Source organism: Alkalihalobacillus sp. BA299 (assembly GCF_017745675.1).
In the GTDB taxonomy this organism is placed as follows: domain Bacteria; phylum Bacillota; class Bacilli; order Bacillales; family Bacillaceae_F; genus Alkalihalobacterium.
The window spans coordinates 115,343-172,236 of sequence record NZ_JAFLJM010000011.1 but is presented as its reverse complement, the minus strand read 5'-3'; the positions used below and the strand labels follow the sequence as shown (position 1 = coordinate 172,236).

General features: G+C 37.5%; 62 protein-coding genes, 1 tRNA gene and 3 pseudogenes (2 of these 66 running past the window's edge). 49 read left to right on the top strand and 17 right to left on the bottom strand.

Annotation, left to right across the window (positions count from 1 at the left end):
- The 7 genes from J0N78_RS15635 to J0N78_RS15605 form a co-directional block, all read left to right on the top strand.
- On the top strand, positions 1 to 561 hold the 3' portion of the coding sequence (locus J0N78_RS15635; RefSeq protein WP_209124039.1) for an ABC transporter ATP-binding protein. Its footprint begins 426 nt before the window's first position; the window shows 561 of its 987 coding nt (coding positions 427–987); its start codon lies off the left edge, out of view; it ends in the stop codon at positions 559 to 561.
- Positions 561 to 1,574: an ABC transporter ATP-binding protein gene (locus tag J0N78_RS15630; protein WP_209124038.1), complete on the top strand. Its 1,014-nt coding sequence runs from the start codon at positions 561 to 563 to the stop codon at positions 1,572 to 1,574. The genes J0N78_RS15635 and J0N78_RS15630 overlap by 1 nt, the downstream gene beginning before the upstream one ends.
- 48 nt (positions 1,575 to 1,622) lie before the next feature.
- Entirely contained in the window at positions 1,623 to 2,723 is a 1,101-nt protein-coding gene (locus J0N78_RS15625) for a M20 family metallopeptidase (RefSeq protein WP_209124055.1), read from the top strand.
- Positions 2,724 to 3,248: 525 nt separating this feature from the next.
- On the top strand, positions 3,249 to 3,437 hold the full coding sequence (locus J0N78_RS15620; protein ID WP_209124037.1) for a hypothetical protein: 189 nt from the start codon (positions 3,249 to 3,251) through the stop codon (positions 3,435 to 3,437).
- Positions 3,430 to 3,969 (top strand): endolytic transglycosylase MltG, encoded by a 540-nt coding sequence (locus J0N78_RS15615; RefSeq protein WP_209124036.1) that lies wholly within the window; start codon positions 3,430 to 3,432, stop codon positions 3,967 to 3,969. The genes J0N78_RS15620 and J0N78_RS15615 overlap by 8 nt, the downstream gene beginning before the upstream one ends.
- 430 nt (positions 3,970 to 4,399) lie before the next feature.
- Positions 4,400 to 5,155: a 5-oxoprolinase subunit PxpB gene (gene pxpB, locus J0N78_RS15610; RefSeq protein ID WP_307794952.1), complete on the top strand. Its 756-nt coding sequence runs from the start codon at positions 4,400 to 4,402 to the stop codon at positions 5,153 to 5,155.
- Entirely contained in the window at positions 5,152 to 6,162 is a 1,011-nt protein-coding gene (locus J0N78_RS15605; protein ID WP_209124035.1) for a 5-oxoprolinase subunit C family protein, read from the top strand. The genes pxpB and J0N78_RS15605 overlap by 4 nt, the downstream gene beginning before the upstream one ends.
- Positions 6,163 to 6,230: 68 nt before the next feature.
- Here the strand turns inward: J0N78_RS15605 and J0N78_RS15600 are convergent, their stop codons facing one another.
- Positions 6,231 to 6,986: an IclR family transcriptional regulator gene (locus J0N78_RS15600; RefSeq protein ID WP_209124034.1), complete on the bottom strand. Its 756-nt coding sequence runs from the start codon at positions 6,984 to 6,986 to the stop codon at positions 6,231 to 6,233.
- A 251-nt stretch (positions 6,987 to 7,237) separates the two neighbouring features.
- On the opposite strand from J0N78_RS15600, the gene J0N78_RS15595 reads away from it, so the two are divergent.
- Genes J0N78_RS15595 through J0N78_RS15585 form a run of 3 tightly spaced genes read left to right on the top strand, consistent with a single transcriptional unit; the run spans position 7,238 to position 9,445 of the window.
- On the top strand, positions 7,238 to 8,425 hold the full coding sequence (locus tag J0N78_RS15595; protein ID WP_247747362.1) for an NRAMP family divalent metal transporter: 1,188 nt from the start codon (positions 7,238 to 7,240) through the stop codon (positions 8,423 to 8,425).
- Positions 8,426 to 8,462: 37 nt separating this feature from the next.
- Positions 8,463 to 9,230 (top strand): 5-oxoprolinase subunit PxpA, encoded by a 768-nt coding sequence (locus tag J0N78_RS15590; protein ID WP_209124032.1) that lies wholly within the window; start codon positions 8,463 to 8,465, stop codon positions 9,228 to 9,230.
- A gap of 50 nt (positions 9,231 to 9,280) precedes the next feature.
- Positions 9,281 to 9,445, top strand: coding sequence for a hypothetical protein (locus J0N78_RS15585; RefSeq protein ID WP_209124031.1), 165 nt, complete (start codon positions 9,281 to 9,283; stop codon positions 9,443 to 9,445).
- Between the two features lie 32 nt (positions 9,446 to 9,477).
- Here J0N78_RS15585 and J0N78_RS15580 read toward each other — a convergent pair whose 3' ends face one another.
- The 8 genes and pseudogenes from J0N78_RS15580 to J0N78_RS15545 form a co-directional block, all read right to left on the bottom strand.
- Positions 9,478 to 9,651, bottom strand: coding sequence for an imidazoleglycerol-phosphate dehydratase (locus J0N78_RS15580; RefSeq protein ID WP_209124030.1), 174 nt, complete (start codon positions 9,649 to 9,651; stop codon positions 9,478 to 9,480).
- A gap of 218 nt (positions 9,652 to 9,869) precedes the next feature.
- The gene (locus J0N78_RS15575; RefSeq protein ID WP_209124029.1) at positions 9,870 to 10,802 is read right to left on the bottom strand and encodes a FixH family protein; all 933 of its coding nucleotides are present in this window, start codon (positions 10,800 to 10,802) and stop codon (positions 9,870 to 9,872) included.
- A 1-nt stretch (position 10,803) separates the two neighbouring features.
- The gene (locus J0N78_RS15570; protein WP_209124028.1) at positions 10,804 to 11,472 is read right to left on the bottom strand and encodes an ABC transporter ATP-binding protein; all 669 of its coding nucleotides are present in this window, start codon (positions 11,470 to 11,472) and stop codon (positions 10,804 to 10,806) included.
- On the bottom strand, positions 11,469 to 12,266 hold the full coding sequence (locus tag J0N78_RS15565) for an ABC transporter permease (RefSeq protein ID WP_209124027.1): 798 nt from the start codon (positions 12,264 to 12,266) through the stop codon (positions 11,469 to 11,471). The genes J0N78_RS15570 and J0N78_RS15565 overlap by 4 nt, the downstream gene beginning before the upstream one ends.
- Positions 12,266 to 13,570: a nitrous oxide reductase family maturation protein NosD gene (gene nosD, locus J0N78_RS15560; protein WP_247747353.1), complete on the bottom strand. Its 1,305-nt coding sequence runs from the start codon at positions 13,568 to 13,570 to the stop codon at positions 12,266 to 12,268. The genes J0N78_RS15565 and nosD overlap by 1 nt, the downstream gene beginning before the upstream one ends.
- A complete protein-coding gene (locus tag J0N78_RS15555) occupies positions 13,570 to 14,130 on the bottom strand; it encodes a hypothetical protein (protein WP_209124025.1) in 561 nt (186 codons plus the stop codon). Before J0N78_RS15555 ends, nosD begins: the two co-directional genes overlap by 1 nt.
- 55 nt (positions 14,131 to 14,185) lie before the next feature.
- Positions 14,186 to 16,072: pseudogene (gene nosZ / locus J0N78_RS26535) on the bottom strand (Sec-dependent nitrous-oxide reductase).
- Positions 16,072 to 16,509 carry a c-type cytochrome gene (locus J0N78_RS15545; protein ID WP_209124024.1) on the bottom strand — a complete coding sequence of 146 codons (438 nt, stop codon included), beginning with the start codon at positions 16,507 to 16,509 and terminating at the stop codon, positions 16,072 to 16,074. The pseudogene nosZ and the gene J0N78_RS15545 overlap by 1 nt, the downstream one beginning before the upstream one ends.
- 340 nt (positions 16,510 to 16,849) lie before the next feature.
- On the opposite strand from J0N78_RS15545, the gene J0N78_RS15540 reads away from it, so the two are divergent.
- From J0N78_RS15540 to J0N78_RS15465, 16 genes and pseudogenes are all read left to right on the top strand, one after another.
- On the top strand, positions 16,850 to 17,548 hold the full coding sequence (locus tag J0N78_RS15540) for a Crp/Fnr family transcriptional regulator (RefSeq protein WP_209124023.1): 699 nt from the start codon (positions 16,850 to 16,852) through the stop codon (positions 17,546 to 17,548).
- Between the two features lie 165 nt (positions 17,549 to 17,713).
- Entirely contained in the window at positions 17,714 to 18,427 is a 714-nt protein-coding gene (ric, locus tag J0N78_RS15535; protein ID WP_209124022.1) for an iron-sulfur cluster repair di-iron protein, read from the top strand.
- 1 nt (position 18,428) lies between these two features.
- Positions 18,429 to 18,974 (top strand): hemerythrin domain-containing protein, encoded by a 546-nt coding sequence (locus tag J0N78_RS15530; RefSeq protein WP_247747350.1) that lies wholly within the window; start codon positions 18,429 to 18,431, stop codon positions 18,972 to 18,974.
- Positions 18,975 to 19,346: 372 nt separating this feature from the next.
- On the top strand, positions 19,347 to 20,348 hold the full coding sequence (locus J0N78_RS15525; RefSeq protein ID WP_209124021.1) for a LacI family DNA-binding transcriptional regulator: 1,002 nt from the start codon (positions 19,347 to 19,349) through the stop codon (positions 20,346 to 20,348).
- A gap of 30 nt (positions 20,349 to 20,378) precedes the next feature.
- A complete protein-coding gene (locus J0N78_RS15520; protein ID WP_209124020.1) occupies positions 20,379 to 21,065 on the top strand; it encodes an RraA family protein in 687 nt (228 codons plus the stop codon).
- Positions 21,052 to 22,140: an Ldh family oxidoreductase gene (locus tag J0N78_RS15515; protein WP_209124019.1), complete on the top strand. Its 1,089-nt coding sequence runs from the start codon at positions 21,052 to 21,054 to the stop codon at positions 22,138 to 22,140. The genes J0N78_RS15520 and J0N78_RS15515 overlap by 14 nt, the downstream gene beginning before the upstream one ends.
- Positions 22,140 to 23,300 (top strand): iron-containing alcohol dehydrogenase, encoded by a 1,161-nt coding sequence (locus J0N78_RS15510; RefSeq protein ID WP_209124018.1) that lies wholly within the window; start codon positions 22,140 to 22,142, stop codon positions 23,298 to 23,300. The genes J0N78_RS15515 and J0N78_RS15510 overlap by 1 nt, the downstream gene beginning before the upstream one ends.
- Positions 23,301 to 23,321: 21 nt before the next feature.
- Positions 23,322 to 24,284 (top strand): 2-hydroxyacid dehydrogenase, encoded by a 963-nt coding sequence (locus J0N78_RS15505; RefSeq protein ID WP_209124017.1) that lies wholly within the window; start codon positions 23,322 to 23,324, stop codon positions 24,282 to 24,284.
- Positions 24,285 to 24,316: 32 nt separating this feature from the next.
- Entirely contained in the window at positions 24,317 to 25,810 is a 1,494-nt protein-coding gene (locus J0N78_RS15500) for an aldehyde dehydrogenase family protein (RefSeq protein ID WP_209124016.1), read from the top strand.
- 60 nt (positions 25,811 to 25,870) lie between these two features.
- Positions 25,871 to 26,908, top strand: coding sequence for a TRAP transporter substrate-binding protein (locus J0N78_RS15495; protein ID WP_209124015.1), 1,038 nt, complete (start codon positions 25,871 to 25,873; stop codon positions 26,906 to 26,908).
- A 113-nt stretch (positions 26,909 to 27,021) separates the two neighbouring features.
- Positions 27,022 to 27,537, top strand: coding sequence for a TRAP transporter small permease (locus J0N78_RS15490; RefSeq protein ID WP_209124014.1), 516 nt, complete (start codon positions 27,022 to 27,024; stop codon positions 27,535 to 27,537).
- On the top strand, positions 27,515 to 28,816 hold the full coding sequence (locus tag J0N78_RS15485) for a TRAP transporter large permease (RefSeq protein WP_209124013.1): 1,302 nt from the start codon (positions 27,515 to 27,517) through the stop codon (positions 28,814 to 28,816). The genes J0N78_RS15490 and J0N78_RS15485 overlap by 23 nt, the downstream gene beginning before the upstream one ends.
- Positions 28,817 to 28,833: 17 nt before the next feature.
- Positions 28,834 to 29,973, top strand: coding sequence for a glycerate kinase (locus J0N78_RS15480; protein ID WP_209124012.1), 1,140 nt, complete (start codon positions 28,834 to 28,836; stop codon positions 29,971 to 29,973).
- A gap of 192 nt (positions 29,974 to 30,165) precedes the next feature.
- Positions 30,166 to 30,387, top strand: a pseudogene (locus tag J0N78_RS15475) (DUF2975 domain-containing protein); the annotation flags it as partial.
- 10 nt (positions 30,388 to 30,397) lie between these two features.
- Complete coding sequence (locus J0N78_RS15470) at positions 30,398 to 30,619, top strand: helix-turn-helix domain-containing protein (protein WP_057775318.1); 222 nt, start codon at positions 30,398 to 30,400, stop codon at positions 30,617 to 30,619.
- Between the two features lie 71 nt (positions 30,620 to 30,690).
- Positions 30,691 to 31,251, top strand: a complete 561-nt coding sequence (locus J0N78_RS15465) for a DUF817 family protein (protein WP_209124011.1) — start codon at positions 30,691 to 30,693, stop codon at positions 31,249 to 31,251.
- 194 nt (positions 31,252 to 31,445) lie between these two features.
- Here J0N78_RS15465 and J0N78_RS15460 read toward each other — a convergent pair whose 3' ends face one another.
- Positions 31,446 to 32,726 (bottom strand): sensor histidine kinase, encoded by a 1,281-nt coding sequence (locus J0N78_RS15460; protein WP_247747349.1) that lies wholly within the window; start codon positions 32,724 to 32,726, stop codon positions 31,446 to 31,448.
- Positions 32,727 to 33,083: 357 nt separating this feature from the next.
- On the opposite strand from J0N78_RS15460, the gene J0N78_RS15455 reads away from it, so the two are divergent.
- From J0N78_RS15455 to J0N78_RS15430, 6 genes are all read left to right on the top strand, one after another.
- Positions 33,084 to 34,751 (top strand): thiamine pyrophosphate-binding protein, encoded by a 1,668-nt coding sequence (locus J0N78_RS15455; RefSeq protein WP_209124010.1) that lies wholly within the window; start codon positions 33,084 to 33,086, stop codon positions 34,749 to 34,751.
- A 383-nt stretch (positions 34,752 to 35,134) separates the two neighbouring features.
- On the top strand, positions 35,135 to 35,404 hold the full coding sequence (locus tag J0N78_RS15450) for an AbrB/MazE/SpoVT family DNA-binding domain-containing protein (RefSeq protein ID WP_209124009.1): 270 nt from the start codon (positions 35,135 to 35,137) through the stop codon (positions 35,402 to 35,404).
- The gene (locus J0N78_RS15445; RefSeq protein ID WP_209124008.1) at positions 35,397 to 35,846 is read left to right on the top strand and encodes a type II toxin-antitoxin system VapC family toxin; all 450 of its coding nucleotides are present in this window, start codon (positions 35,397 to 35,399) and stop codon (positions 35,844 to 35,846) included. The genes J0N78_RS15450 and J0N78_RS15445 overlap by 8 nt, the downstream gene beginning before the upstream one ends.
- A gap of 538 nt (positions 35,847 to 36,384) precedes the next feature.
- Entirely contained in the window at positions 36,385 to 36,594 is a 210-nt protein-coding gene (locus J0N78_RS15440; protein ID WP_209124007.1) for a hypothetical protein, read from the top strand.
- Positions 36,595 to 36,690: 96 nt separating this feature from the next.
- Positions 36,691 to 37,143, top strand: coding sequence for a PaaI family thioesterase (locus J0N78_RS15435; protein WP_209124006.1), 453 nt, complete (start codon positions 36,691 to 36,693; stop codon positions 37,141 to 37,143).
- A gap of 163 nt (positions 37,144 to 37,306) precedes the next feature.
- Positions 37,307 to 38,551 carry an MFS transporter gene (locus tag J0N78_RS15430; RefSeq protein ID WP_209124005.1) on the top strand — a complete coding sequence of 415 codons (1,245 nt, stop codon included), beginning with the start codon at positions 37,307 to 37,309 and terminating at the stop codon, positions 38,549 to 38,551.
- 48 nt (positions 38,552 to 38,599) lie between these two features.
- On the opposite strand, the gene J0N78_RS15425 is transcribed toward J0N78_RS15430, so the two are convergent.
- Together J0N78_RS15425 and J0N78_RS15420 are read right to left on the bottom strand one after the other, a co-directional pair.
- Positions 38,600 to 39,202, bottom strand: coding sequence for a TetR/AcrR family transcriptional regulator (locus J0N78_RS15425; RefSeq protein WP_209124004.1), 603 nt, complete (start codon positions 39,200 to 39,202; stop codon positions 38,600 to 38,602).
- Between the two features lie 522 nt (positions 39,203 to 39,724).
- A complete protein-coding gene (locus J0N78_RS15420) occupies positions 39,725 to 39,913 on the bottom strand; it encodes a CDGSH iron-sulfur domain-containing protein (RefSeq protein WP_209124003.1) in 189 nt (62 codons plus the stop codon).
- A 338-nt stretch (positions 39,914 to 40,251) separates the two neighbouring features.
- On the opposite strand from J0N78_RS15420, the gene J0N78_RS15415 reads away from it, so the two are divergent.
- From J0N78_RS15415 to J0N78_RS15410, 3 genes are all read left to right on the top strand, one after another.
- On the top strand, positions 40,252 to 40,404 hold the full coding sequence (locus tag J0N78_RS15415; protein ID WP_209124002.1) for a hypothetical protein: 153 nt from the start codon (positions 40,252 to 40,254) through the stop codon (positions 40,402 to 40,404).
- A 186-nt stretch (positions 40,405 to 40,590) separates the two neighbouring features.
- Entirely contained in the window at positions 40,591 to 40,773 is a 183-nt protein-coding gene (locus J0N78_RS25845; RefSeq protein WP_247747348.1) for an IS110 family transposase, read from the top strand.
- Positions 40,694 to 40,969, top strand: a complete 276-nt coding sequence (locus J0N78_RS15410; RefSeq protein ID WP_247747365.1) for a hypothetical protein — start codon at positions 40,694 to 40,696, stop codon at positions 40,967 to 40,969. The genes J0N78_RS25845 and J0N78_RS15410 overlap by 80 nt, the downstream gene beginning before the upstream one ends.
- A gap of 281 nt (positions 40,970 to 41,250) precedes the next feature.
- Here J0N78_RS15410 and J0N78_RS15405 read toward each other — a convergent pair whose 3' ends face one another.
- The 5 genes and pseudogenes from J0N78_RS15405 to J0N78_RS15385 all read right to left on the bottom strand — a co-directional run bounded on the left by J0N78_RS15405 (position 41,251) and on the right by J0N78_RS15385 (position 44,520).
- Positions 41,251 to 41,742 (bottom strand): hypothetical protein, encoded by a 492-nt coding sequence (locus J0N78_RS15405; protein ID WP_247747347.1) that lies wholly within the window; start codon positions 41,740 to 41,742, stop codon positions 41,251 to 41,253.
- A gap of 66 nt (positions 41,743 to 41,808) precedes the next feature.
- A pseudogene (locus tag J0N78_RS15400) lies at positions 41,809 to 41,994 on the bottom strand (site-specific integrase); the annotation flags it as partial.
- Positions 41,995 to 42,286: 292 nt separating this feature from the next.
- Positions 42,287 to 42,359: transfer RNA gene (locus J0N78_RS15395), tRNA-Ala, on the bottom strand.
- A gap of 46 nt (positions 42,360 to 42,405) precedes the next feature.
- On the bottom strand, positions 42,406 to 42,564 hold the full coding sequence (locus J0N78_RS15390; RefSeq protein WP_209124001.1) for a hypothetical protein: 159 nt from the start codon (positions 42,562 to 42,564) through the stop codon (positions 42,406 to 42,408).
- Positions 42,565 to 42,756: 192 nt separating this feature from the next.
- On the bottom strand, positions 42,757 to 44,520 hold the full coding sequence (locus J0N78_RS15385) for a Rieske (2Fe-2S) protein (protein ID WP_209124000.1): 1,764 nt from the start codon (positions 44,518 to 44,520) through the stop codon (positions 42,757 to 42,759).
- A gap of 216 nt (positions 44,521 to 44,736) precedes the next feature.
- Between J0N78_RS15385 and J0N78_RS15380 the strand changes: the two genes are divergently transcribed.
- The 14 genes from J0N78_RS15380 to J0N78_RS15315 all read left to right on the top strand — a co-directional run.
- Complete coding sequence (locus J0N78_RS15380) at positions 44,737 to 45,237, top strand: hypothetical protein (protein ID WP_209123999.1); 501 nt, start codon at positions 44,737 to 44,739, stop codon at positions 45,235 to 45,237.
- Between the two features lie 31 nt (positions 45,238 to 45,268).
- Positions 45,269 to 46,303: a F0F1 ATP synthase subunit B family protein gene (locus tag J0N78_RS15375; protein WP_209123998.1), complete on the top strand. Its 1,035-nt coding sequence runs from the start codon at positions 45,269 to 45,271 to the stop codon at positions 46,301 to 46,303.
- A 167-nt stretch (positions 46,304 to 46,470) separates the two neighbouring features.
- Positions 46,471 to 47,196, top strand: a complete 726-nt coding sequence (locus tag J0N78_RS15370; RefSeq protein WP_209123997.1) for a sigma factor — start codon at positions 46,471 to 46,473, stop codon at positions 47,194 to 47,196.
- Positions 47,197 to 47,198: 2 nt separating this feature from the next.
- Positions 47,199 to 48,323 (top strand): anti-sigma-I factor RsgI family protein, encoded by a 1,125-nt coding sequence (locus tag J0N78_RS15365; protein ID WP_209123996.1) that lies wholly within the window; start codon positions 47,199 to 47,201, stop codon positions 48,321 to 48,323.
- Between the two features lie 836 nt (positions 48,324 to 49,159).
- A complete protein-coding gene (locus J0N78_RS15360) occupies positions 49,160 to 49,873 on the top strand; it encodes an MBL fold metallo-hydrolase (protein ID WP_209123995.1) in 714 nt (237 codons plus the stop codon).
- Positions 49,874 to 49,876: 3 nt separating this feature from the next.
- The gene (locus tag J0N78_RS15355; protein WP_209123994.1) at positions 49,877 to 50,539 is read left to right on the top strand and encodes a TetR/AcrR family transcriptional regulator; all 663 of its coding nucleotides are present in this window, start codon (positions 49,877 to 49,879) and stop codon (positions 50,537 to 50,539) included.
- A 242-nt stretch (positions 50,540 to 50,781) separates the two neighbouring features.
- The gene (locus tag J0N78_RS15350; protein WP_209123993.1) at positions 50,782 to 50,940 is read left to right on the top strand and encodes a hypothetical protein; all 159 of its coding nucleotides are present in this window, start codon (positions 50,782 to 50,784) and stop codon (positions 50,938 to 50,940) included.
- Between the two features lie 80 nt (positions 50,941 to 51,020).
- Positions 51,021 to 51,119 carry a YjcZ family sporulation protein gene (locus J0N78_RS15345; RefSeq protein ID WP_209123992.1) on the top strand — a complete coding sequence of 33 codons (99 nt, stop codon included), beginning with the start codon at positions 51,021 to 51,023 and terminating at the stop codon, positions 51,117 to 51,119.
- A gap of 174 nt (positions 51,120 to 51,293) precedes the next feature.
- The gene (locus J0N78_RS15340) at positions 51,294 to 51,539 is read left to right on the top strand and encodes a YozQ family protein (RefSeq protein WP_247747345.1); all 246 of its coding nucleotides are present in this window, start codon (positions 51,294 to 51,296) and stop codon (positions 51,537 to 51,539) included.
- Between the two features lie 161 nt (positions 51,540 to 51,700).
- Positions 51,701 to 52,099 (top strand): hypothetical protein, encoded by a 399-nt coding sequence (locus tag J0N78_RS15335; protein WP_209123991.1) that lies wholly within the window; start codon positions 51,701 to 51,703, stop codon positions 52,097 to 52,099.
- A gap of 321 nt (positions 52,100 to 52,420) precedes the next feature.
- Entirely contained in the window at positions 52,421 to 52,759 is a 339-nt protein-coding gene (locus J0N78_RS15330) for a bh protein (RefSeq protein WP_209123990.1), read from the top strand.
- Positions 52,760 to 53,595: 836 nt separating this feature from the next.
- Complete coding sequence (gene pdhA, locus J0N78_RS15325) at positions 53,596 to 54,579, top strand: pyruvate dehydrogenase (acetyl-transferring) E1 component subunit alpha (protein WP_209123989.1); 984 nt, start codon at positions 53,596 to 53,598, stop codon at positions 54,577 to 54,579.
- A gap of 28 nt (positions 54,580 to 54,607) precedes the next feature.
- The gene (locus J0N78_RS15320) at positions 54,608 to 55,591 is read left to right on the top strand and encodes an alpha-ketoacid dehydrogenase subunit beta (protein ID WP_209124049.1); all 984 of its coding nucleotides are present in this window, start codon (positions 54,608 to 54,610) and stop codon (positions 55,589 to 55,591) included.
- A 14-nt stretch (positions 55,592 to 55,605) separates the two neighbouring features.
- Positions 55,606 to 56,894, top strand: partial view of a dihydrolipoamide acetyltransferase family protein gene (locus tag J0N78_RS15315; RefSeq protein ID WP_209123988.1) — the 5' portion only. The gene runs 55 nt beyond the window's last position; only the first 1,289 of its 1,344 coding nucleotides appear in the window; it begins with the start codon at positions 55,606 to 55,608; the stop codon falls past the right edge of the window.

The following is a 56,894-nucleotide window of genomic DNA, read 5'->3' as shown; positions in this document are numbered from 1 at the left end:
ATTCCCCGTGCAGAAAAGGTTTTTGATGCTTTTCCGCACTCTTTAAGTGGTGGAATGAGGCAACGCGTCATGATTGCGATGGCTCTATCATGTAATCCAAAATTACTTATTGCCGATGAACCGACGACAGCACTAGACGTTACAATTCAAGCACAAATCTTAGAACTGATGAGACAACTTACTCGTGACTACGGAACGTCCATCATGTTGATTACTCATGATTTAGGTGTGGTAGCGGAAATGGTCGATAAAGTCATAGTCATGTACGCTGGCCAAGTCGTTGAACATACCGATGTCTTTACACTTTTCCGTGAGCCGAAACATCCATATACAAAAGGGTTATTAGATAGTACACCGAAAATTCACGAACTAAAAGAAGAGTTAGACTCGATTGAAGGGACTGTACCAAGCCCGCAAGATTTCCCAGTCGGCTGCCGCTTTCAACCGCGCTGTAAGTATGCGACAGAAAAATGTGTTGAAGAAGCTCCTCCTTTAGAGGAAATCGCTCCAGGACACAAAGTACGATGCTGGTTACATGAGGAAAAAGAGGTGACACTCTAATGGGTAATAAAGAAAAGTACTTACTAGAAGTAAAAGGATTGAAAAAAAGCTTCGATGTTTCCGAAGGCTGGTTAAAAAGGAAAAAGCAATATTTACGAGCCGTTGATGGTGTCGACCTTTATGTAAAAGAAGGAGAAACCTTAGGGATTGTTGGAGAGTCGGGGTGTGGAAAATCAACAACTGGAAATTTAATTATGCACCTTCTTGAACCGACAGAAGGGGAGATTATATTTGATGGTATTAACCTAAGTACACTTTCACCTGAAGAGCTACGTAAAAAGAGAGCGGATATTCAAATGATCTTTCAGGATCCGTTTTCGTCTTTAAATCCGAGAATGAGAGTCTTTGATATTATTGCAGAACCTTTATTAACACATAATGTGGCTAAAGGAAAAAAACTTGAAGAAAAAGTGTATGAGTTAATGGATGTGGTAGGTTTAGACCGATCGTATTCGCGTCGGTACCCTCATGAGTTTAGTGGTGGTCAACGTCAGAGAATTGGGATTGCTAGAGCGATTGCACTAAAACCGAAATTAGTTGTTTGTGATGAACCTGTATCCGCTTTAGACGTTTCCATTCAGTCTCAAATCTTAAACCTATTAGCCAAACTTCAAAAAGAGTTTAACCTAACTTTTATTTTTATTGCTCATGGCCTACCCGCAGTAAAGCATATTAGTGATCGCATTGCTGTTATGTACTTAGGACAAGTGGTGGAATTAGCTACAAAAGAACAGTTATTCCGTATGCCGATGCATCCTTATACGGAAGGGCTTCTATCAGCGGTTCCTATTCCGGACCCTACGTTAAGAGATAAAAAGCAACTTGTTGTGTTAGAAGGCGATATGCCAAGTCCGGCTAATCCACCTTCTGGGTGTAGATTCCATACTCGTTGTCCGTATGCTGATGTAAAATGTAAAGAAGAAGTGCCGCAGCTTATCGAAAAAGATGATGGCCATCAAGTAGCGTGTCATTATCCTCTTGTTGAAGGACAAGGTATTGTGGTGAATAGCTAAAAATTGGGAGTGATTGTTTTGGAATATACACTAAATCGTGAACAAGAAATGTTAGATTTAATTGAACAGTTAGTCAACATAGATAGCGGCTCGTATGTTAAAGAGGGAGTCGATAAAGTCGGTCGCATTTTAAAGGGGAAGTATGAGGAACTCGGGTTTCATGTGGGAGTGATTGAACAAGAAGAACTAGGAAATCATCTAGTCATCAAACATAAAGAGGCTATTGATCCTGAAATTTTAATTGTTGCCCATATGGATACGGTATTTCAAGAAGGAACAGCAAGTGAACGCCCATTTACCATCAAAGGTGACAGAGCGTATGGGCCAGGAGTCATTGACATGAAATCGAGTCAAGTTTCTGCGCTCTATGCACTTAAAGCATTAGTTGAAACGAAGGATGAAGCATATAAAAATGTGGAGATTATCCTAAATAGTGATGAAGAAATAGGCTCTCCGACTTCAAGAGCATTGATTGAGGAAAAATCAGTAGGTAAAAAATATGCATTAATCATGGAACCAGCTCGAAAAGACGGCTCTTTAGTGTCTGCACGACGAGGAGGAGGCTCCTATACTGTAAGTGTTAAAGGAAGAGCCGCTCATTCTGGTATTGAGCCAGAAAAAGGGAGAAGTGCAATTGAAGAATTAGCGTATAAAATTGTGAAATTGCATGAACTCAATGACCATGATAATGGGATTTCGGTCAATGTGGGGCTAATTGAAGGCGGAGCTTCGGTCAATACGGTATCTCCTAATGCTGTCGGACATGTCGATGTACGTATCACTTTGCCAGAACAAGCAGAAGAAATGGAAAAGCGAATTCAAGAAGTTTGCGCGACAACAGACGTAAGTGGGACTGAAATTGAGTTATTAGGCAATATTAATCGTCCTCCGATGGTAAAAAACGAACAAACAAAAGAGCTTTTACACATCATTCAAGAGGTTGGTCATGAAATTGGGCTAGAAGTAACTGACACACAAACAGGTGGGGGCTCAGACGCTTCATTTACATCTGCTCAAGGAATTGCAACAATTGATGGTCTAGGACCAGTAGGTGGTAATCCACATAGTGAAAATGAATATTTGGAAATCCCTACTTTAACAGAAAGAACAGAACTACTGATGAAAACGATCCAAAGAATATCACGGTGATCTTGAACCACTATAGGAGAAAATATAATTTTAAGTATGAAGAAAATAGTAATTGACAGGAACTGAGAAGATATTAAAGTCTTCTCAGTTTTTTCACATTACCCCTATACTTTACTTCTATATTACTTAATTTTAATAAATTTATGTCTATATTACTGATTTTTGGGTAGAATTGGATTCTTTTAAAGGGAAAGGCCTATACACTAGGAGGGTCTTACGGTTCAATTTTGTGAAAGAAAAATGACAGTGATTGTTTGTCGCAAAAAATAATGCTATGATTTTATAGGTGTTTGTAAATTGTCGAAAATTAGCATGTGAATCGTTTGCCGATGAACTTTTAATGGTTACTATAGGCTTTTCGTAAAATAGCAACAATCTTTTAGAACGGCTATTTTATTTTCAAAACCTTCACGCTATGCGTGAAGAGCCAAGCATCCGCTTGGCTTACGGTCCAAAAGCTAAAAGCAACAATCTTTGAGAAAAGAGTCTTTAGAAAAGAACTTTACTAAAAAAGGAGGAACCATAATGACGTTGTTGATCATCTTGTTGTTTTTAGCAAGTGCAGGATTGTTTGTCTATTCTTTCTTTGCTAAAGACTATCAATCTGAGGTTACAAATCAAGTAAGTAATGTACAAATTAATTTGATGAGAGAAATTAATGAATTAAAGGATAAAATGAAAGACGAAGAGGAAGGAAGAGTGAAGCGTGGATAAACATACTGCAAGAGGATTGTCGATCGGATTTTTTATCACTGGTATCGTTTTGTTACTTTTTAAATCAGTGCTTGCACCAGCCCATATAACAGCTGAAGAGCCAGTGTTGACTCAAGAAACCATTGAAGTATTTTTAAAAGAAAACAATCTATTGGTCATCTCTGAAGAAGACTATGAAACGTTGAAAAATGGACAAGTAGAAGCTGTGGCAACAGAAGAAAAACCTGCTGAAGAAAAGAAGGATGAAAGTAAGGCTGACGACCAAGTTGTTGAAGAGAAGGAAGAAGTAAAAGAAGAAAAGACAGAAGAAGACAAACCGGTAACACATAAAATTAAGATTTCTTCTGGTATGGTAAGTCCTGATGTTGCGAAAATTCTTAAGGAAAAAGGACTAATTCAAGACGAGTCTGAGTTTGTACGATTAGTAGAATCTAAGAATGCAGCAAAATATATTCAAATTGGCGAACATGAATTAACGACTGATATGAGTATGGATGAAATCATCAGTGTAATTACAAAAGGTCGAGCTTAATAATAACAAAATTAGGCTCTTTTCTAAAAGATTGTTGCTTTTAGCTATTAGACCGTTAACCAAGCGAAAGCTTGGTTCTTCACGCTATGGCGTGAAGCCTTTGAACATAAATCAGCCAGATGGACAAATGAATTTGTCCATTAGGGCTGATTTATGTTCAAAAAACGGTCCAATAGCAACAAAGTTTACGAAAATAGCTAAAAATTAAGAGAGAGGGACTGCTAATAGCAGTTCCTCTTCTGCTGTTTTTAGATGGTAAATTAATCATGATCTATAGTGAAAAAGGATAACATAATACTGTTCTTTCATTTAACTAATAGCTTTTAATGTTGAGGAAGTATTGTTTTTTTATATTCAAACAATTATAATTATTTTAATACCTTAATTCGGAATTTATATTCCGAATTTTGGAACAAAGGGAGGCCGAGGGGTGAAATTAGACAATAATTTAGCTGGAAGTACCTTTGAGCATTTTGACATTTATCCATTAAGTGAAACGGCTATTATTATAAGTTTTGGCACAGGAATCGATGTAACTATCCATAATAAGGTGAAGGCGTTCACCAATCACCTTGACAGTAAGCCTATTATCGGGATGGTTGAATATATTCCATCCTTTACGAGTGTAACGGTATTTTATGATCCGATAAGAGTTGTACAAGAAGGGTACAAAGGACGTAAGCTTTCTGCATTTGAAACCGTTTCTTTAAAAATAAAAGACCTTTTAAAACAGCTAAAAGAAATAGATCATACGAAACAAAGAGAAGTTGAAATACCTGTCTGTTATGGTGGGGAGTTAGGCCCTGATTTAGAATATGTTACACAATATAATAACTTGACAACTGATGAGGTAATCCATATTCATTCAGGTGGAGAGTATCTTGTTTATATGATTGGTTTTGCCCCTGGCTTTCCTTATTTAGGAGGAATGTCAGAGAAAATTGCTACCCCAAGAAAAGCAAAGCCTCGTATGGCTATTCCAAAAGGGTCAGTAGGTATAGCTGGTAAGCAAACAGGAGTGTATTCTATTGAAACTCCTGGTGGCTGGCAACTCATTGGTCAAACCCCATTCGATTTGTTTTTACCGTCTAAAACCCCACCATCCCTTCTGCAATCGGGAGATATTATTCGCTTTAAATCTATTTCTCTTAAAGAGTATAGAGATTATAAGGGGGATTTACGATGAGTATAACAGTACTTCGTCCAGGTTTGCTAACTACGGTTCAGGACTTAGGTAGAGCGGGCCTTCAAAAGTATGGGGTGATTTTTAGTGGAGCGATGGACACATATGCCCTTCGAGTTGCGAATTTATTAGTCGGTAATGAAGAAGGAGAGGCAGCTCTAGAAATCACATTAACAGGTCCCGAATTGCAAATAGAGAAAGATGTACTTATTGCGCTCACGGGTGGAGATTTATCGCCTACGATTGAAAACGAATCTATTCCATTGTGGAAACCGGTCTATGTAAGAAAGGGTAGTGTTCTACGGTTTGGTCCGTGTAAGTCTGGTTGCAGAGCTTATTTGGCCATAGTAGGAGGCATTAATGTTGAAGAAGTAATGGGGAGTCGGAGTACGTATTTACGAGCAAGCATTGGTGGATTTAATGGAAGAGCATTAAAAGCCGGGGATTGTATTGAGTTAAGAACGCCATCAGAACAGTCATCACAATTATTAAAGGAGCTTTCTTTTGAAGGTGAGCTACCATTTTCTGCACCGACATGGAGTGTAAATAAAGAACTGTATATACGTGAAAAAAATAATAATGTAATACGAATCCTCCGCGGTTCTCATTATGAATTATTTACACCAATCTGTAGAAAGGAGTTATTTGAGGAAACGTTTAAAGTGACACCGCAATCTGATCGAATGGGCTATAGACTGTCAGGACCTACACTAACATTGAGTCAATCTTTTGAAATGGTTTCAGAAGCAGTTGCTCTTGGAACGATTCAAGTACCTCCTGACGGAAATCCAATTATCCTGCTTGCCGATCGTCAGACAACGGGTGGATATCCAAGAATAGGACAAGTCGTGTCAATTGATATTCCAATTATCGCGCAGTTAAAGCCAGGAGAAACGATCCGATTCAAAGAAGTGTCATTGAAAGAAGCTGAAGAGCTCTACTTGAACAGAGAAAAGGAACTAAATGAGCTTCGTACAGGACTATCATTAAAAGGTGTCAGGAACTTTTAGTACAGTAAAAGTTCCTGACACCAAAAATGCAGCATCTATGAACATTACATCATCAATGCGAACGCACTTTAATGGAAATGGCCGAGCTTTTGTGATATTTCATCCGCGGCTCGCTTTACTTTTTCAATCAATGTAGGTAAGTGCTCATCTTGAAAGCGGCTATCAGGACCGGCAATACTTAAACCTCCAACTACATGACCTGTGTGATCAAAAATGGGTGCTGCTATTGAAACTGTCTGGTTTTCAAGTTCAGAATAACTGATTGCATAACCGTTTGCACGAGATTGCTGCAAAATGGCTCGCAGCTTATCTTTTTCTGTAATCGTCCCTGTCTCAAACGGCTTTAACTCTGTTTCGTCAAGATATGCTTCTAGTTCTTTTTCCGGTAAATGGGCCAATATGATTCGTGAACAAGCTCCTGCGTAGAGGGGGGACCGTCTTCCGACTTTAGTGAAAAGTCGGACGGGATGTAGTGTGTCAAGCTTTTCAATATAGATTGCTTCATTTTGATCTCTTATTATAAGATGTACAGCTTCCCCAAGATCATCACGAAGATCTCTCATAATAGGGTAAGCGATTTTTCGAATATCCAATCGGTCTGCAACAAGTTGTCCGAATTCAAGAAATAACATCCCAAGAGTATACTTCCCTTCGGAGTCTTTACTAAGAAAGCCCATGTCTTCAAGTGAACCAATCATACGATGAACAGACGTCTTAGGAATCCCAGACAATTGCACCATTTCATTTAACGATAATTTTCGATAGGTTCGGAAAAGATCTAAAAGCTTCATAGATTTAACTACGGTTTTATTTTTGTTTTGCACGAGTCTTTCCCCCTTTACCTGAAATCGTACTTTTGATCATAGTAAATAGACTTTTCAAAGGTTTAAATAATTAAAAAAAAATGTGATTTTCTTACAAATAATCTTTTTTATTTTACAAAAGCTTATAGTAAATGTCTAGTTCTCCAATTTGTCATAAACAACTTAAAAGCATCATGTAACTAATAAAAAAATAACCAGAAAAAGAAAGGGTGACTCATATGAAACAAAATCCTATTGAAGAACAACAAAAGATGACACCAAAAGAAAGATTAAGTGCAATGACAGGTGCTGCTTTTTTAATGGCAACCTCTGCGATCGGTCCTGGATTTTTAACACAAACGGCTGTTTTTACGGAACAACTTCTTGCTAGTTTTGCTTTTGTTATCCTTGCATCGATCATTTTAGACATTGGGGCCCAGATGAATATATGGCGTATTATTGCCGTTTCAAAGATGAAGGGGCAGGAAATTGCCAATGCTGTAATACCAGGTTTAGGTTATGTAGTTGCGTTTTTTATCGTACTAGGTGGTCTCGCCTTTAATATTGGTAACGTGGGTGGCGGCGGATTAGGTGTCAATGCTTTACTAGGGTTTGATCCGAGAGTAGGTGCAGTTATAACGGGTGTAATTTGTATTATTATCTTTTCTCTAAAAGAGGCAAGTGTAGCGATGGACAAGATAGTTCGTTATTTAGGGGCATTAATGATTTTGTTAACGGCTTATGTCATGTTTGTCAGTAAACCTCCATATGGCGAAGCAGCATTTCGGATGTTTGTTCCTCTTGAGATTGATTTTTTAGCCATTGTCACGATTGTCGGTGGAACTGTTGGTGGATATATTACATTTGCAGGTGGTCACCGTCTTTTAGATGCAGGAATTTCTGGCAAAGAAAATATACGTCATGTAACAAATACCGCGATTTCTGGAATTGTAGTTGCCTCGATTATGAGACTTATTTTATTTTTAGCCGTATTAGGAGTCGTTTCAGCTGGTTTTGCTTTAAATCCAGAAAATCCTCCAGCTTCCGTCTTTCAAATTGCAGCGGGTGAAATCGGCTATCGAATTTTTGGTTTAGTATTATGGGCGGCTGGAATTACGTCGGTTATCGGTGCAGCCTATACGTCTGTTTCATTCTTAACAAACTTTCATCCAAGCATTAAAAAGTTTCAAAACTATTGGGTGATTGGATTTATTGTCTTTTCTACAATTATTTTTGCATTAATTGGTCGTCCGGTTATGCTACTCATTTTAGCAGGTGCATTTAACGGACTAATTCTTCCGTTAACATTAGGATGTATTTTATTAGCGGCACATCGTACAAAAATTATTGGCGATTATAAACATCCGATTTGGATGACACTTTTTGGTACCATTGTTGTTGTATTAACGACATATTTAGGGGTCCGTACTCTGATTCAAATGATTCCACAGTTATTTTAATGTCGTGTAAATGACAATATAAGGGAGGAGATTTTTTATGAAAACTGTTGATCTGAACTGTGATTTAGGGGAAAGCTTTGGTTCTTTTGTAGTAGGTCAGGATGAACTTATTTTAGAGCCCATTACTTCTGCCAACATTGCGTGCGGGTATCATGCAGGGGATCACAATGTCATGGCAAAAACGGTGAAATTGGCAAAAGAAAAAGGCGTTAGTATCGGGGCACATCCTGGGTTCCCTGACCTAATCGGGTTTGGAAGAAGAGCTATCCAAACAGAACCGAGCGATATCTATCATTTTGTGATTTATCAAATTAGTGCACTCCAAGGGTTTTGTAAAATAAATGGTGTAAAAATGAATCACGTCAAGCCTCATGGAGCATTGTATAATATGGCTGCAAAAGATCCAGTCGTAGCAGAAGCTATAGCGCAAGCAGTGTATGATGTAGATCCTGCTCTCGTCTTATTTGGCTTATCAGGGAGTGAGTTAATTAAAGCTGGTTTAAAGGTAGGGTTATCAGTAGGGAATGAGGTGTTTGCGGACCGGACGTATCAACCGGATGGGACGCTAACGCCTCGAACTCATCCTAATGCGCTGATTCATGAAACGGAAGTAGCTATAGAGCAAGTATTGACGATGGTAAACGAAGATAGAGTTAAAGCAGTCGATGGTTCATATGCTCCTATTCAAGCGAATACGATTTGCATTCATGGGGATGGAGCGAATGCACTTGAGTTTGCACGTAAGTTACGAGCAGCACTTATGGCAGAAGGGATTAATATCCGACCAGTTGAAGGAAAGCGATAGATGATCGAATCGGAAGGCAGAAAAAATAAGGTTGTACGAGGAGAATGGTTATGAAATCGAAACAAGTTCGAGAAAAAATCAGAAGTGGAGAGTTTAGTACGAATACTTCTGGTGCATGTGATGAATACGTACAAGCAAATGTAGTTATACTCCCGAAGGAATATGCTTTTGAATTCTTCCTATCATTTCAACTAGTATCCAATAGAACTGAGTAGAAAGAAGGAACCAGTGGTGGTTCCTTTTACAATTAATGATTATTCGGGTGTTTTAACTGTGATTTGCTACCTCGTCTGGAGTTGTATTCCGTTCCTTTATTGTTATCGCCACTAGCGACCTCTTGACCAAATTCTGTGTCTAGCTTTCCACCTCTTCTTGGTGAGCTTTGATTTTGACTACCACCTTGATTATTACGCTTTGTCATTATTTACACCTCCCATTTTTACGCACACTATTATCATTCCAAGCTTTACTTGTTTCATTCCAAAATTTTTTGAATACATTTGTATACAAACTAAAACACAACGTCCTATGCTAACGACTGTATGACCTACATCGTGCAGTCTCAACTAACATTCAGTGGGGGGAGAAGGAAAACCTCCACTGAATGAAGTTGCACTTTATAAAAACTATGACATAAAATTATTGCAAATAAACTTCTATATTCAACGATTCAATTTGAGCTACAAGCAGTTCCTCATATTCTTGATGGGCTAAATAATTAACTTCAGTGATTTCTGCATCTGGTTTTTCTTCCTTCACCTTATCAAGCATATCTTGCTGAACCTTTTGGGATAAAACAATTAGTTCATATTGGCTTTGCTGCTTTTCCCAAAATCGATCTTCGCCAAATTGTTGAATCAGTTCTTTTGCAACGGGCTGTGTCATTAACTCATTTTTCACCTTAGCCATTTCGTGATCTACTTCCTCAGGTGTGGATGTATGTCCTTTTTCAGTGGCTAAAAGAGCGACTGCGCGAAGTCGAATGATTTGAGTTAATAACGTATTGACATTGCCAGCTTCCTTTTCTTGAGCATCCCAAAATTGCATCAGCTCTTCTAACTCTTTTCCTTCGTGTGACTGCTTATCCTTTTCTCGATAAAGGGTAATTTGTAAGTGATTGATAAAATGATAAAATTCGAGGTCATCCTCTAAAATTGGTTGGCCATTAATGGTTGAAACAACACCTTTTTCAGGTGCAACACGTTTTGTATTTTGCTGTGTACCTTCTGAAGAAACTTGAAACAATATTAGCTGTTCAAAGTCTTCTTCATCCTGTGTTATTGTAAGGTTTGAAACCCAATCTCCATCCATCGGTAAATCTAAGTTTGTCTCATATAGTCCGTTGTCGATTTCATGAAATTCTAATTCCGCAGAGCCGTGATCCATTTTTGCCATTTCAAATGTACCGACAACCTGAAGATCTGAAATCGGTTTTTCATTTTCTGTAATAGAAACTTGGAAAACATCTGTTAAGTGCTGCGGTTGATAGTTTAGCACCGCTTCTATATTCGACGTCGATTTGCAACCAAATAGAAATAGTAGAAGAAGGCTTAGTACCGTTATTTTTTTCATTTTACTTTCCTCCTAGTGAAACAGTTTTTGAAAATTCCGCGACTGTGTATTTTGTGATTTTTCCAGCATCCAAATAAGCAATATGTGAAGCAATTTGACGAATTTCGTCCATATGATGAGAAGACAGCAAGATCGTTTTGTTTTCCAGAGTCTTTAAAATGTGTAAAATCTCTTCGCGACCCATCGGATCAAGTCCACTAGTTGGCTCATCAAGTATGAGTATTTCAGTATCATAATAAAGCATAATAGCTAAACCTAATCGTTGTAGCATGCCTTTTGAGTAGCCTTTAACTTGCTTTGTCCGAGCCTCCCACAGGTTAACCTGCTTTAAAATATCGTTTATTCGATTTTCCGCTATTTTGTCTGTTCCTAAATTAGCAAAAAAATGCATATTCTCACTGCCTGTTAACTGAGGATACAATTGGAATTTCTCAGGTAAATAAGCAACTTTTCTTTTCCAACTATTTTTTTTATTGGAAATTCCCCCAAGAAGAATCGATCCTTTTTTAATCGGAAGAAGGCCTAGTATGGAATGAATTAGCGTTGATTTACCGGCCCCATTTCTACCGACTAATGCACACAATTCATTTTGATTGACTTCTAAATGAATATCTTCCAACACATTGTTTTTTGAACTATAGGATTGGGTTAAGCCTTTTACTTGAATCATTGTTTCTCCCCCTTATTGTGAAATAAGACCGCTAATTCAAATGAGAGGACGAGCCAAATGAGTAAATTGATCATTAAAAATTTCACCGGAGACATCCAAACCATTTTCTCCATAAACCGTGACATAAACTCTAATGAGAAAGTTCCTAGTGCTGTTTCTAAAAAAAAGCGCAACGAATGAAGGGGATCAAGGAAATAAAACACGGAAAAAATGGTTATATTTGCGTAAGTCACGTACGGTAAAAGATAGAGAAAAATAAGATCAACAAGAAAAATGAGAAAAAACCAAATAAATATGTTCGCTCCGACAAGCTGGATTCGAGTACTACAAATACTTCCTGTCAGTAATCCAATTTGATTAAATATCAGGATTAAGACAACGATAGAAATAAGAAAGTACAAAAAATGAATGCTGTTAAACGAAAGAAAAAGCTTTATCGGTAACGCAAATAGAATGTGCCAGCTTATAAAAACGCCAGTAGTGATTCCATGAATAGCAACGCTCTTTTTTAAAAGAAAGCTACGAAATGATTCCCTTTTCGTCACTAGAATGATTAACGTCTTTAATTCCTTTTCTTGCATGACGGCAAAAGAGGATAGAAATAAGCAAAGGAGTGGGATGAAATAGATTTGCATTTCATAGAGTGATAACAAAAAGGCTTCAAACCCGTGCTCTGTTGGAAAACTCCGAGCTTCTAATAATAGAAAGATAGATAAAATGATGACGATACCTAAAGCAGACCAAAGGCCTTTTCCTCTCGAAAGCTCTTTCCATTCCTTATCTAAATACATCATCAAAGTTTCCTCCTTTTCCTGCCAATATAAACCGCAATCATTATGAGTAAAAGAGGAACTGTGGTCCATGTTAGTAGGCGGTTTGAACGTTTTGTCATTAATGGATGTTCATCTACTAACATCACTTCATCTTTATTTACCAATTGATTGATCTTTTCATACATCATGATGGTAGGACTATTTAAAAAAAGATAGACGAGTTCATTTTTTTCAATAAGACGATAAAGAGATGAACTATATTTCAACGGGGTGTCACCAATTCCATCTTGATTCAAATCAAATAGTGGAATATCGTTCCCCCAATCGTTTCCACGGTTATTTTCACTCCATTTTGTTTCAGGCAATCCACCAATTGTAATGATAGATGCAACATTTCTAAAAAAAGTATTTTCTGTAATTACTTGATGTTTGGCGCTTGCCCACAGTTCCATACCTATCTGATTTTGGCTAATATCGTTCGCTTCAATGCGATTATTTTGTGATTGATCAATAAAGAGTGCCCGCTGGTTTTGAAAAAACACATTTTCCGTAATGGTATTATCATTAGCCATCTGTAATAGTAGACCAAATGATCGCGTGCTCTGGTTGAGTGAAAATTCATTTTGATGGATCGTATTATGACTCGAGTTCATAATTGCAGCACCACCAGTATTGAAGCTAAATTGATTGTTTAAAAAAAGGTTGTGATTAGAATACATAAAATGAAGGCCGTAACGTGTATTTTTTAATACATTTCCTTTAACTTCATTTTCATTTGAGTAATCAAAAAATAAGCCATCTCTTGTGCCAGTTATTTCATTCTCAATTAACTGATTAAAATTAGAGTAATAGACATGAATGCCGTTACCTTGACCATTAACTGTTTGGTTTCCTTTTCCAGAAACGTGGATGTTTTCGATCGTGTTGTAATGTGCTTGACTAAGATAAATGCCATGGTATGCATCTTTAATTTGTAGATCTTTTATCGTGTTATGGTCAGTATGAATTTTAATTGCCGCAAATTCCTCCGTTGAGTTTAAAGAAAAGCTACTGTTTTCAACTGTTATGTTTTCAATATGAACATTTTCGGCGAGAATCGATATGACATTTCCTGTGCCATCTCCACGAATTATCGTTTTTTTAGAGCCATTAATTGTAAGTGGTTTTGAAATGGTAATATTTCCATCGTACACTTGGTCAGATAACTCGATCACACCATTTGCTGGAGTATCATCAATCACTTTTTGCAGGTCATCCTTTGCTAGTACAAAATCGCCACTCATGACTGAAAACAGTAGGATGAACAAAGCCACTTTTTTAACCATTATCTTCGCTCCTTCCAAATCGGATATAACATGAGTAAAAATGCTAATCCAATAACAAATGATCCAAAGCTAAAGGAACTATTCGTCACAAAATTGGCCAATGTATTCTCTCCCATGATCGGTGGAACAAACGGATCAATCTCTATCGGTGCTTTCGGGTCGAGCTCTGTCCCAAACGTTGTAAGTGTTTGGTGAAGATAATAAAGTCCATATATTCCTCCAGTCATAAAAACTCCGATTAAACTGTATAAGAACCTTTTGTTTCTTAGTAAGGCACAAATGATGGTTACTAAGGCTAATGCTCCTATAAGAAAAGGTAAAAATTGAAGTTCGGGAAAGGTTTCTTCACTAAAATTCGCCATCCCAATATAATGGTTTAAGCTATTAATAATTTGAATATCGCCAACCAATTTATAAGGGTAGACGGATATATTTAAACCTTCTTGATATTGAGGAGCATAAAACGTCATCTTCCACCAAGGTAAAAATATCGAAATGATGATGAATAAAGCAGCTATGAGTATACTAATAACTGACGAGGAAGAGAGTTTTCGAGCCATATGTTTCACCCCGCTTTAATTGAAAGGGGTATTGCTGTAATACCCCTTTTTGATACTACTCCTTTGGTTTTACAAGTAAATAACCCGTCATTTCTTGATGTAGTGCTGAACAGAAGTTTGTACAATAAATCGGGAATACCCCAGTTTTGTCTGCTACGAAGGTAATTGATTTCGTCTGACCTGGCATTTGTTCAAAGTTTAAGTTATAGTCCATAATTCCGAGTCCATGAACGATATCTTGGTCAAAATCATTGTTTGTAATATGAAGAGTTACCGTATCGCCTTCATTCACTTCAATCACATCTGGACGCTCGGCTTTTGCATCAAAGATAAATTTTGAACGCATCGAAATTCCATAAACAGTGACTTGATCAACATCTCGCTCAATCCGCGTATCGCTTTGGCTATAAACGGCATGTGGATTATTTTCATCTTGTTCATACACATGGAAAGTGTTAATGACGTCTCGATGAATCATTTGTCCATAGTGTGGTTCAGGGTTAACCGGTGTCGAAGATAAATGAACCATCTCCTCACTATTAATATCAAATAAATCCATCGATTCAGGATGGGAAGGCCCAACCGATAAATAATTATCCTTGGCAATCTTGTTTAAAGAAACTAAATAATCCCCTCTTGGCTTTGCTGTATCTCCGTGAGTCGTTACTAAGTGACCTGGTGAATAATATACATCTTGACGGTCGATGACTTCCCCTGTTTCATACTCCCATTTAACGACTTCAGAAGAAATAAACATCGTTGTGTAAGCGTGTCCTTTATCATCAAATTGCGTATGAAGTGGTCCAAGTGCTCCTGGTGGGTCGACTTCACGTTCCATCACCGATTCATAATTTATGACCGGAATTCCATTTCTTTCTCCAGAAAAATCTTGATTTTCAATCGCTGCAAACGCTTTTTCAAATGAAAATACAGTCATGGCAGGTGCTAATTTACCAGATGCAACAAAGTACTTACCATCTGGGCTGACGTCGACACCATGTGGGGATTTGGCAACAGGTACTAAATAAACTCCACCTTCATGTTTTTCAGGAAAGATCATTTTTTGTCCGTCTATTTCTTCGTACTCCCCATTGTTTACTTTTTTCTCTAACTCTTCCCAATTAAATAAGACAATGTAATCACGGTCTGCTTGAGAAGCATTAATTTCTAAATTCGTTGTTGCTTCTTCGGTATTATACGTTGTGACGACTGCCCATTTCCCAGAAAGTCCTTTACCTGCTCAAGCTTTATCATAAGACCAAGGTGGTAAGGCAACCTGATAGGCTACATCTAACTTTTTCTCATCTTCATCAAAAGTAACAGCTGACATGACCCCACGATAGGTGTCGCTAAATTCATCAAGTGAAGCATACTCATTTCCAATCGGAACGGAGAAACGTGTTGGCAAAAATAAATACTCGGTGTTTTCAGTAACGAATGCTGCACAGTGTGGTCCGCCGCTATTTGGGACTTGTAACATATCAACCGTATGGAAGTCCTTTAAGTCAAGGGCAGCGACGCGGTTATTCGCTACGTCTGTAGCAAAAAGGAACTTCCCATCATAATCACCGTCTGTTTCTGAAAAGGCAGGGTGATGGAGGTCGCCCCACGTATAGTCACCTAACATTTCTCTTGAGTGATCATCAAAACCGTAACCGGTTGCAGGATCTGGTGTAAAGACAGGGATCGTTCGGATATGTCGCATCGATGGCACACCATAAACGAATAATTGCCCAGAATGTCCACCCGAATTAAATAGATAGTACTCATCGAGCTCTCCATGTGGAACGTAAACTTGTTCAGCTTTATTTTTTGTAGTCGCGGACGTCGTTTGTGGAGCTGTTGTATTAAAGTCGGCAAAAAATACAGTAGCTGCCAATACTCCTGAGATCAATCCAGCAACGCCAGGAAAAATGATTTTCTTCACATTTTGCACCCCCATTATTTGTTTTCTGATGCTGCTTTTAATAACGAAATTACGGCATCGATTTCTTCATCTGACATTGGATTACTACCGATCACACCGCTCATAACAGCAGAAGTAGGTTCTTTAAGGTATTCCTCCAATGGTTTCCCATGCTTTCCTTCAACATTGAGGTAAGCATTCGATAAATCAGGTCCTGTCGTTCCACCCTCTAAATCTAACCCTGAAACTGCATGGCAAGAGAGGCAACCAAAGTTGTTTAACGTTTCTCCAGCCTTTGAATCAACAGCCACTGGCATCTCTTCAGTGCTATCTGCTACTTCTGCACTTTCCTGTTCAGTATCTGTTGTTGGTTGTTGACTTGTTTCTGTTGATTCTTGTGGTTGAAAAAATAGATATCCCCCTCCAAAAGCAATGGCAAAAGTTAGTACATAAGTTAGAATTGCGCTTTTCATATTCCAGCTCCTTTCTCTGTTTTTGATAGAAAGGACTGAGCCTATTTCATTCTTTTGACTTTCAAGTATTTTATAGGATCATTCCCTTCTGATAGGTTAATGATATGCTGTTCCAAATTATGGTGGTGTGATCTAAATCACACTTCACAAATCGTTCGATTTTACTGTTGCTACCTCGTTTATCGAGTAATAAATAGGAAAAAATAGGGAGGAACTTTAATAAAATAAAAGTGAAAAGGAAAGCAAAAATGGTATTTTAAAAGTGATATTTTTCACGTTCAAATCATAACGAGCAAGCTATAATAGAATGATTGAGTTCAACGGGAAGGAGTGATTGGGAATGTCGATAGAGGCGATGAAGTCTTTATTAAAAAGTGTGCCTTTATTCAAAGAGTTAACGGATCAGGAAATGGAGCCCATTATTGAAATGGCCCACCCTCGTAATTTTAAAGAACGAGAGCTTTTATTTATGCAGGGGGATCCACTTGATCGAGTATTTTTTATTCATAAAGGAAAAGTAAAAATTTACAAAACGGATATGAGCGGTAAAGAACAAATTGTTTCTGTGCTTCAAGAGGGAGATATGTTTCCGCATGCAGGCTTTTTCCGAACAGGTGGATATCCAGCCCATGCTGAGATAATGGAGGTTGCAACATTACTCGTCATTCCTATTATAGAGTTTGAGCGACTGCTTTTAAAGCGACCTGAAGTTTGTATGAAGCTGTTTCGTGTCATGGGGGAAAAGATTATTGATTTGCAAAGCCGGTTAGATGAACAAATCTTTCATAATACGTATGAGCAAATCTTAATGCTATTCTTGCGCCTTTCCAAAACGTACGGTCAAAAACATGATGGTGAGTATGTAAAATTAAATACACAGTTCACGAATCAAGAGCTTGCTAACATGATTGGAACATCAAGAGAAACAGTTAGCCGTACGCTAACGAAATTAAGAAAAAATAACATTGCGAAAGTGAGCAACAAAGGATATTTGCTCATTTCAACAGACTTAGTCAAGCAAGAGCTTTGTATTGATTAAAACTAAATAAATTAAGAAATACCTCATAAGCAAACTCGATAAACTTATGAGGTATTTTTTTGTTGTAGTGATGTACATCACTACACCGCCCATTTGAATTCGATACACTTGAACTAGAAAGAAACAAACAAATAAACAAATATTCCACATTGGAGGTTTTATATTATGGAATCTATCTTTGATCTTTCAACAAAAACAGGTGAGATTGTTACACGTTTACCAGAAACGAGTACGATATTAAAACAATACAAAATCGACTTTTGCTGCGGAGGGAACCGTCCAATTGGCGAAGCAATTAAAGAGAAAAATTTAAATGGTGATGAAATTCTTGAACAATTAAATAACGCATATATGAAGTCCTTAGAAAAGCCTAACCATACTTGGGATGAGATGACGAACAGTGAACTCATCCGTCACATTATTTCTACACACCATGCATTTTTAAACAGTATTTTGCCGGAATTAAGTCAATTTACAACAAAAGTATTTCGTGTACACGGAAATGAATGCCCTGAATTAGCTAAGGTTCACCAGTTATTCCATAGTTTAAAAACAGAACTTGAACAGCATACGATCGATGAAGAAAATGTAGTATTTCCAAATATTCAAGCCTTTGAAGAGAAACGAACAAGTAAAAGTGTGAAAACGTTATCTGAGAAAATTGGGAATCTAGAAGATGAGCATAAGGCAGCAGGAGATCTTTTAAAACAGCTTCGTGAAATCACAAACGATTACTCGGTTCCAGATTGGGCTTGCATGACTTTTAGACTAACCTATCAAAAGCTTGAAGATTTAGAGAGTGATTTATTTGAACATATTCACCTCGAAAATAATATTCTTTTTCCAAGAGTAATGAAAGAATTAAGGGAGGTACAATAAAATGGAACGGCAACCATTAGGCTGCATGAGTGGAATGATGATAAATGAAGTTGGAGAATTTTGTCCTGGACTCGAACAATTGAAAAAAGAGCATATCCCGCTCACAAAGCAGATGGAAAACTTTTATGAGCTTGCCCAGACCATTGAAGAGGATGAGACTGTAGCGACGAAGGAAAACTTACAACAGCTGTATACACAGGTAAAGGAGTTTGTCTCACAACTTGAACCTCATTCAGAGCGAGAAGAGGGCGTTCTTTTTGAAATGATGGTTGGCCACATTGGCCGAGAAACAGGTCCTATTGTTGTCATGGAATATGAACATGACCAAGCTAAGAATTACTTAAGGCGTTTCCTATCAGAAACAGACCAGCTTGGATCAAAAGTAGAGCCTAACGAGATTCGGACGATCGCAAATTATGCCGCGAGTGCTTACTTAATTTTATCGGATCATTTTATGAAGGAAGAGAATGTCCTATTCCCACTAGCCGAACAGCTCTTGTCACCTGAAGAAAAACAAGAGCTCGAAGTGAAAATCAACCAGATATAAAAGCTTTTGAAAAAAGGTAGTCCATTTGAGTAATGGGTTAGGAACAGAGAGAAAAGACAAATAATAATCATTAAGGATCGTATTGGACGTTGAAATCCAATGCGATTTTGTTGTTCATCTAATTGTTATCTTCATTTGAAATAACTGTTAATTAACCTACAAATGTAATTTTTCTCCATCCCAATCAAACGGTATACCATTTGTGGAGTATTTTGCTTTGATTTTAAAGCGAAAAATCAAAACAGATTTTTTTTTCGAGAAAGTGGTTGAAATAATATAATTTTTCTGATAACATCTAGTTAACCGATTTCAGAAACCGATTTCGGAAACCGGTTACATACAATGGGATATTAAGTTCAGGGTGTGATTAACATGAAAATTACAATGGATGAAGTAGCTAAAAGAGCTGGAGTCTCAAAAACTACCGTATCAAGAATTATTAATGGAAATTTTCAACATGTACATGAAGATACGAAAGAAAAAGTATTAAGAATTATAAGTGAATTAAATTATAGACCTAATGCATTAGCCAAAAGTCTTAAACAAATGAAAACAAACGTAATTGGCATTGTCCTTTCTAATTTACAAAACCCATTTTGGTCAAGTGTTTTGCAAGGTGTAGAAGATACTTGCCATTCCAATGGTTATAACTTAATGATTTGTAACTCAAATGACAATTCGATACTTGAGCAAGAGCATATCGAAGGGTTACAAATGAAACAAGTAGATGGAATCATTGTTAACCCAACAATGAAGAATAAACAGTTATTCCAATCCTTGGTAAGTAAAGATTACCCGATTATCGCTATTAACAGGAAAATTGAAGATGTCCCAATAGATACCGTTGTAGTAGATAATATTAAAGGTTCTGAACTCGCAATGGAACATTTTATAAAATCCGGAAAAAAGTCTGTAGCTATAATCGTATATCCACCAGATGGAATTAGTCCAAGACTAGAAAGAATTGAAGGCTATAAAAATGCTCTTTTAAAACACGGACGGTTAATAAATGAGAAGTGTATTTCAATTGTTGATGAGAAAAAAGGTGCTGCTAAAAAAGAGGTAAAAAAAATTCTGACTTCAAAAGAGCCGCCAGATGCGATCTTTTCAACGAATAATATGATGACACTGGAAATTCTTGAGGGGATTAAGGAGTTAGGACTTAGGGTCCCACAAGATGTAAGTTTAATTGGTTATGATGAAACGGTTTGGTCGAAGCATTTAGCTCCACCACTAACAACAGTTAATCAACCAAGCTATGAAATGGGGAAACTTGCCGCGGAAAAGCTTATTAATCTATTAAATACAAAGCAAAAGCCAGAGCCAAAAATTACATTATTACAGCCGAACTTAATCAAGCGAGAATCTTGCTAAGTATTTAAAATTTATAGGAGGCGTATAAAATTGAGTCAATTAGGATTTAGAATTTTGCCAATCAATAAAAGACCAAATCAAGATTTATTAGATGCATTCTCAGAAGTTGTCACTCCACATATTAGCGATAATATGAGTCGAATGAGTGCAGTAGGCACAGATTTAAGACCTTACCATAATAGTGGAAGACTAGTAGGGACTGCACTAACAGTTAAAACTAGACCTGGAGATAATTTAATGGTTCATAAAGCGATTGATATGGCAATGCCTGGTGATGTCATTGTTGTGGATGCCGGTGGGGAACTCACTAACGCAATCGTTGGTGAAATTATGTTACGAATAGCGCAAAAAAATCAGATAGCAGGCTTTGTGATTAATGGTGCGATAAGAGATATTGCAGCTTTTCAAGAAGATACCTTCCCAGTATATGCTTGCGGTGTCACTCATCGAGGTCCATATAAGGATGGCCCAGGTGAAATCAATGTTCCGATCTCTATAGGTGGGATGATCATCAAACCAGGTGATATTGTCGTAGGAGATGAGGATGGAGTTGTAGTAGTCCCACTAGAGGATGCTGAAAATGTACTAGAAAAAGTAAAAAAGCAACAAAAAGTAGAAGAAGAAATTTTAGCATCAATTGCCAACGGTACAGTTGATCGATCATGGGTCAATAAATTATTAGCAGAAAAGGGATGTGAAGATTATGATACCAACTAAATTTGACTGGAAAAAGCTTCAATCCTTTTGTACGGATGTATTTAAAGCAGCTGGAGTCCCAGAGGAAAATGCTGAAATTGTTGCAGAGTCATTAGTAGAAGCGGATTTACGTGGAGTGGACTCGCATGGGGTCGTTCGAACATCTATTTACTTAAAAAGAATAGAGGAAGGGATGATTCAGTCAGACGCAAAATTTTTTAAACACTCTGAAACCGATTGCATGGCTGTTTTAGATGGAAATAATAACTTCGGATCTGTCGTTGGAACGGAAGCGCTTAATATAGCTTTAGAGAAAGCGGAGAAAAGTGGGATTGGTGTAGTGGGTGTAAAAAATTCCAACCACTTTGGAACTGGTGCTTACTATGCGAAAAAAGCGATCGAACAAGGCTTTGTATTATTAGTTCTATCCAATGCATCACAAACGATGCCTCCAACAGGTGGAATTAAACCATTCTTAGGGACGAATCCTTTAGCGGTCGGAGTTCCAACAGGTACAGATGTTCCATTTATTTTGGATATGGCTACAAGTGTTGTCGCAAGGGGAAAAATCATTGTAGCTTCACAAAAAGGCGAGGTGATCCCAGAAGGTTGGGCGATTGATAAAGAAGGAAAACCGACAACGGATGCAGATGCTGCATTAGAAGGTTCCGTTCTCCCGTTAGGTGGACCTAAAGGATACGGAATATCGATGTTTATTGATATTTTAGCAGGGGTACTTACGGGTGCTGGATTTGGAAAGTACGTTAATAATATGTATGAAAACTGGGATGATCCACAAAACGTTGGCCACTTCTTCCTTGCGATTAATATAAATAACTTTATGCCGATAGATCACTTTAAAGCGAGAATGGATCAGTACATTACAGATATAAAAAGTGAGCCAAAAGCTCCAGAAGTAGATGAGATCTTTATTCCTGGTGAACTTGAACTGAGAAGAACGTTAGAAAAGAAAGCAGATGGTATTGATTTACCTGAAAAAGTAGTCCATGAGCTAATTGAAATTGGTAAAAAATATGGGATAGATTTTACTCAAGCAGCACTCTCAACAACTTTCAATACGGAGGTATCGAAATAATGTTATTAAATAAAGCATTTAGGTATGAAATTCCAACGATTATCGAATTCGAGAATGGTTTAATTAATAAGTTATCCGAGTTTGTTAAAGAACTTGGGGGAACGAATGTACTCATCGTTTGTGACCCAGGCGTTTTACAAGCTGGTGTTGTTACGAAATTAGAAGAGCCTTTAAAGGCAGACAATATTCCTTACTCGATTTTTTCAGAAATTGAAGCAGATCCTGCAATTGAATCCGTAGATTTAGGCCTAGAGATGGCGAAGCGAGATGGCTGTGATGTAGTAGTCGGTGTGGGGGGAGGAAGTTCCCTAGATACAGCTAAGGCGATTGGACTCATGTTAACGAACCCAGGCCACATTAAAGATTATGTTGGTATTAACATGGTTCCTAATCCGAGTGCACCCGTTATTGCAGTTCCTACAACTGCGGGTACTGGTAGTGAAATTACGATTTGGTCGGTTCTTTCAGATAAAAAAGAGAAAGCAAAAGTCAGTGTAGGAAGTGTATATAACTGTCCGAACATGGCACTCGTTGATCCGGAATTAACGATTTCACTTCCGCCGCATATTACAGCAGCAACAGGGATGGATGCGCTAACACATGCGATGGAATCTTACGTAAATAAGGCAACCCAACCGATTTCAGAAGGTTTATCTGTTCAAGCAATGAAAATGATTGCTGAAAATCTACGTTTGGCTGTTGTCCAAGGTGAAAACGTTGAAGCAAGATCGAATATGCTTCTTGCTAGTTTAATAGCAGCTATGGCTTTTAATTCGACGCGTTTAGGGTTAGCTCATGCTCTAGCTATTCCACTTGGTGCACATTTTAAAATTCCGCATGGTACAGTAAATGCAATATTACTACCTGAAGTCATGGAATTTAACGTTATTGGTAATGTTTCAAAGTATGCAGAAATTGCTTCCATCTTTGGGGTAGACACCAGTGGTATAACAGAGCGAGAAGCGGCAGAACAATCAGTGGTAGCGATCCGTCAGTTAAACAAAGATGTAGGTATCACACAAACATTAACCGACTTTGGTTTAAAAGAAGAACATTTACAAATGATTGCAGAAGAAGCAATGCTATCTGGGAATGTTCCAGTAAATCCTAGAAAACCGACAATCGAAGACCTGAAGGCAATTTGTAGAGCAGCAATGTAATTTGCAAAAGGAGTGTGACAAATGAAACCAAAAGTGCTAGTAACACGGAAATTACCTGGCGACGGAATTGAAAGATTACGTGAAGTTGCAGATGTTGAAGTCCATACGGGTAAAGAAGAATTAACAAAAGAGCAGCTCATTCAAGCCGTCGCAGATAAAGATGCCGTTATCTCTTTATTAGTCAATGAAATTGACGCAGAGGTGATGGATGCTGCTCCTCATTTAAAAGTTATTTCTAACTATGCAGTTGGCTTCAATAACATTGATGTGAACGCAGCACAAGAGCGCGGAATAATCGTTACGAATACGCCTGATGTTTTAACAGAGTCAACGGCTGATTTAACATGGGCCCTTCTACTTGCAGTAGCGAGACGAATTCCTGAAAGTGATTCGTATACACGAGAAGGAAAGTTTGTTGGTTGGGCTCCCGAGCTACTTCTTGGAAGAACAGTATATGGTAAAACATTAGGTATTATAGGGATGGGGAGAATTGGTGAAGCTGTTGCGAGACGAGCAAAAGGCTTTGGCATGAACATTGTTTATTACAATCGTCGACCGCTTTCAACTGAAATTGAAACGGGACTCGGTGCAATTTATGCGAGCTTAGATGAAGTCATATCAAAAGCTGATTTTCTCTCATTACACACACCACTAACGCGTGAAACTCGGTATTTGATTGACGAAAATGAGCTAAACGCGATGAAGAAAACCGCTTATTTAATTAACACTTCAAGAGGTCCGTTAGTTAATGAAAAAGCACTAGTAAACGCTCTAAAAGCAAATGCCATTGCTGGGGCTGGGCTTGATGTATTTGAAAACGAGCCTACAATTGAAGAAGAACTACTAAGCTTTCAAAATGTCGTCCTTGCTCCACACATTGGTAGTGCAACGATCGAAACGAGAGTTGAAATGGCAGATTTAGCGATTAATAATACCATCTCCATTTTAAAAGGAGAAAATGCTTTAACGCCTGTGTATTCTTAAAGAAATCAAGAATAAAAGGAGATGAGAAACGAATGGAAGCAACAACAAACACATTTCTTTCTTGGTTAGAGAAAGAGCAGAATAAAACCTATCAAAATTTTATTAATGGTGAATGGAAGCCAAGTTCAAGTGAAGAAACATATCCCGTGTCTTGTCCAGGTAAAAACAATCTTGTTTTAGGGCATTTTCCATACTCTACTGAGGAAGATGTGAACTTAGCTGTAGAAGCAGCTCATCAAGCTTTCCAAACCTGGTCTCAAGTTCCAGGTCCAGATCGAGCAGCCATTCTACTAAAATTTGCACAGCTATTAGAAGACCATCTAGAAGAGTTAGCCTTTATTTTATCTGCAGAACAAGGAAAAGTTCTCGCTGAAGCGAGAGGCGAAGTCGGTAGAGCTATTAAAGAAACGAGGAATGTAGCAGGAGATGCAATAAGAATTGAAGGGACGACGCTGCCTAGTGAAAAAAGCAATGTTACTGCAGCTGTTAAGCACCAGCCAATTGGAGTTGTTGCAGCGATTGCACCGTGGAATTTCCCGGTCGTAACACCAATTCGAAAAATCGTTCCAGCGCTTGCTTACGGATGTACGGTCGTTTACAAACCAGCTTCAGAAACACCTTGGACATCCATTAAGATCATGGAACTTTTAAGCCAGGCTGGAGTACCAAATGGAGTTGTTAACCTAGTTTCAGGTAGTGGCTCAAAAGTGGGGAATCCATTAATCAACCATCCATTGGTTAAAGGTATTAGTTTTACTGGGTCAACTGGAGTTGGAACTAGACTGAATGAAATGGCAGCTAGACGCTTAGTCAAAACACAATTAGAGCTAGGTGGAAAAAACCCTGCTGTTGTCCTTGATTATGGGGATCCAAATGTCGTCGCAAAAGAAATTGTTGGTGCCGCTTTCGCTTGTAGCGGTCAACGATGTACATCAATTAGTAGAGTTATTGTTTTAAAAGATAAAGCAAAAGAACTCGTAAGTGCGATCAAAGAGCAAATGAACGGGTTAAAAGTAGGTCCGTCATGGGAACCAACATCAACAATTGGACCTCTTGTAAATAAAGACCAGTTAGAAACGACGTTAAATTATATTAAAATAGGAAGAGAAGAAGGTGCAACGTTAGAACTTGGGGGGGAAGTCCTAAGTGATGGTGAAATGGAAGAAGGGAACTATGTTGTTCCAGCTCTATTTACTAACGTAACACCTGAAATGAAGATTGCAAAAGAAGAAATCTTTGGCCCTGTCTTAAGTGTCCTAGAAGTGGAAAGTTTTGAGGAAGCTTTAGATGTTGCGAATGATGTGGAATATGGTTTAGCAGCCTCGATCTTTACTAATAACCTATCATTAGCCAATCGATTCGTAGAGGGAGTAGAGTCTGGCATGGTTCATGTTAATCACGGAACTGCAAGCCAAGCCCATGTTCCATTCGGTGGCGTTAAACAATCTGGATATGGAGCGTATTCCATAGGTAAAACGAACAAAGATTTTTATACAAATGTAAAAGTAAGTTATTTCCAATATTAATCAAGCCCATCTTTACTGGGTTTGATTAATCTAAATCATACATCTTAAGGGGGATAAAAAATGAAAAAATTGTTCTTAGGTAGTTTAACTGTAGCTATGTCACTTATGTTTGCTGTTGGTTGTTCATCATCAGATACTTCTTCTGGTGGAAATGAAGAAAACACAAACAATGATACGCCTCAAGAAGAAGTTGAGGCTACCGTTTTAAAATTAGGACATGTTTGGCCAAACTCAGAAATTCATGCTCAAGGGGTAGAGGAGTTTAAAGAAGAGGTAGAAGAGTTAACAGATGGACGCATCGTGATCGAAATTTATGAAAACGGTTCACTTGGAGATGATAACGAATTACTTGAAGGATTAAATATCGGAACAGCTGATATTTGGCTAGGTGGAGCTGGGGTATTATCTGGTTCATCTGAAACAGCTCAAATTTTTACAGTACCTTTTATGTTTAAAGATCAAGAACATTTTGATAACGTTTACAACGGTGAAGTAGGGGAAGAAATTTCTAACCGAATTAATTCAGAAACCGGAAACCAAGTTCTGTCGTATTGGACTCGTGGTGCGAGAATGCTTACAGTAAATAAAGAAGTAAATACACCAGAAGACTTAGAGGGTCTTCGTATCCGAGTTCCCGATAGTCCAGTCTTTGTTGAATCATGGAAAATGCTAGGGGCAGCACCAACACCAATGGCATTTGGAGAAGTGTTTACTTCTTTACAACAAGGTGTTATCGATGGGCAGGAAAACCCATTATCATTAATCTATAATTCTAAGTTTAACGAGGTCGTAGACTATTTAGTATTAACAGAGCACGTAAGAGAGCCAATTGCTATGGTAATCGGTGGTTCAAAATTTGAATCATTAGATCCGGAATTACAAGATTTACTTATTCAAGCTGCAAATGGTCAAGGGAAAGACTACGTAGCCAATGAAGTTTTATCAGGTGAAGAAGATTTTCTACAAAAGTTAGAAGAATCAGGTATGAAAGTGATTCAGCCAGATCTTTCATTATTCCAAGAGAAGTTAGAAGGTTTTGTTGAGGAGCAATTCCCGGCAGTTCAAGAAATTCACGAGATGATTATTTCAGCACAATAAAGGAGAACAAGGGTGGGTGACTCCCGCCCTTGCTTCTATAAATCCTTCATATATATCCTGTTTTTTTAGTGGTGGTGTATATGAAGAATTTATAGAATGAGGAGGACTTCAGGATGATAAGCAAATATGTCAAATTTATAGACAGAATTAATAGTTGGGTTTTTAATATAATTGCTGTTGTATTTGGATTAGTTACTTTACTTACCATTTACCAAGTCTTTGCTAGATATGTTTTAAAAAATCCACTCGTTTGGTCAGAAGCAATTGTTCGTTATGCAATGGTTTGGATCGTACTTTTAGGGACAGCGATTGCATTACGTAAAGGATTGTTAATATCAGTGGAAGTGTTATTGTTTCTCGTTTCCAAAAAAATAAAGTTAATATTACAAATATTGATTACATTAGTGAATCTTGTTTTTTTAATCCTGCTGGTGAAATATGGGCTAGAAATTATGAGCAGTTTGGCTCATCAAAAAACAGGTTCGATAAATATTCCAGTAAGCTGGATATATGCTGCAATACCGGTAGGGAGTATCCTTGCATTATTGAATTGTACTGTTATTTTAATTGAATTGTTTACTAAAAAAGGTGAGGAGGGACAGCAAGATGGCGGCACTATTATTCATTAGTTTATTTGTCATGTTCTTAATCGGGGTACCTGTCGCTTTTTCTATGGGTCTCTCATCCATGTTAGCGATGATGCAAGATGGAGTTTCTTTACAAGTAGCCATTCAAAGAATATTTGCTTCTTTAGACTCTTTTACATTAATGGCAATACCATTTTTTATATTAGCAGGAAGTCTTATGGAGTATAGTGGGATATCTCAAAGACTCGTCGATTTTGCCAACTCTTTAGTTGGACGTATAACAGGTGGACTAGGAATGGTAACAGTATTAACAGCAATGTTTTTTGCCTCCATCTCAGGGTCTAGTGCAGCAACTGTTGCCGCGATTGGAAGTATATTAATTCCGGCTATGGTACGGAGAGGTTTTCCAAAAGGCTTTTCGACATCCGTTCAAGCAGTATCAGGTGAGTTAGGTGTTATTATTCCACCTTCCATTCCTCTAATTATTTTCGCCTTAAGTGCGGGTATGTCAATTTCGATTGGAGAGTTGTTTTTAGCAGGGATTGTTCCTGGCATGTTAGTTGGTTTGTCACTAATGGTAACGATCTTTATCATTAGTAAAGTTAAAGGCTATGGCGGTCATGAGACTTTAACAGAAGAAGATCAAGATCTAATGACTTTGAGCGGTAGAATAAAGGCTTTTAGAAGAGCGATCCTTCCATTATTGATGCCTGTCATTATTTTAGGAGGTATTTATGGAGGCGTATTTACCCCGACGGAAGCGGCAGCAGCAGCGGTAGGTTATGCGTTTTTCCTTGGAATGTTTGTTTATAGAAAGTTTAATACAAAGATTATCATGGATGTATTAAAAAATTCTGTAATTTCTACTGCTATTATTATGTTCATCATTGGAAATGCTGGACTCTTTGGATGGGTTTTAACTTCAGAGAGAATCCCTTATACAGTAGCTGAGTGGTTTGTATCGATTTCGGAAAGTCCAATTATCTTCTTATTATTAGTGAATATTATTTTATTAATTGTAGGTATGTTCTTAGAAACGGGTGCAGCAATTGTAATCCTGGCTCCTATACTTACACCAGTTGCAGTAATGTTTGGAATTGATCCTGTTCACTTTGGTATTATTATGATTGTCAATTTAGCTGTAGGGATGTTAACACCGCCAATTGGAGTAAATTTATTTGTGGCTTGTCAGATCGCGGGGTTAAGAATTGAGCAAATCCTTAAGCCATTGATCCCATTCTATATTGTTCTACTAATCAATATCGTATTAATCACGTATTTACCGCAACTTTCATTATGGTTACCACAGTTATTTAAGTAGGGAAGGAGGCTTGTTCAATGAAAATTGTAGTTGCGCCAGATTCCTTTAAAGGTTCCATTTCTGCAAAAGATTTGTGTACTGCCATCAATCGAGGAATTAAAAAAGTCATTCCAAATGCTCAAGTGGTAGAGATTCCTATGGCAGATGGTGGGGAAGGGACGATGGAGAACTTAGTTCATACTACTAATGGCCGTACTGTAAAAGTGGTAGCTACTGACCCACTCGGACGGAAAATACAATCAGCTTATGGGGTTCTAGGTGATGGAAAGACAGCTGTTATTGAAATGGCTCAAGCCTCAGGTCTTCCGTTGTTATCAAAAGCTGAAAGAAATCCTATGGTCGCAAGTAGCTTTGGAACGGGTGAACTAATTGTTCATGCACTAAAACAAGGTATCCAAAAATTGATTATTGGTCTAGGTGGTAGTGCAACGAATGATGGAGGCCTGGGAATGCTCCAGGCGTTAGGAGTGAAGTTCTACGATAAAGAGCACCAATTAATTACAAACGATGTAAGCTCATTACTTCAGCTATCTCGTATCGATATCTCAGATTTGGACCCACGAGTTAGTCAAGCGAACTTCATTATTGCTAGTGATGTGACTAACCCTCTTTGTGGTCCTAACGGAGCTTCTCATATTTTTGGTCCGCAAAAAGGTGCTACACCAGAAATGGTAGAACGATTAGATGAGTGTTTAAATCAGTATGGTAAGGTCATCAATCAGTTATTTAATATCGATATTCATTCTATCCCAGGGGCAGGAGCTGCCGGAGGGATGGGAGCTAGCTTAATTGCATTTTTAGGAGCAAAAGTAAGGTCTGGAATTGATACGATCATGGAAGTTGCTATGTTCGAAACCGTGATCCAAGGGGCAAACCTAGTAATTACTGGCGAAGGGAAGTTAGACCAGCAAACGCTTTCCGGCAAAGTAATTTCAGGAGTAAGTAGATATGCAAATAAATATCACATTCCAGTCATTGCGATTTGTGGAGGTAACGAATTAAACAGCTCTGAATTAGACCAGCTAGGAGTTACTGCAGCCTTTCCAATCGTTTCTGGACCGTGTACGATTGAGGAGGCAATTTCGCAAGTTCAAGAATTAGTTGAAATGACTGTAGAACAGATTGTGAGAGTTTATCAATTACGAGTAGAATTGTAGAAAAAATATAAAGATTAATTAGAGATTGTGAATGATTGTACTTAAAGTAACGATTCAGGTTAGTAGAACAATTTATAAATTGAATAGTTTTACGTTTTATAGAGCATTTCTTTGTAATGAGGAATGCTTTTTATTTTTGTCTAAAATTAAAATGAAATTTATATTACAATAAAAATATAATAAAAAGAGATAATTATTTATTGTAAAACAAATGCAATCACAATCAGTAGTTTGCATGTGCTAGTCTTGCCACTCTTCTATGTCTTTGCTGAGATAGACGACGCCCCAGGTGTCATCTTTATTGGATTGGTTGTTCCTTTTGCTTCAATGGTTATCGCAGTCTTTGCAGCAGTCCTTCAAAAGCTTTTAAAAGAAGCGATTGATATAAAATCAGAAAATGATTTAACGGTCTGAGGTGAATAACATGGCGATTATAATCAATATTGATGTGATGCTGGCGAAAAGGAAGATGAGCGTTACAGAACTTTCGGAGAGGGTTGGTATAACGATGGCTAATCTTTCTATATTGAAAAATGGAAAGGCAAAAGCAATTAGGCTTTCGACTTTAGAGGCAATTTGCAAGGCTTTAGAATGTCAACCCGGAGATATTTTAGAATACCGAAGTGATGAAGACACCCAAGATTAATAAAATATGAATATTTAAGGGAAAGAAAGTTATTCGGCTATATTCAGAAAAAACCATTGGAGGCACAAATCATGAGAGCACTAAAACAACTCGTTCGTTTTGGTTGGGAGCAGGCCCTATCATGTTTGTTTCCTGTCGTTATTTTTGCCTCTTTGGCTTTTACACAAATCATGCCACTTCCCTTCCTACCACGGTATGACTGGCTGCTCATTATTTGCCTTCTGATGCAGTGGTGGATGGTGCGTTCTGGGCTTGAAACAAGGGATGAACTAAAGGTTATCACATTGTTCCACCTTATTGGACTTGCTCTTGAACTTTTCAAAGTACATATGGGCTCATGGTCTTATCCAGAGGAAGGATATTCCACATACGAGGTTGATGGAACTCGTTACCGTATGCCACTTGCACTTTCTTTTGTGCTCATCGGATTTTTTATATGGATAGCCGAAAATATCGCAACGTTCTTTGGAGCTTGGGAATATCCAAACCAAACCGATGCATGGAGTCCCGTTCATCTAGGAAAGGTGAGTTCATGGCTCTTATTAGTGATTGTTAGCTTTCTTATAGTAGCGACGTTAAAGCAGGTTAAGGGAAAAAATTCCATTAGGATAGATGCTAGTCAATCATTATAACTGTTAAGAACCCTCATTTAAAGTTCCATAGCATTTGTAAACCAAATGCGGTATTAAGAAGTATTGAAAAAAATGCAGGCATGAAAAAACCCTTGCAGTGCAAGGGTTTGAGATAGATGGAGCATAGGGGGCTCGAACCCCTGAACTCTACGCGGCCAGCTATATTTAGATTGTAAATAGCTAAAATAAAAGTATCATCCATTTGTCGGTAAGACGTCTATAACTGGCAGCGCTATAAGAAAAGTTGTCCCTTTCCCTAAATGACTCTTCACTGTAACTTTTCCACCTAATTTATTAACTATACTATAAACCATGAGCATTTCTAATCCAGTTCCTTCATCCTTTGTTGAATAATAAGCTGTCCCTAAGCGAGATATTTCTTCTTCGGTCATCCCACGCCCAACATCTTCCGCTTTAATTATAACTTGTTTATTTTCCCCATAAATGTAAATTTTAAGTGTTCCGCCCGTTTCCTTCATTGATTCAATTCCATTTTTCGATAAATTGATGATACATTGATGAATTTGGTTCTTATCAACTTTTGTATGTAGGGGATTATTAAAGTTATACTCGACATTAACATTATGAATGTTAGCATATGGTGTAATAATATTTTTAACATGATCTAATTCCTCTTTTAAATTCGAGTACACAATATTTTCTGATTGTGGTTTAGCAAGAGCAAGGTAATCACTTACAATTTTTTCTGCTCTTTTTAACTCAACCAATGAAAGATCAATGTAGCCTTTTTCCTCTGGACTTAACGACTTTGAATTTTTTAAAAGTTGTAGAAAACCACTTGTTACTGTTAGGGGATTTCTAATTTCATGAGAAACACTAGCTGATAACTCACTTGCGAGATTTAACTTTTCTGAAAGTAAGTATTCCTTACGTACTCTCATGTTATATAAAATTTTCTCAATTAAAAGCATAATGATAATAATTCCAAGTACATGAATAACTATAAAAATAAACGCCATTTCCCAAAACTCTTGGTTTATTGAATCGAAAAACCTACTGAGAATGGACAAGTATAAAAATAATGTAAAGAAAGAAACAACAGCTGCTGTAACAATCTTTTTATAAGAATTGAATTTTAGAAACTTAGTATGTAGGGAAGGAACAATAATAAAAATAATAGTTGAAAACATAAGTGAAAGAAATACGCCTTCTCCCCCTATAAAAAAACGATAGCCGTTTAAAACTAAATAAAGAGGAAATGTAACCTGATAACCTCCAAATAGCCCTGCGATTATAAAAGGAATGTATCTTAAATCAAAAATAAATCCAGTATCTAATTTAATAGGAAAAGTCATACAAAGAATTATAGAAATTGATGAAAATAAAATAATAATTAGTTTCTTATTATAAAAAGTTGGCTTACTTTCAAAAAATATTTGAAATATCACTAGAGGCAATAGTAAAAAGAAAAGGTTTATAAGTAGAGTTTCAATCACATTATATTTTCCTTTCATAAAAGTGTTTCGTCTAAAATGAATAAATTGGTACTTTATTGGTGTAATTTATTGATATTCCTGTAAAGGTTAGTAAATCGCTAAAGTCACAACTTTAATATAATAACATATTTTATTACTCTGTAACCGTTTTAAATGATTTTTTCCAAATAAATCAAATTAAAATAGAATATGAATTTTTAATTTTTTTGATAGATTCACTTTAGATACCATTATTTGCTTCTATTATTTGGGGATGTAGCATTAGTTTAAATATGCTATCTTAAATATAATAGACAAAATTCGACTTTTAAGACCAGGGTATCACCTTTAAAATATTACTTCTAAGATAAAACATAGATTGAAAGGATGTAGTCTATGAATACAGTTGCTTCTGTTTTGGTTTCTCATTTTAAAAGATGGGGGATTTCACATACATTTGGTATTCCTGGAAAGGCCATTGTGCCTATTTTGATGGAGATTGATAAACAAAATCTCCGTTTTGTCTTAACAAGACACGAAGCTGGTGCAGGATTTGCAGCAGCTGGTTTTGCATTAAAGAAAAATACACTTGGAGTCGCAATCGGTACTTCGGGTCCTGGGGGAACGAACTTAATTACAGCAGCTGCACAAGCAAAAGCCTATCATAGTCCAGTTCTATTTATTACAGGCCAACCCTCAGTTAAAGGTAAGGGGAAAGCATTAGGTCAAGACTCAAGCATGTTTGGAACGGATATGGTGAAATTATTTGAACCTGTTACATTATTCAGTGCCTCTGTAGAAAGAAGTGATCAGGTTCAACTACTTTTAACTCATGCTATTGAAAAAGCTTTTAGTGGTAGCAAAGGGCCTGTTCATCTTTCCATTCCTTTCGAAGTTTTGCTAGAAGAAGTTCAACCATTTTCTATTGAATTACCAACACAAATGCCTAAAAGTATATCTAATAATGTCCAGCAAGTGATTTCCTTTATTGAACATGCCAAAAGGCCAGTATTGTGTTTAGGAAAGGGGGTTCATGCCTCCCATGCTTATGAAGAAGTTAGATGGCTTGCTGAGCGATGGAATATCCCTGTTATAACAACTCCAGGTGGAAAAGGAACATTCTTAACTAATCACCCTTTATCGTTAGGAAGTTTTGGTTTAGGAGGTACGGAAACATCAATGGAATATCTAGAGGATGGGATCGATTTAATGATCGTCATTGGTACAAAACTTAGTGATATGTCTCTTGCTGGTTTTTCACAAAAGATGTTTCCGACTCAAGTCATTCAGTTTGACTATGATCAAACCTTTATAGGTAAGTCGTTACCAGTACCGACTCTACCAATTCTAGGTGACGCAAAAGAAAATATAAGAGCAATAATGGAATTATTATTACAAAATAATGAAAGTATTAAAGGGTTTTCAGATTTAAAAGAGCAAAAAGAGATTAAAGAACGTAAAGAAGAAAATAACCATAGTAAATTTATTTCAGCAGCAAAAGCTATTCAAGAAATACGACGTCATTTACCTGAAGATACGGTTTTATTTGGAGACGACGGAAGTCATTCCTTTTATGCAATCAAGTATTTTGATATCTATGAACCAGGAACGTTCCATTTTGATGATGTCTTCGGAGCTATGGGACATGCAATTGGATATGCAATAGGGGCAAAACTAGGGTTGCCAGGAAAGACAGTTGTTTGTTTAACAGGGGATGGATGTATGTTTATGCATGGGGCAGAAGTATCTGTAGCAGTAAATGAGGAAGTACCAGTTATCTTTGTTGTCTTAAATAATAACAGCCTGGATATGGTAGATAAAGGAATGAAACAATGGCTTGGAAAAGCTGTTGGCTCCACCTATAGAGAAGGTCTACAAGTGTCTCAATATGCGGAGGCGATGGGAGCAGCAGCATTTTGTTGTAGGACAGCATATCAAATTCAAGAAGCTATAAAATGTGCTTTAGAATACAATATGCCTACTGTTATTGAAATAATGGTTGATCCTGAAGAAATCCCACCTATTCTAAATCGGGTTGAAGCGACTACGGGAAGGTTTCGATAAATTAGAACAGGAACTTAATAAACGAATGCCTAGGTAATTGAACATTTGTGAACGTTTTTGTGAGCATATGGTCAACTCTATAATGTTACTCGAAGGTCATGAGCTGTAATTTGTAATTTAGGATAACTCGATAACCAAGTAAATCCATAAAGATGTAAGTATTCTGCTGTTTATAATCATTCAAATCACTTTTTTTAACTTCACGTTTCTACTTTTCGTTGTTCTATTAATTGTGCTTCTCATCTACTGCAATTGGGCCAGATTTGTGGAGGATCTCTTATATTACGTAGTAGACTCATATTATTCAGTTAAGTTTGCAAAATATTTTAGTAATACTTATAATGATAGTAATACTATCAAATGAAGTAAGAGGTGAAGCTGAAATGGAATTAGTTAGTGGGAAGATGACGAGTAAAGGACAAATAACAATACCAAAGGAACTTAGAGAAAAGTTAGGTTTAAGTGAGGGTGACCAGTTTAGGTTTTTAATAGAAAACGATGAAGTGAGAATAGAGCCAGTTAAGAAAAAATTATTAAGTCAAGCAATTGGCAGAATTACTTCTAAAGAGGAAATTAACCTTGAAAAAATGAGAGAAGCTGCTCACGAGGAAGCGTCTAAACATATTCTATCTGAGGGATTGGAACATGAATAAGTTTCTAGTTGATACAAATGTTCTTATACGAATGTTAGTTAAAGATGATCCAATTAAATTTAATACTATAGTGAAGCTTGTAGAGAAGGTTGAAAAAAGTGAATTAACTTTAGTAATCCCTACTGTCGTAATCGCTGAATGTTGTTGGTTGCTAAAGTCTTTCTATAAATTGGATAAACAAAAAATAACTGAATATCTATTAGATGTCATTGAATCTGAAAATGTTGAAGTAGAGGAAGATGATGTAATCATTGCACTGAGAATGTATTCGGATAAAAATGTTGATTTTGCTGATGCCCTAATATCGAGTAAATCTAACAGCAAACTTCCTGTTTTAACTTGGGATAAAAAAGATTTTAAAAGTTGGAATGCGAATACTATATTCCAGAAGAATTATTGTAGTTGCACAGGGAGTACAACGATACTATTCAATAGAAATTGATATTTAACAATTGGTGCGATTGCGGAAGACCAAAGCCTAATTCCTCGGTAAAGTGAGGAGGATTAGGCTTTTATACTTTAATACCGTTGACGTTCTTTTATTGGTAAACACGTTGACAGAAAGTGGTAAATTTGGTGGCAACTACTGGTAAAAAGCATGGCAGAGATGGTACATTCTTGTGGCTGTATTCATTGCCGTTGATTACAGCCGATGTACCACCTCTGACATAGTATTTACCATCAAATGATAAAAAGTGTACCAAAGAATGACAGACTGTTTACCACTGCAATCCTTCTGGTAATTAAAGATATAAAACCTTATTTTTGATAATCAAAAATGTTTAAAAAAATTAGATTGATTTTCAATTAGATCAGTCTTCAGCAAATAGGATAGATTAACTTTTTTATTACATGGTAGACACATACTGTGCAGCAAGTGATTAACCACAGTACATAGATACTAGTGGGTTCACTCTTTTAATACAATTCTTTAACCTGGTATTATTTTATTAGAAGATCCATTAATAAAGTTAAAAATAATGATTAAGTTTTTGTTCTTTTCACTATTGGCATTGCTTTTCTTAAGTGGGTGTAATTCAAATGAAACAAATGCAAATGGTGATATTTTTCAACTTAAAGATTTGTTTGTAGGTGATAACAGTGCAGTAGGAAACATCGCTAATCAATTACGAGGCGGAGAGCATATAACAGGTTTTAATTGTTTTATTTTTCAGAATAATGTATCCTAAAAGAAACTGATCGGTCTTAAATTCAACAGAACTCTTTTGGTCTAAAAAAGACCGTTCGGTTTTAAAAATAATTTAAAAAAAGGAGTGTTTTGAAAAATGAGTAAAGCGTTAGAAAATCTTCAAAAATTGATTAGTGGAGAAATTTCTCCTCCACCTATTGCTAAATTACTTGGTTTAAAGTTCGTTCACATTGAATACGGGCGATCGGTGTTTGAAATGGAATGCGATACAGAAAAACATGCGAATCCAATGGGGACGATTCACGGGGGGATTTTGTGTGATCTGGCTGATGTTGCCATGGGAACAGCCTACAATAGTACGTTAGATGATGGCGAGACCTTTACCACTGTTGAATTGAAAATTAATTTCCTAAAGCCGGTTTGCAATGAAAAGCTGACAGCAAAAGCTGAAGTAAAGAAAAGAGGCAAATCGGTAGGTCTAGTACATTGTGACATTTTCAATGAATCTGGAAAACTAGTTGCCTATTTGACGAGTACTTGCATGACATTGCGGGGAGAAGAAGCGAAGGGCCATGAAGTTAAAAATTAACATGAAATGAATACCATGATATTGAAGCAAGCATTTATTAAGCAGCCATTAGTAAAGAAAATTTTTTGGCTATTTTAGAGACTGATCGGTCTTTTATTTTAGGGGATTTTCTTATTATGTCTAGCTCCAGCGCTAGACGCTTTTTTAGGAAGGAGAAATTGAGTTGACAAATGTAAATAGTAGTCATACGAAAAGAAATGTGTTTTGGTGCTATGTGATTGTCAGTACATGTCTCGTTATTGCTTCAACAGGGTTTGGAAGATTGGCCTATGGAATTGTCATGCCTTTTATGCGCGAAGATTTGGGTCTCACATATTTTCAAGCAGGGTTAATTGGCAGTGCAAATGCGTTGGGATTTCTCATTTTTAGTGTAGTTTGCGGTAAGTTTGTGAGCAGATGGGGAAGTAAGACGATCATTATCTGCGGTGGAGTCATTGTCATGCTTAGCTATATAGGATTGTCCTTATCGAACCTCTTTTATCTGAATCTTTCGCTTATGTTCCTCAACGGTATGGGGACAGCTTTTGTTTTCATTCCACTAGTTGGATTGCTGGTCGGTTGGTTTCCTGAAAAGCGCGGCTTAGTGATTGGATTTTTGATGAGCGGTGGTGGTGCAGGGGTACTGTTGGCAGGCTTTGTCATTCCTGGTCTGATGACGGCATCAACTGTAGGTTGGAGATATGGCTTGGCTGGGTTCGGAATTTTTACTGTTGTTACCGTCATTTTTGCTTATGTATTTTTAAAAAATCCACAAATGACAACCCGTCAACCTGATTCTAGTGAGAATACATCAGTTTCTGTCTATCGTAACAAAGGGGTACTTCTTCTAGGATTGATTTACTTTAGTGTAGGAACGGCTTACTTAATTCCATTGACATTCCAAATGGGGTATATGATTGAGGAAGGGATTAATGCAGTGACTGGCGGCATCTTGTTTTCAATAGGTGGCATATTGGCAATCATGAGTGGACCTACTTGGGGATTCATATCAGACCGTTATGGAAGGACGCTTAGCCTGATTGTTTGCATTTTATTTTTCAGTGTTGCCAATATTGCTTCTGTCGTTCTACCTAACTTTATAGGGTTTTTGCTCACTCAGATTTTATTAGGCTTAACAATTACAGGAATGTTTGCGCTTATTCAAACATCATTAACTGAACAGGTGGCTTTAAATCAAATCCCTTCTGCACTAGGATTTATTACAGTATTTTTTGCCGTCGGTCAGCTCCTCGGACCAATGTTTGGAGGCTTGATTATTGAGCAAGCTGGCGGATTTAAAGCTGCACACCTATTTTCCACTTTGATGACTGTTATAGGCTTGTCGCTTGCAATTTTTATGAAACAAACTGCTAAAAAAGCCAGGGTAAAAGAAGAAACTGAAGGAAGAGTGTATGCAGGAAATAGTTAGTTAAGAGGTCTAAATCCCCCCTCCCCGGTACGAAAGGTGAGTATTTTATTAGCCGCTATTTAATTGGATAGAAGAGACCTGGCTTTTAAGAAATCGAATGGCCCGCTTAATATAAACGGGATCGTTATAAAGCTTTGTCATCATTAGTGCCCCTTCGATGGTCGATATAAAAATCGTCGAAAACTCATCAGTATCGAGCGTTGGGCAGAATTCTCCTTTTTTGATTCCGTTTTGAAAAATTGACTGGATCATTTGATAGAGTTGATTCATTGCTTTTTCTGTTTCTGCCCGTAACTCCGGGTGTGCATCATCAGATTCAATTGCTGCATTCATAATTGGGCATCCGCCTGGAAGCGGGTGTCCATTTGCTAGATCAAAAAATGTGTCAAGAATTGCATACAAACGTTGAGTGGCAGATTTTTTATCTGCTAATGCGACGCGAAAGTTTTTTCCCATTTCATTGATTGCATATTGAAAAGCGTGCAGTGAAAGTTCCGTTTTACTTTTAAAGTGATTGTAAATCCCGCCCTTTTCAAGGCCTGTTTCTTTCATGACATCGGAAACCGGTGTTGCTAGATAACCTTGTGTATTTAATAGCTTTGAAGTTTTTTCAATGATCATTTTTTTCGTGCGTTCTCCTTTTCGTATCATGGTCACCTCCAATGCACTTTTAAAACCAATGGGTCTTTTTTTAATCATACACAACAGAACGGTGCCTGTCATCCCCCCCCCCGAATAATCTTGTATCACAGAATTGTTTCACAGCCTTGTTGTTTTTTTTTAGCATTACTGTAAAAATGAGTAATGCTTTTTCATTTTTTATCAAATAAAAAAAGAAATTGTTGTTTAGATGAAAATAGAGATGAATAGTACAGCTGTGTATTTAGCATGACTGTTGGGGTGGGGTCTGAAGAAAGAGATGGTATCAGACTTATGCATCCAGACTCTGAGCTTGTTGAAATCCCTCTACGATAAGATAAAAAAATGTTTGGATGTGGTGACATGATAAATAGATCAGATTATAATGGATGGATTTATATCGATATTTAAAGGGGTCTATGAAAAATATTTAAAAAAGGGACTCCAAGTCTGTCCCCTATCTTAATACTATAAAAAACTGTAACTGCTACACGAAGCTATACCTCAGATTTGCTGCCTTAAAATTTAAAATGTTCATGCTCTGTCAATGCTTTCAAAATTAGCTTTGTGTGCCCCGTCGCAAAATGGTTTATTTTTATAAAGACCACACCTGCAAAGAGAAAATGTTTCTTTCGTTTCTATTTTGTTTACTTCACCATCGACGAGCTCTACATTACCTGTTACACGCAAAGAACCATTATCATTCACTTTAATCGTCACCATTTTTAAAACCTCTTTTAAAAATTTTTAACCTTTATGGAAAGAAAATAGTCAAAACTAAAATAAAAACAAAAACAAAATTAGATATGGCATAATTACTGACGGAAAAGTAAACAAAATAGGAGTTCCGAAAAACATGATTCACACTGTTATTATTATTAAAAATGCAGGATAGCTATCTATGCAATATACCGAAATTTTTACAAAATTTATTGTTTAGTAGCTCGACCAATATAGGAAAATGGTTCGGTGTAGGAAAGTTGTTATAGAAAAAATATCTTTAGAGGTGCCTGTGGGTTAAAAGGGTGGAAGTAGGACGTTTCTAGTTCCAAAGGAAGTTCATGCGATTTGTAGAAAAGCATTTATTGGATCATAGCGTAATGGTTCAACCTGATCATCGCAATTCATCGAATTGGATAATTACTATTGAAGTGGAATCAGGCGATATAAAAAGAAATGAAGTCAAAGTGAGGATTATTAAAGTCATTCCGTAATGGCAGAAGAAATCATACCAAACGATTCTACTTATGAAATTATTATACGAGAGAATATTAATCAAGGCTAAAAAAGATGTTCAACTAATGGTGAGCTTTTATACAAGATAAAAGGAATGATTATCAGTGGAAGAACTGTTTTACTCTTGGTTTAAAAAGAATAAAGAAGAACTTTAAGCACCTCAAATGTGCTCATGGGCCGGATTGGTGCCAAGTAGTAATGAAAGTGCCGGGAAACGGAAGTCTTCTAAAACGAAGAATGGAAACAAATATTTAAAGTCAGCCTTAATTGAAGCAGCTCAATCTATTAGAGGGTCAAAAAACTACCTCGGAGCGCTTTATCGCCGTACTGCAGCACGTGGAAGGTAAAAAGCGGGCAGCAGTTGTAGTCGCGCATGCGATATTACGAATCTCCTATTACTTATTGACCCGTAAAGAAATGTACGTCGATTTAGGAGAAGATTACTTCGATAAGCAAAAACAACAATCGATTGTTCGACATTCACTACGAAGGCTAGAAAGTCTAGGCTATACTGTTTCGCTTGTGGAACCAGAAGCGTCTTAGAATAACCCATTCAATGTAATATCCCCTGAAATATGGCGTTCCTCTCTTTTTAAAAAAAAAGAATGAGCTGCGTCTTCTTAAGTATGGCCTTTTTATTGATACATAAGACGTTAATTTTCATGGTAGTACAATCATACTATACAATAGAAAAATGATATTCAACAAACGGCGCGATTGCTAAAGATTTTCAAAAAAAGTACAAAACAAATGGAGTCCCACACTTAAAATAAGTATGGGGGTCCATTGTAAAATTAACGATTTAAGTTACTTTAAATAACAAGTTACTGCCTACTAATCCGCTGTACAACAGTCTCCACATCAAAAACGCGTTTGTTTAAAGCTGCAGTTTTATCATCGACATGATCAACTATTTTCTCTGTATACTCACCAAGGGTCTCAACCAAGTTCTTTTGTAACTGCTCTAAGCCTTGTTCTATTCGTTGCTGCCCAGCTTTAAGTTCTCCAAAATTGGTTCGCGTTTCTTGTTGGTCTTGAACAAGTCTCTGCTGCCCAACCTTGAGTTCACTGATATCTGACCGAATTTGTTGTTGGCTTAGATCGAGTCGTTGTTGCCCAACTTTGAGTTCCTCAATATCGGATCTCATTTCTAGTTGACTTTGTACCAGTCGTTGCTGTCCATCTTTAAGTTCGCCAAAATCGGCTAGTACTTCTTGCTGGTTTTGATCAAGGCCATGTTGTCCGTTCTTAAGTATTGAAATATCAGACCGCACTTCTTTTAGTTCGTTAAGGATTTGTTGTAATGTATTTTCCATTTTAATCCCTCCGATTGATATCTTCTATTATAGCATCGATTATTTTAGTTTTATTTAGTAAAATAATCATTTATTTTCTCCACTTACATTTAGCATCGCTTGTTCAAACTTATCCGCTGCTCCTTTCTGCATATCTGGTACAACATGGCTGTAAATGTCTAAAGTAACGTTCGTTTTACTATGACCAAGGCGCTCGGAAACGACTTTCGGATGTTCCCCCAGCTGAAGCATGATTGTTGCGTGGGAATGCCTTTTATGGAGAGCTCACCATAAGAGGCACATACACGCAACATTACTATTGATGAATGGGGAAAATCCAAAACTTGTTCAACAGCGCTTAGGTCATTAGGATGTCGAAATCACACTTCGGATCTACTCCCATATTTTGCCTAGCATGCAAAGAGATGCCGTTGATAAATTAGAACAGGAACTGACTAAACATGACGAGGTAATGGAACATTTGTGAACCAAATGAGGATTTAGGAAGTGTTGTAAAAAATGCAGGCATGGAAAAACCCTTGCAGAACAAGGGTTTTTCCATAGATGGAGCATAGGGGGCTCGAACCCCTGACCTCTACGCTGCCAGCGTAGCGCTCTCCCAGCTGAGCTAATGCCCCGTATAGTGATTAAAATTATTATAGCTAGTCTTACGGGGAATTTCAACTAAAAAATCCATTCAATAATATACCACGCCATACTTCCGATTACTCCGACAACAAGTGCACTGAGTATATTCTCCTTTGAAAACTTTTTATACTTAACAAAATCAAAGATGATCCAAACGAAAAATATAGCAATACCAAAAATCAAAGCATCTAACATGATTTATACCTCCTACCGACTACCATCATCATAACAATAAATTTAAGTTCAAAACAATTTTCAATTATTATGAATGAATTTTATAATTTTATCAGGTAATTCAAGGTTAGTCGTTGCTAGCATAGTTTTTTGACATTTCAATCATATAGAGGAGATCCAGTTTTAGGTCTCCCCTATATGATTATCTATCTATCATTCTTCATCTTCAAATAGTTTTTCCCCGCGATGTAGCCTCATCGCAATTTTGGCCGTGTGCGGGGTTTCACGAGAAGTGGGTGCGTGTGCGGCAAGGTATCTTGTTGTGGCAAGGATCATCGTTTCTTGGGCGAAATTTGCTAATGCTCCTTCTTCTTTTGACCAGTGATCATGCTCTGCCATGGCTACTTCAAACATCTGGAAGGAATGGAACTCTGCATCCTCGCGTAATAATGTATGACCTAATGTGTTAAATAAAGCCTTTTTATCGCCCCCTCTTGCTAAGTAAGTGATCACCCATTTTCCAGCTCGATCAGTTTGCTGTTGCTGATCTAACATGTCTAATAATTCTTGAACGTCCTGTGCGGGGGAATTTTGTTCTTCAGCGATTGGACGGCGAGCAGAAGGTGTATTTAAGAAACGGTTTAAATAAATACTCATTGCAGTATGAAAAATCGCACGTGTTAACTCAGGTGTAGTTGATCGACGAAGCGATTCATGAACGGCATGGGCATGAGTAAATGCGTGTAACACTGCAATCCAGTCTCTGAGTTCGTTTTGGACGTGGAAACGGGCTAATCTTTCCGCGGCGGCTAATGAAACCAATTGTGCTAACCGGACAGGTGGCATGCCTCTTTTTAGCGCAGTTAAAAGAACTTCAATCGTTTCCTCTGGACGGTCGGTTAATAGCTGATCTATCAACGCTTTTTCATCGAATTCTTCTGGCTTTAGCGGCTGATTCTCTAATATAGTTGGTAGTTGTTTAAACGCTTGATGAAGAGGACGAACCAAATCAACGGGAGATTGCCAACTGTGCAGCTCTTCACTACGGGAAGCACTAGCTAATTCAGGTAATAGTGAAGTAAGAACATATGGTCGATGCTCTGCACCAATATGCTCTAAAACTTCAAATGCTTTATTGTGAAAATCTAATGTGTGACCAACATTCATATAGAAATGGTCTGTAATAGCGGTCATCATCATATTCATTAATTGTTTTGTCACAGCGCCTGATTCGATCGCCGTTAAAAGTACTCTTTCAGTTCCTTGAACGTTTCGCACTTCGACGTTATGGCGATACCATTCCGCCAACTGTTCCATGGATGGTTGGCTGGTAGACTCTTGTACAGGCAAAGGGCCAAGGAGAAATCGAGTTCCCATATTGGCACTTTCCCTTGCTACATGTACCAACCCTTGATACAGTGCTAAAATCTTTCCATTTTGATCAAGCTTCGGTAAAATATTCGTCATCGCTGTGAGGATCGTTAGTCCGGATCTCCAGCCACGTTGCCTGTGCTTCGTTCCAAATTCTACCCCAATTCGAGTGATATTTTCTGGTGGTTCTCCAGCTTCTATTAGTCCTACAACTGCTTTTGCAATGACTAGGCTCAAGTTTTGTTCTAATCCCTCACGTAATCTTTGGCGAAGCTTTTTAATGGTTAGCCGGTTCATCGGAGTAGGATTGACCCATACTACGCCATTTTTTACTTCTACTGGATATGTCGTGACATCATCTGCCCATGGATCTAACGTACCACCGCTTTTTACATCAAATCTTGCATGATGCCAATGACAGGTTAGGATTCCATCACACATACTCCCCATATGTAGAGGGAACCCTAAATGCGGACAGCGATTGTCAACGGCATAAACCTCATTATTATGGTACAATACAGCAATTCCGTGCTGCCCTCCTTTCACGATTTTCGCTCTCGTTTCCTTAAGTTCATCCATCAACCCAACTTCAATGAGGTCTTCCATAAATGTTCACCCTTTCCATAAAAGTTACTTCACTAAAGTTTAACATATAGATACTGTTACTTTTAAACGTATCATTTTCTAGAGATCAGTTACTTGTAGAAAAAATTTTTAAAAAAATTCTTTATGACCCCCTCAAACTGAAAAAACCTTCCGTATAGCTATAGGAAAGCGGCTTTCTTAAGAAAAATATTTATGTACATAGTAGTGAGGTGCCTCATGTTTAAAGGAAAAAAAATGATGATTTGTTTACTTTCAGGACTTATGATTGTGACGGGATGCTCGTCTGATTCAACAACGAAGTCCGAGCAAACACAGGCTGAAAGTGAAGAAATTCTTTTTGAAAATACGGATGTTGGATTAAAAATCTATGAGTCTAGCAATTGGATAATTGAACAAGAAGTGTACGTGCAAAATTTAAATGTGACGTTTCAAAATGATACATTAAAGGCCATCGTATCGGTCATCCCAAGTGAAAAAACAATGGAACAAATTAAAAAAGAACTACAGCTAGGAGATGGCTTAATTACAGTTCTAGAAGAGAAGGACGATTACTTTTCATTTCATACGAATCAAAAAGAAAGTATTCGTTCAGATTTGTATATTGAACAAGATCAAGGGAAAACGTTAATTGTTACATTTATGTCACCACTTGAAGATTTTGAAAGCTATCTTGAAGAGATCGAAGAATTCAAAGGAAATATAAAACTTCCAAAGTAATTGAAATATGAGATGGAAAGGGAGAAGCGCGATGAAGAAAATAGTTAGTAGTTTAATAATAGGAACTTTTTTAATAACAGGTACTGTTAATGCTGAAGAGTCTGTAGTCATTGAAAATGCAGTGCAAGCGGATAGTACAACACCTTACAATGAGGAAACAGATGTTATTGAGGAAACAAACAGCATGGAAGAAAATGATCGTGTTGAGACGGATTTTGAATTGTTTGATTTTGTTGATGTTTTTCAATCCACGTTAGTAGATTTGACAGATAATGAGAAAGAGAGATTAATATTATTACTAGAATTCGTTGCGAATACAAATATGCAATTAGAAACTCTTCTTCAAGAAGAACAATTTGACTTAGCTGCAGTGCTGTTCGAAAAATATAATAAAGAATTAGCTACCATCAACGACTTAATTGAAGAAGAGAATGAAATGAATGAAGAAGAAATAGGAGAAGAAGAACTTATTAAAGATGATTCAATCGAAGAAGATGTCATTGAAGAGGAAGAAGAGACGTTAGAAGACATTGAAGAAGAAGTTACAGAAAAAACGTCAATGCGTGGGGTTAACTTACAGCTTTTATTAGAGCGTGATGATCTTCCAGAGCAAGCTAAAGCAGGAATTAGAATAGCGCTTGCGAATCAAGAGAGAGCAATGGAGAATCGTCAGAGAGCACAGGAACGAAAAGTACAACGAAAAGCATTAAACGAGAGTGAAGAGAGCGAAGAACTAGAAAATGAAACAGAAGAAGAGATAACAGAGCAAGAAGAGGAAGTAACTGCTACAAGTAAAAAAGAAGACAAGAAAAACCAGCAACAACAGTCTAAGAACGAAAATGCTCAAAAAGGTCAAGAACGAGCAGAGCAAGCTAAAGAAATGGCAAAGGAAAAAGCTGAGCAAGGAAAGCAACGTGGTCAAGAAGCAAAAGAACAAGCTCAACAACGTGGACAGGAAGCAAAGGAGCAAGGTCAACAGCGTGGCGAAGAAGCAAGAGAAAATGCTCAACAAAGAGGCCCTGGGAATTCAAACGGTAACGGAAACGGTAATGCGGGAAGACCATAGTAGGTAACTGGAGAAGGGCTGACTCAAATGATAGTGTTAGATACCTTGGATCGGGGTCTAAAGACATCAAGGAGTCAGTCTTTTTCTAACAGTCCTTTACCCATTGATGAAATTATCGTATGCTAACGACATATCAAAGCATAGATACATGGAGTAGGTGTAGTTTAGTGGAAAATTTCGAATTAGAAACAGTCATTGCTCAAGCAAAGACGGGGAATGAAATTGCACGTGAGCAATTAATTCTTCATTACAAACCATACATAATTAATGTCACTGGGCACTTCTGTAAGAAATATATTACATGGAGTGATGAGGAGTCGAGTATTGCCTTAATTGCCTTTGATCGAGCGATTGATACGTTTTCGACAGAAGGAGGCCGCTCGTTTCAAAATTATGTGTACTTATTAATTAAAAGAGCATTAATTGATTTTTTTCGGAAAGAACAGAAAGAAACACTTCTTTCACTTTCACCGAGTGTAACCGATGAAGGTACACAAACATTAAAGTATGAAAATGATCAAGCAATTGAACATTATGAAGAAATGACGCAATCTAAAGAATTAGTAGAGGAAATTCTAGAGCTAGACGAAAAATTAGGTGAGTTTAATATTTCATTTGAAGAGCTCGAGCATCATTCCCCGAAACATGAAGATACCCGTTTGTCCTTGTTTGAAATGGCAGCTCGATTTATATCTGATGAAGATTTAGTCCAAAGCCTACTGCAAAAAAAGCAGCTTCCCATCGGTCCTTTTTCTAAAAAAACAGGTTATAAGCGAAAAACGAATGAGCGCCACCGAAAATATCTTATTACACTGATTTTACTAAAACTAAACCCACAGTGGATTCATTTATCAGAATATATTAAAGAAGCTCCAGGAAAAGGGGGGAGATAAAGATGGAGACGATTCAAGGTACGGTTGTAAAAGTTACTGAACAACATATCGTCCTACTTACGAATAATGGTCAGTTTAAAAATATTCCTCGCTCTCATTCAGAGGTACCACTTATTGGTCAATCATTTACTCATATTGAAAAAAAGAGAAGGAGAGTACCTTTGTTCACGTATGGCTCGATTGCGGCTGCGCTATTTTTAATGCTCGTCACTTCTTTTATTTTCCCTTTTGGTGGAGATGCGGAAGAAGTATATATCATTTCTCTTGATATTAACCCAAGTATCGAAATTGCAACCAATAGTAATTTGGAAGTCATTCGAGCACAGGGACTAAATAAAGCAGGTGTTGAAATTTTAGAGTCGATCCATTGGAATGACCACCTATATACAGTCATTGACCAGATTATTGATCAGACAGTAGAAACAGGTGTAATGGAAAAGCAGGAGGAACCCATTGTTGTAACATCTGTCATTCCTTTGCAAGAAACGTCAGATGAGTTGGTCTCTGAATTAAAAAATACCATTAACATCTCACTCAATAAAAATCAAACCGTCGTTCCTATCGTAGTCACATTAGATGAAAAGGAAGTTTATGACGAAGCGAAGAAGTCCAACCTCTCAATTAATTATTATAAAGAATACAAGCAATTAGAAGAAAAGGGAATTGTTCAAAGTCAAAAAGAGATCAGCGGGAAAACGATCTCCGAGTTAAAAAGAATGGAAAGGCAGCCAAAACAAGAGAGCACCATAGATAAATCTAGATCGTCAAAACCTGATATTGAAAGTGAAAACAAATCTATGTCACCAAAGCCGGAAGTTGAACCGAAAGAAATACCCAAAAAAGCTGTGCCAAAAGAAGTACCTAAACAAGAGGATAATAAACAGACTCCTCCTGTAAAAAAAGAACAAAAGCAACCGCAGGAGAATTCGAATCGCGGAAATCAACCGGAAAACAAAGGCGGCCCACCAGTTGACCGAGGAAAAAGTGACAAGGAACCAGCACAGACTGAAAAAGAAAGTAAGGAAGGTAGTAGATCAGAACCATCTCCTGTGGAGCAAAAAGAAGAAGAGCGCCCTGATCGACCGAGTCAATCCTCTAATGCAGCAAATGAGAAAAGAGGGCCATAAGAATAACGAGATTTTTTGAAGAAATGAAGACGGGTGAAATCATATGAGGTTTCGCCCGTTTTTATCATTTATATCTCCACTTTTACATCATATGATTTGGTATTATTATAGCCAGTTGTTCGGTTGCTATATCTGGAGTTAGACTGATATATCCGGAGTTAGACTGATATATCTGGAGTAAGACTGATATATCTGGAGTAAGACTGATATATCTGGAGTTAGACTGATATATCCGGAATTAGACCGATATATCCGGAATTAGACCGATATATCTGGAGTAAGACTGATATATCTGGAGTAAGACTGATATATCTGAAGTAAGACTGATATATCTGAAGTAAGACTGATATATCTTGAGTAAGACTGATATATCTGGAGTAAGACTGATATATCTGGAGTAAGACTGATATATCTGGAGTAAGACTGATATATCTGGAGTAAGACTGATATATCTGGAGTAAGACTGATATATCCGGAATTAGACCGATATATCTGGAGTTAGACTGATATATCTGGAGTAAGACTGATATATCTGGAGTAAGACTGATATATCCGGAATTAGACCGATATATCTGGAGTAAGACTGATATATCTGGAGTAAGACTGATATATCTGGAGTTAGACTGATATATCCGGAATTAGACCGATATATCTGGAGTTAGACTGATATATCTGGAGTTAGACTGATATATCTGAAGTAAGACTGATATATCTGAAGTAAGAATTTAATGTCGATCGAGACTGCTATTTTAATATTATGGAAAAAACTTCTTGAAAAACTAATACCATTAGTTACAATAAAACTAATGGTATTAGTTTTATAAGGAGAGATGAATTTGAGATTGAAAAGAGAAGGGTCAGTATATCAATTGTCATTTATGCCACGTTTTTTTCCTGTTAACTGTTATATGGTCGAAGAAGAAGAAGGTTTGACATTAATTGATGCTGCTTTGCCTTATAGCCATAAGGCCATTCTCAAAACGGCTCAGCAACTAAACAAACCGATTACTCGTATCGTGTTAACACACGCTCATGAAGACCATATTGGTGCTTTAGACGAGTTAAAAAAAGAGTTGCCTCATGTTCCTGTTTATATTTCACATCGTGACTCTAGATTAATGGAAGGAGACAAGAGTCTTGATCAAGAGGAACCGCAAACGCCTATCCGTGGAGGAGTTCCGAAAAAGTTAAAGACAAAAGCGGATACCTTACTGTCTGACGGGGACCGTGTTGGTTCACTTTTAGCTATAGCTGCTCCAGGGCATACGCCAGGTCAGATGGCATTTTTTGATACGAGAGGCCATGAGCTCATTGCAGGGGATGCCTTTCACACACGGAGTGGTGTAACGGTAGTTAGTCAGCTTAAACTCAGTTTTCCGTTTCCTGCATTAGCTACTTGGAATAAACGAGTAGCGCTTGAAAGCGCACGAAAACTCATTGAATTTCAACCTTCGCTACTTGCTGTAGGTCATGGTGAAATGGTAAAGAATCCATTAGCTCAAATGAAACGAGCAATAGATGAAGCAGAAAGAAATTTTAGGAGGGAATGATATATGTCACCTAGAGTAGGTCTAGATACAGAAACAATTGTAATAATTGCGGCAGAAATGGCCGATGCCAAAGGGATTGAAGCAGTCACATTGGCATCGCTAGCTAAAAAGCTCCAAGTACGATCACCTTCACTTTATAATCATATTGCTAGTTTAGAAGAATTAAAGAAAAAGATTGCGATTTATGGCTTAGAACAACTTTTTGACAAATTAGCAGAGGCAGCTCGTGATAAAACTGGTGATGACGCTGTGCGCTCGTTAGCAATCGCATATGTTGCATTTGTCCGAGCTCATCCTGGTTTGTACGAGACGACTCTTCAAGCACCTGATGCAAATGATCCTGAACTCCAATATGCAGGCAGTAAAATTGTCAAGCTAGCTGTTGATGTACTTTCAGCGTATAACTTATCAAAGGAAGCATCACTTCATGCTGTAAGAGGTTTAAGAAGTATTCTCCATGGATTTGCTTCCTTGGAACAAAAAGGGGGATTTGGACTTCCGCTAGATGTCAATGTAAGCTTTACCCTTCTCATTGATGCTTTTTTAAGAGGACTTTATACAATAAATCAGCTGCAGGTGTCATCGGCTCGAGGTCGCTTCGGTCCATCAAACGTGTCTAAAAGTCAAGACACTAATTGCTGGCCCTCCAGCGCTTGTCGCCGATAAACAGACACCTTCCGCTTTTCTTGTCTAGCTGTAGGTGTCATCGGCTCGAGGTCGCTTCGGTCCATCAAACGTGTCCAAAAGTCAGGACACTAATTGCTGGCCCTCCAGCGCTTGTCGCCGATAAGCAGACACCTTCCGCTTTTCTTAGTACACGCCTAAAGAGAAAAAATAAGCGTATAGCCCAAACCAAATCAGAAAAAACGAATATCATGAGACTGATTAATGTTTGAGGAGGGCTTGAGGTGGAAGATAAAAAACAAAATAGCACGGGTGCTGAACAGCCAAAGGAAGAAATGGAACAGTATGATCCGTGGGATATTATTTTATTTGGTAGACCTAGAAAGCCAGAGGTCCAACCAGAACAAAAAGAACAACCTAAAGCTACAAGAAAGAAAAAGTAAGTTTTTTAGCCTAAACAAAATTAACTTATCTGCATACAGTATGGTTGTAAGAGTGAAAATTATTTAAAGGAGTGAGCGGGATGTCTGGGTACGGGTACACTGGTGGTTTTGCGTTAATCGTTGTATTATTTATCCTATTAATCATTATCGGAGCTTCATACACTGGTTACGGGTATTAATTAGTGGCCACTTAATGAGGATGACTTTTCAATGTATTGTACACCACGTATTTCATGTGGTGTCTAACATTTAGGTCATCCTTTTTTGTATTTCATCCTAACTTCATGACAAAGTAAGTAATCATATTATTTTTCACTAAAGGCAAACTATAGCTAATGAAGGGAGGTTTTAAAATGAATAAACACAATAACAAACCATCAATGGAACATAGTAAAGATGTTGCTGAAAATTCGTATGATCCATCAGATTACAAAAGCTCAAATGAAACGGAAAAAGGGTTAGCTTTTGTTCATGAACAAGTGAGTGATTCTTATGTAGAAGGGACCATTGATGGTCAGATCGAGGAAACTCGAAATAATGCTGATCTTGGAAAAGCAGAAGAAGGGTTTAAGGAAATGGAGGATTTGGAAAACGAATAATTGGATAGTTAAGAAATGGAATAAACAACTAACCATTTTAGCTATTTCATTAGAGTGGACATGCTCTATTGAAATAGCTTTTCCATTTTCATCAGAAGCTTCAAAAGTTGAATAAAGTTGTGTATATTTAGAGAATATCCTATGAATTGAAGAGGTGTATGATGAATAAACTTAATATTAATCTCGTTCTCTGTCACGAGGCTGACAAAAGTACTGGTTCACTAAAAGGTATACATAATCATTTTAAAAAAGAAGAGAAGGGAGTCACATTTAGTCTAGTTATGTTTATTTCAGCTCTTGACAAAATAGAACGTGATTTACATTTAGTCCTAATTTCTGGGGACGGCAAACAAAAGCTACTAAGAAAAGTTAGAGTTGAACAAGACGAAAAACAAGCATCAAATGATATGCATATTAACACATTTAATGAAGTTGGACTTGAAGAAGGTTTATATGAATTTCGCGTGCTATCCACTTCATTAACTGAAGAGGCAATAAAAATTCAAGATTTAGCTCAAGAAGGAACTTTAGAAGGACTACTTAAATTTAAAATTGTTTAAAAGACGTGGTATGTCCTTTGGGCATTCCATTTCTTTAAAAAAACTAAAAGAACATTTAATTGCAAAACGAGAAAAAGATGGTTACATAGCTGATGACTTCGAAACTACTAAATAGGGTATGGGGTAGCTAGAAATTTAAGAATATTTTAACTGGATTATCAAAAACGTTGTTTTCTAAACCACAAGGTTCAATTGTATTTCATTTTGAAAGTTGAATAAAAAAGATTTCCTTGATATGATACGATATACTAGAGATGCAATGTACTCCGACTCAATGTTATTGGTTTAAGTACTTGAAATTCATCATACGGGGTGTTTTATATGAAAGTAAAACAAATGGAAGCAGACTTATTTTGTATTCGTTGTAAAGAAGAAATTGAGCACAATATAACGTATGTGAATGATAGGATTGCAAGCGTTAAATGTCTAGAGTGTCAAAATGCTGTGGAGTTTGATATTGACGTAAGTAAAGAATTCTACAAGGAAATATATGAGCGGATTTCAACAAAGCCTTCGAGGATTACAAAGGAGTATCGTGAAGATTTATCGAATTTCTTGTTTTCACTCCCTATACGTGTAGTAAGTAAACCTTACCGAATTTTAAAGGATATTAATGTCTCTCGAAAAATTATTAAAGGTTATAAACGAAAAAATAGATAACAAGTAACTAGGGTCTCCTTAGTTTTGACAGTATTTTACTGTGAAAGCTAAGGAGATTTTTTTAATGTCTAGCTGCAGCGTCCACCGACTAGCGAGACTGCCCTCACCGCCGTACGATAAGTCAACATCAATTCACTACCGTTCATTGTGTTTCCTATATCTCCTGCGGCTCAGTCCAGTCCATACGTCGGTAAACGGACACTTCCGCTTTTCATGTCTAGCTGCAGGTGTCATCGGCTCGAGGTCGCTTCGGTCCATCAAACGTATCCAAAAGTCAGGACACTAATTGCTGGCCCTCCAGTGCTTGTCGCCGATAAGCAGACACCTTCCGCTTTTCATGTCTAGCTGCAGCGTCCAGCGTCTAGTGGACTTCGCTCTCCTCCTTACGATAAGTCAACATCGGATCGCTAGCGCTTCACCGTGTTTCCTTTATCTCATACGGGAGGGCTCCAGTCCATACGCCACTAAACGGACACTTCCGCTTTTCATGTCTAGCTGCAGGTGTCATCGGCTCGAGGTCGCTTCGGTCCATCAAACGTATCCAAAAGTCAGGACACTAATTGCTGGCCCTCCAGCGCTTGTCGCCGATAAGCAGACACCTTCCGCTTTTCTTATTAACAAGTGTAAGCGGTGAAATCAAATGGTAAAAATAAATAACTTCAAAAGATGGTTAAAACAAGTAAACAAAACTATTTAAAAACAAATTTCTAAACTAACTCAAGATTAATGAATTAAAAAAAATTGCACTTATCTCTTGACGAAAACGCTTTAACAACTTATGATTATTACAAATGTAACACATACGAACATTTGTAAAAACAAAAGGAGGAATTCATATGTTAAAAACTGTTAAACTTCCAGCGCAAGTGTCAGAAGCGAAATTGGTGAATTTATATAAGCAAATGTGGTTAATAAGATATTTTGAGGAAAAGGTCGATGAATTTTTTGCAAAAGGGATGATTCATGGAACTACTCACTTAGCTGTTGGACAGGAAGCATCGGCTGCTGGATCTATCGCAGTTTTAGAGGATCGTGACAAAATTACGAGTACCCACCGTGGTCACGGGCATTGTATTGCTAAAGGTGCAGATGTAAATAAGATGATGGCAGAGCTATTTGGTCGTACAACAGGTTATTGTAAAGGTAAGGGCGGTTCAATGCACATTGCGGATGTTGAAAAAGGGAACTTAGGTGCAAATGGAATTGTAGGTGGAGGCTTTTCAATTGCTACTGGTGCTGCTTTGACATCGAAAATGAAAAATGAAGGATACGTTGTTCTTTGTTTCTTTGGAGATGGTGCTTCAAATGAAGGAAGTTTTCATGAAGCAATAAATCTTGCTTCGATATGGAAGTTACCTGTCGTCTTTATTTGTGAAAACAACCAATATGGAATGTCAGGACCAGTTAAAGATATGGTAAACATTGAAAATATTGCAGATCGAGCACAAGGCTACGGAATTCCTGGAAAAGTAGTTGATGGAAATGATATTTTTGATGTAATGAATGGCGTGAATGAGGCCGTTGAACATGCTCGTAAAGGAGAGGGGCCATCCATTATTGAGGCAAAAACGTATCGTTGGAAAGGTCACTCTAAAAGTGATGCTAAAAAATATCGAACTCGTGAAGAAGAAAAAGAGTGGAGAGAAAAAGATCCTATTGCACGTTTACGCGATGTAATGATTGACGCAAGCATTTTTACAGAAGAGGATGCTGAACGTTTACGGGAAGAGGCTAAAAAAGAAGTTGAAGACTCTGTTGAATTTGCTAAAAATAGTCCAGAGCCATCACTAGATACTTTAATGGAAGACATATACGCATAAAATCATAGGGGTAGGAGGAGAACGAATGATGAGAGAAATCACATATTTGGAAGCCGTAAGAGAAGCTATGAGTCAAGAAATGAGAAAAAATGAAGATGTATTTATTTTAGGTGAAGATATTGGTGTATACGGTGGAGCTTTTGGAGTAACACGAGGAATGATTGAGGAGTTTGGTCCGGAACGTATAAGGAACACACCTATTTCTGAAGCGGCTATTTCTGGAACGGCAGTTGGTTCGGCCCTAACTGGCATGAGACCGATTTTAGAACTCCAGTTTTCTGATTTTATTACGATTGCGATGGATAACATGGTAAACCAGGCTGCCAAGCTACGTTATATGTATGGAGGAAAAGGGAAAGTTCCAATGGTGTTACGTACGCCAGCTGGATCTGGAACAGGAGCTGCAGCTCAGCACTCACAAAGTCTAGAAGCTTGGATGGCACATATCCCAGGTCTTAAGGTCGTTCAACCATCAACTGCATACGATGCTAAAGGCTTATTAAAAGCAGCAATTGACGATGATAACCCTGTAATTTTTTATGAACATAAGTTATGCTACCGAACAAAATCAGATGTCCCTGAAGAACAATATACAATCCCGTTAGGCAAAGCGGATGTAAAACGTGAAGGTACAGAGGTGACAATTGTAGCTACAGCAATTATGGTTCATAAAGCACTCGAAGCAGCAGCTGAGCTTGAAAAAGAAGGAATTAGTGTAGAAGTTATTGATCCAAGAACGCTCGTGCCACTAGATGTGGAAACCATTGTTCAATCTGTGAAAAAAACAAGTCGCCTAATAGTCGTTCATGAGGCTGTGAAGCGTGGTGGTTTTGGTGGAGAAATTGCAAGTATGATTGCTGAAAGTGAAGCGTTTGATTATCTAGATGCGCCAATTAAACGTCTCGGTGGGAAATCTGTGCCAATTCCTTACAACCCAGAATTAGAAAAAGCAGCTGTTCCACAAGTTAACGATATCATCAAAGCAGTAAAAGAAACACTAAACCGCGTATAAGGAGGAAAAGGGACATGGCAAAAGAAATCTTTATGCCCAAGCTAAGCAGTACAATGCAGGTTGGAACTTTACTCCAATGGTTTAAAGATGAGGGCGAAACCGTAGAAGTGGGAGAACCATTGTTTGAAATCATGACAGATAAGATCAATATTGAAGTAGAAGCATATGAGGAAGGAACATTAATAAAACGTTATTTTAGTGAAGATGATGAGGTACCTGTAAACCACGTCATTGGTTATATCGGAAATGAGAATGAAAGTGTCCCAGAAACTCCCCCTGGTGAATCAGGTGCTGAAGCTAGTGAGGAAACTGGAAATAGTCAACCTGAATCATCTGCTGTGTTATTGCAAAGTAACGAAGCAGCTTCACCTGAATCGGATAATCTTGAAAAGGTACGTGCAACTCCAGCAGCAAGAAGAATGGCTAAGGAAAAAGGAATTTCGCTAGTCCAAGTACCTGGATCGGGACCAAATGGTCGTGTTCACAAGAGTGATGTCAAGGTGTTCCTTATTGAAAATAAAGGTCCAAATGCTACCCCATTGGCTAAGAAGGTAGCGCAGGCTGAAGGAGTTGAACTAACTTCTGTTTCTGGCACTGGTTCAAACGGAAAGATTTATCGAAATGATGTTGAGAATACACTGCAAGTATCTAACGAGATTCCTTCAGCTTCTCCAAAGCGTATAAAAATGGAAGGCATTCGTAAGATTGTTGCAAAACGTATGCTCGAAAGCAAAACGACTGCACCGCACGTCACACTGACAAGTGAAATAGATATGTCAGAAGCTATAAAAATGCGTAAACAGTTGCTTGGTAACATCGAAAAGAAAACGGGCTATCGCTTATCCTATACAGAAATTATTTTAAAGGCGACTGCTTATATGTTAAAGCAACATCCAAATATTAATGCTTCGTTACAAGGTGACGAAATTGTTTACCATGATGTTGTAAATATTGGATTAGCTGTTGCAGTTGATAATGGCTTGCTAGTTCCAGTTGTTAAAAATGCTGACCAAAAAGGCCTAGCCACTTTAACAGCAGATTGTAAAGCATTAGGGAAAGCTGCAAGAGAGAATAAGCTTAAACCAGATGAGATGTCAGGTGGTACGTTTACGATTAGTAATTTAGGAATGTATGCTGTCGATGGCTTTACTCCAGTTATCAATCAACCAGAATCAGCTATATTGGGTGTAGGTCGAATTAATGAGAAGCCTGTCGGTGTCAACGGAAACATTGAGCTTCGTCCAATGATGAGTGTTAGCTTATCTTTTGATCACCGCATTATTGACGGTGCACCAGCTGCAGC

Coding starts and splice junctions, on each gene's coding strand:
- J0N78_RS15630 (WP_209124038.1), top strand. CDS start 561: ATGGGTAATAAAGAAAAGTACTTACTAGAAGTAAAAGGATTGAAAAAA.
- J0N78_RS15625 (WP_209124055.1), top strand. CDS start 1,623: ATGTTAGATTTAATTGAACAGTTAGTCAACATAGATAGCGGCTCGTAT.
- J0N78_RS15620 (WP_209124037.1), top strand. CDS start 3,249: ATGACGTTGTTGATCATCTTGTTGTTTTTAGCAAGTGCAGGATTGTTT.
- J0N78_RS15605 (WP_209124035.1), top strand. CDS start 5,152: ATGAGTATAACAGTACTTCGTCCAGGTTTGCTAACTACGGTTCAGGAC.
- J0N78_RS15595 (WP_247747362.1), top strand. CDS start 7,238: ATGACACCAAAAGAAAGATTAAGTGCAATGACAGGTGCTGCTTTTTTA.
- J0N78_RS15590 (WP_209124032.1), top strand. CDS start 8,463: ATGAAAACTGTTGATCTGAACTGTGATTTAGGGGAAAGCTTTGGTTCT.
- J0N78_RS15585 (WP_209124031.1), top strand. CDS start 9,281: ATGAAATCGAAACAAGTTCGAGAAAAAATCAGAAGTGGAGAGTTTAGT.
- J0N78_RS15580 (WP_209124030.1), bottom strand. CDS start 9,651: ATGACAAAGCGTAATAATCAAGGTGGTAGTCAAAATCAAAGCTCACCA.
- J0N78_RS15575 (WP_209124029.1), bottom strand. CDS start 10,802: ATGAAAAAAATAACGGTACTAAGCCTTCTTCTACTATTTCTATTTGGT.
- J0N78_RS15570 (WP_209124028.1), bottom strand. CDS start 11,472: ATGATTCAAGTAAAAGGCTTAACCCAATCCTATAGTTCAAAAAACAAT.
- J0N78_RS15565 (WP_209124027.1), bottom strand. CDS start 12,266: ATGATGTATTTAGATAAGGAATGGAAAGAGCTTTCGAGAGGAAAAGGC.
- nosD (WP_247747353.1), bottom strand. CDS start 13,570: ATGGTTAAAAAAGTGGCTTTGTTCATCCTACTGTTTTCAGTCATGAGT.
- J0N78_RS15555 (WP_209124025.1), bottom strand. CDS start 14,130: ATGGCTCGAAAACTCTCTTCCTCGTCAGTTATTAGTATACTCATAGCT.
- J0N78_RS15545 (WP_209124024.1), bottom strand. CDS start 16,509: ATGAAAAGCGCAATTCTAACTTATGTACTAACTTTTGCCATTGCTTTT.
- J0N78_RS15540 (WP_209124023.1), top strand. CDS start 16,850: ATGTCGATAGAGGCGATGAAGTCTTTATTAAAAAGTGTGCCTTTATTC.
- ric (WP_209124022.1), top strand. CDS start 17,714: ATGGAATCTATCTTTGATCTTTCAACAAAAACAGGTGAGATTGTTACA.
- J0N78_RS15530 (WP_247747350.1), top strand. CDS start 18,429: ATGGAACGGCAACCATTAGGCTGCATGAGTGGAATGATGATAAATGAA.
- J0N78_RS15525 (WP_209124021.1), top strand. CDS start 19,347: ATGAAAATTACAATGGATGAAGTAGCTAAAAGAGCTGGAGTCTCAAAA.
- J0N78_RS15515 (WP_209124019.1), top strand. CDS start 21,052: ATGATACCAACTAAATTTGACTGGAAAAAGCTTCAATCCTTTTGTACG.
- J0N78_RS15510 (WP_209124018.1), top strand. CDS start 22,140: ATGTTATTAAATAAAGCATTTAGGTATGAAATTCCAACGATTATCGAA.
- J0N78_RS15505 (WP_209124017.1), top strand. CDS start 23,322: ATGAAACCAAAAGTGCTAGTAACACGGAAATTACCTGGCGACGGAATT.
- J0N78_RS15500 (WP_209124016.1), top strand. CDS start 24,317: ATGGAAGCAACAACAAACACATTTCTTTCTTGGTTAGAGAAAGAGCAG.
- J0N78_RS15495 (WP_209124015.1), top strand. CDS start 25,871: ATGAAAAAATTGTTCTTAGGTAGTTTAACTGTAGCTATGTCACTTATG.
- J0N78_RS15490 (WP_209124014.1), top strand. CDS start 27,022: ATGATAAGCAAATATGTCAAATTTATAGACAGAATTAATAGTTGGGTT.
- J0N78_RS15485 (WP_209124013.1), top strand. CDS start 27,515: ATGGCGGCACTATTATTCATTAGTTTATTTGTCATGTTCTTAATCGGG.
- J0N78_RS15480 (WP_209124012.1), top strand. CDS start 28,834: ATGAAAATTGTAGTTGCGCCAGATTCCTTTAAAGGTTCCATTTCTGCA.
- J0N78_RS15470 (WP_057775318.1), top strand. CDS start 30,398: ATGGCGATTATAATCAATATTGATGTGATGCTGGCGAAAAGGAAGATG.
- J0N78_RS15465 (WP_209124011.1), top strand. CDS start 30,691: ATGAGAGCACTAAAACAACTCGTTCGTTTTGGTTGGGAGCAGGCCCTA.
- J0N78_RS15460 (WP_247747349.1), bottom strand. CDS start 32,726: ATGAAAGGAAAATATAATGTGATTGAAACTCTACTTATAAACCTTTTC.
- J0N78_RS15455 (WP_209124010.1), top strand. CDS start 33,084: ATGAATACAGTTGCTTCTGTTTTGGTTTCTCATTTTAAAAGATGGGGG.
- J0N78_RS15450 (WP_209124009.1), top strand. CDS start 35,135: ATGGAATTAGTTAGTGGGAAGATGACGAGTAAAGGACAAATAACAATA.
- J0N78_RS15445 (WP_209124008.1), top strand. CDS start 35,397: ATGAATAAGTTTCTAGTTGATACAAATGTTCTTATACGAATGTTAGTT.
- J0N78_RS15440 (WP_209124007.1), top strand. CDS start 36,385: ATGATTAAGTTTTTGTTCTTTTCACTATTGGCATTGCTTTTCTTAAGT.
- J0N78_RS15435 (WP_209124006.1), top strand. CDS start 36,691: ATGAGTAAAGCGTTAGAAAATCTTCAAAAATTGATTAGTGGAGAAATT.
- J0N78_RS15425 (WP_209124004.1), bottom strand. CDS start 39,202: ATGATACGAAAAGGAGAACGCACGAAAAAAATGATCATTGAAAAAACT.
- J0N78_RS15420 (WP_209124003.1), bottom strand. CDS start 39,913: ATGGTGACGATTAAAGTGAATGATAATGGTTCTTTGCGTGTAACAGGT.
- J0N78_RS15415 (WP_209124002.1), top strand. CDS start 40,252: ATGCGATTTGTAGAAAAGCATTTATTGGATCATAGCGTAATGGTTCAA.
- J0N78_RS25845 (WP_247747348.1), top strand. CDS start 40,591: ATGTGCTCATGGGCCGGATTGGTGCCAAGTAGTAATGAAAGTGCCGGG.
- J0N78_RS15405 (WP_247747347.1), bottom strand. CDS start 41,742: ATGGAAAATACATTACAACAAATCCTTAACGAACTAAAAGAAGTGCGG.
- J0N78_RS15390 (WP_209124001.1), bottom strand. CDS start 42,564: ATGTTAGATGCTTTGATTTTTGGTATTGCTATATTTTTCGTTTGGATC.
- J0N78_RS15385 (WP_209124000.1), bottom strand. CDS start 44,520: ATGGAAGACCTCATTGAAGTTGGGTTGATGGATGAACTTAAGGAAACG.
- J0N78_RS15380 (WP_209123999.1), top strand. CDS start 44,737: ATGTTTAAAGGAAAAAAAATGATGATTTGTTTACTTTCAGGACTTATG.
- J0N78_RS15375 (WP_209123998.1), top strand. CDS start 45,269: ATGAAGAAAATAGTTAGTAGTTTAATAATAGGAACTTTTTTAATAACA.
- J0N78_RS15365 (WP_209123996.1), top strand. CDS start 47,199: ATGGAGACGATTCAAGGTACGGTTGTAAAAGTTACTGAACAACATATC.
- J0N78_RS15355 (WP_209123994.1), top strand. CDS start 49,877: ATGTCACCTAGAGTAGGTCTAGATACAGAAACAATTGTAATAATTGCG.
- J0N78_RS15345 (WP_209123992.1), top strand. CDS start 51,021: ATGTCTGGGTACGGGTACACTGGTGGTTTTGCGTTAATCGTTGTATTA.
- J0N78_RS15340 (WP_247747345.1), top strand. CDS start 51,294: ATGAATAAACACAATAACAAACCATCAATGGAACATAGTAAAGATGTT.
- J0N78_RS15335 (WP_209123991.1), top strand. CDS start 51,701: ATGAATAAACTTAATATTAATCTCGTTCTCTGTCACGAGGCTGACAAA.
- J0N78_RS15330 (WP_209123990.1), top strand. CDS start 52,421: ATGAAAGTAAAACAAATGGAAGCAGACTTATTTTGTATTCGTTGTAAA.
- pdhA (WP_209123989.1), top strand. CDS start 53,596: ATGTTAAAAACTGTTAAACTTCCAGCGCAAGTGTCAGAAGCGAAATTG.
- J0N78_RS15320 (WP_209124049.1), top strand. CDS start 54,608: ATGAGAGAAATCACATATTTGGAAGCCGTAAGAGAAGCTATGAGTCAA.